This is a genomic window from Acinetobacter sp. S4397-1, assembly GCF_024129285.1.
In the GTDB taxonomy this organism is placed as follows: Bacteria; Pseudomonadota; Gammaproteobacteria; order Pseudomonadales; family Moraxellaceae; genus Acinetobacter; species Acinetobacter lwoffii_C.
This window is the reverse complement of the sequence record NZ_JAMXXZ010000016.1, coordinates 1-54,892: the sequence shown is the minus strand read 5'-3', so window position 1 is coordinate 54,892 and position 54,892 is coordinate 1. Positions and strand designations below refer to the sequence as shown.

Below are 54,892 nucleotides of genomic sequence, written 5' to 3'. Positions count from 1 at the left end.
ATTTCCGTACAACTGACGTAACTGGTGCGATCCAGTTGAAAGAAGGTGTGGAAATGGTTATGCCTGGTGACAACGTTGAGATGTCAGTAGAGCTGATCCACCCAATCGCAATGGACCCAGGTCTGCGTTTTGCGATCCGTGAAGGTGGTCGTACAGTAGGTGCTGGTGTAGTTGCTAAAGTAACTGCATAATCACTGATTGTGTCAAAAAAGCGCTCCTGTGGAGCGCTTTTTTTATATTTGTCTTTATAAAATTCAGCCTTAATCTCCAGCTTAAATTGTCTGACAGTTTATTAAAAAGCTGTCCTTAAGTGATATTTTACTGACCTTAACTGCAATTATGAGAAAAATTCCACGCAGTAAGATAAATCTAAGAATTCCAAGATTATATTTTCAGGTCTAAAAGCACTTGAATGGAGAAGGGCATGAACGCTAAAGTAAAAATTACCAATCGGGCTGGTGCAAGCTTTCCAGTACGCCGGATGAATTTCGAGTTTGAACAGGTCCCAGAATATTGGATGAGTGGTTCGGCAGGTCTGACCCACTTTATGACAGCACTCTCGGCATTATTTCCAGCAGGTGAAAAATTTTTTATTGATTCGGTTCGTGCTGTACGCCAGCATCCCGCCATCAAAGACAATGAAGCCCTCCAAAAAGAAATTTCTGCTTTTATTGGTCAAGAAGCCATGCATACTCAAGAGCATGTCGGTTTTAATGCGTCGGCCCAGCGTTATGGTCATGATGTCGATGCGCTTGACCGTCAGACAGACCGAGTGATTCAAACGGTACGTAAGTTTTTTGCTGTACTTGGTAAGCCATTTGGGATTAGTCAGGAGATGGTTGATCTGACCGCAACTACGGCTCTTGAGCATTTTACTGCAACCATTGCCTCCCAGTTGCTGAGTAATGAGCATATTCAGGAGCTGATGAAAGATGAGACCATGAAAACCATGTGGCTGTGGCATGCGATTGAGGAAAATGAGCATAAGGCCGTGGCCTATGATGTATTCGAGGGTGTTTTTGGTAAAGGTTCTAAATCCTATCTATTGCGTACCAGTTCTTTAGTGGCTGCGATGGTGACTTTATTCTTTGTACATAGCTATTTTATCCTGCGCTTATTAAAAGAAGATCAGCATCTGAATATATCGGCATTGAAAGATATTTATATTTTTGGTTATAGCCCATCCAAAGGAATTATTGCAGGTATGACCAAAGAAATGCTGATGTATTTTAAACCAGGATTTCATCCTAATGACCTGGATAGCCGGAGTTTACTGAGCAGCTGGAAGCAGAAACTCGGTTTATAGAGTGAAAAGCTGAAGAGCGATTGAGATCGCTCTTTTTTTTACTCGATTTTTTAAATAAAGTTTCTATAATGCGGAGGTTGATTTTATATAAGATGAACGAAGATGATTCGTTTAATGCAAGTTGCTGATCTGGAGCGTGTTAGCCAGATCGAAAGTCTGGTTCAGTCGCACCCTTGGACTTTCAATCAATTCAAAGAAGCAGTCAGGGCCTATCAAAGTACTGTGATTGAGCAGGCAGGACAAGTGGTAGGCTTTTGTATTTTGCAGCCGGTTGTGGATGAAGCCAATCTGCTATTGATGGCAATTGATCCTGCACAGCAGGGCAAAGGCCTGGGTTTTGAGTTATTAGACCAGTCGATTGCTTTGCTGAAAAATAATCCGGTACAGATTTTTTTAGAAGTTCGTGAGCGTAATGTCGCTGCCATTAAGCTGTATGAAAAGTCTGGTTTTCATCAGATTGATTTAAGAAAAAATTATTATCCAAATCCAGATGGCACACGTGAGCATGCAATTATCATGGTCAAAGCCTGTACGGATGACTTTGCCAGTCTATTTAAATCATAACAGCAAAAAAGATACTATTTAATGATCTGATGATTCCATCCGCTGGGCAAAGTCGTCATCAAGGAGTTTCCCAAGTGTTCGATTTCTGTAGCACTTAATGGGCGATTCAGGCGACGCCATTGCCCATCAATCAGCAACTCTAAAGGCAGATAACGGGACTTATAATTCATTTTATAAGAATGTGGCACCCAATAGCCCAGATAAATAAATCGCAATCCGATTTTTTTTGCATGTTCAATTTGTTTCAGAATAGCAAATACACCGAGAGAGCGGCGGTTTTCATCGGGATCAAAGAAGGTATATACTGCTGAAATCCCATCATCCAGCAGATCACATGCGGATACCGCAATCAGGTGTTCACCTTGCCATAGTTCCAGAAAGAAGCTCTCTGCGCAGCTTTGCAGCAGAAACTTTTCAAACTGGTCTCGACTTGGTGGATACATGTCGCCATCAGCATGACGCTCATGAATGTAGCGTTCGTATAAAGCATAATGGAGATCGCTGGCCTGATCTGGGCTGGTAATTCGCATGCTCAGATCTTGATTACGTTTCCAGGCCTTTTTTTGAGAACTATTCATCTCGAATTCATGCACAGGAACGCGACAAGACAAACATTGACGGCATAGATGGCATTCGGGCCGATAAACAAAATCACCACTGCGACGGAAGCCGGTACGCGAGAGTTCAGACAAGGTCAGGACGTCAATGCGGTGCGAAGGATCGAGAAAAACCATGCGTGCTGATTTGTTTGGTAAATAGCTGCAATCGTGTGGCGGCGTAATATAGTACTGTAAATCATTCAGTAGGGACTTAGGGTGATAAGAGTTCATGGCAAGTACCCTCTGTTTATTTTCATTCGATTAAGCGCGCGTTCTGCGCTATTGTTTTACTTGAAAATACACCTTCCTGATAGCTTTTCCAATTGACTGCTGGCTGTTTGATTACATCTTGTAACGATTTAAGGTATGTCTGGCGAGAAATCGTACAGGCACCCAAGCTTAGCAGATGATCGTTGACCAGTTGGCAGTCGATCCAGGGCAGCTGGTTTTCCTGTCCGATCAGCATCAGGGTGTAAAAAGCCATTTTCGATACATCGGTTTGGGTACTAAACATAGATTCCCCAAAACAGCCTTGACCGATGGTCACGCCATATAAGCCGCCAACCAACTGTGTCTCATCCCAGACTTCAATACTATAAGCATAGCCGGCGGTAAACATCTGACAATAGCCTTGAATAATGTCTTCACTGATCCAGGTCTCATTGGCATAGCTGCGTGGTAAAGCGCAGGCCCGAATGACTTTTTCAAAGGCCTGATTGATGCTAATCCGATAATCCTTTTTTTTCATACTGCGAATCAGGGATTTACTCGGGTGATAATCCTGCGGACGAATAATGCAGCGCGGTTCCGGGCTCCACCAGCAAATTGGATCGCCTTCAGAAAACCAAGGAAATAAGCCATGACTATAGGCTTCATATAAGGTAGCAGGGGAGAGATCAGCACCAATACAGATCAGGCCTTCGCCTTCAGGATCAACTTCTACCGGATCGGGAAAAACAAACTGTGAAGGTATAAGGTAATGCATGCAAACACCTGATTTTAAAATAGTCTATTTTTATCATACCTAAAAAAGCCGCCCAAGATGGACGGCTTTTGATTTTCTCATGGGTTAGGCTAGTTTGCCCATCGCATCGAGATATTTTTCTGCATCGAGGGCCGCCATACAGCCTGAACCTGCAGATGTGATTGCCTGACGATAAACGCTGTCTGCAATATCACCTGCTGCAAATACACCTGGAACCGAAGTCTGGGTCGCATTTCCAGCAGTACCGCTTTGTACCTGAATATAACCATCACGAAGCTCTAACTGGCCTTCAAACATGGTGCTATTGGGCTTATGACCAATTGCCACAAACATACCCGTCACATCAACGTTTTGAGTAGAGTCATCTTGGGTTGATTTAAGACGAACTGAGGTCACACCAGATTGCGCATCACCTAGAACTTCATCAACCTGATGATTCCAGATAATGCTGATCTTGCCTTCTTTCTCTTTTTCAAAAAGTTGCGATTGGAGGATTTTTTCTGCACGCAGGCTGTCACGGCGGTGTACCAGCGTGACATGGGAAGCAATATTGGAAAGATACAGGGCTTCTTCAACCGCAGTATTTCCTCCACCGACCACCATCACTTTCTGGTTTTTATAGAAGAAACCATCACAGGTCGCGCAGGCGCTTACACCCTGACCCATAAAGGCTGCTTCTGATTCCAGACCTAAATATTGTGCTGTTGCACCTGTACAGATGATCAGTGCATCACAGGTGAACTCTTCCATATCACCTTTGAGAACAAATGGACGCTGACTCAGATCGACTTCATTAATATGATCATAGACAATTTCGGTCCCAAAACGTTCTGCATGGGCTTGCATACGTTCCATTAATGCTGGACCTGTCAGGCCTTCAGGATCCCCAGGCCAGTTATCGACTTCAGTCGTAGTGGTCAGTTGGCCGCCAAGTTGCAGTCCTGCGATTAAGGTCGGCTTTAAATTAGCACGCGCTGCGTAGACAGCTGCGCTATAACCTGCAGGGCCAGAACCTAAAATAATCAGTCGTGAGTGACGTGCGCTCATCAGCCGTATCCTTTTTTTATTTAGAAATTTATTGAATTATACGTGAAACTGTATAAAAGTTGTGTGAGATTAAAGTCGATATTGTTGATCAGTGAAATCGATTGGGGCTATATCGCGCTATAAAGAAGACCTACACAATAATGCATCTTTTTTCACAGAACAGGTGCATAATATACATTTTATTGCGACGCTTTTTTTCAAGCATAGAAGCAAAAGAATATTCATGAAGAATTGGTTACAGGACAGTATATGACAGCGGTGTCGAGTGCCTATGCACAGCGCTTAGTAATGACATTATTTTTAGTCTCATTTGGGATTTATCTGTTTCTTGCAACAGTGACCTATACGCCATTTGATCCGGGATGGATGCATATCTCTAGCGATACGCAGACCGTTTCCAATGCAAGTGGCGTTGCTGGAGCCTGGATTTCAGATCTGTTATTCGGCTTTCTCGGCTGGGCCAGTTTGCTGCTCCCTGTCTATCTGTTTGTGGAGGCAATACAGGTCTGGTGGCCGCACAGCTTCCTGAATCGTCCATTCCGCTATGCTGCCCAGTTCTTCCTGTTATTGACCAGTTCTGCGCTGCTGTTTCTATTCTGGCAAGTTCCTGCGGATACGCTGGATAACTCTTCAGGGGGAATTATCGGCTACGAACTGGGTCAGAGCCTTGAGCAGTTGCTCACTGTTTATGGCGCTACATTCTTCCTGCTGGTGCTTTGGGTGGTGCTATTTACGCTGGCTTTTGGCGTGAAGTGGAACAAGACCTGGAGCAGTCTGAAAGCAACGCCTGCCTATTTGCAGGATCTCTTTTATCGCAATGTGCCAGAAGGCATGTCAGACTTTGACCGTACAGCGCCGGTCATCAAAAAAGAAGCCGCCAAAACTGCTGCCCAGAAAGTCAGCGTGCCTGTGACTGCTGCACCGGAACATAAACTGGTTGACGTTGATCCTGTGGTGCGTGATCAGGTGGCGGAACGTTTATTTGATGATTTTGCACATAAAGAAGCGCAGCAGATACAGATAGAAGAAGTTCAAGCTGAAGCGCCGGTACTGCAGCCGGAACCTGATGTTGCAATACCAGTTCCCCAGCATTCCGACCGTGTGGTCGCAACAGGGGAGGTGTGGCGTGCCTTGAATTCAAATGAAGACCAGCGCCATGCGCAGGATATTGATGCCTTGCTTAAAGCGGCAGAAGAAGAGCAACATCAGCCCGCGTTTGAAGCCCCGCATGCTTCTGCCTCTGGACAGCCAAGCCCGGCGCATCCTCATAAAACAGGGCTGGACTGGGATGATAACGCGATTTTTGATGAATTGCTGGCTGCTGTGCCTCAAGGGAAAACAGCAAGCGATGTACATAGCCCGTTTACGGCAGCAAGTAGCAATAAAACGTTAAGAGTGGTTGAGAATACACCGGCCACTGCTGTACCTGTAGCTGCATCAATCGGCGTTGCCCATCGCGTTGAAAATACTGCGCTGGAAGTGGATTTTGATGATCTGGATGATTTGCTGGTTGCAGAAGATGAACCTAAACCAGTACGTGCATCCAGCTATGCACAATCTTCTGCCTTTGTGCAGGCACCGATTCAGCGTGCAGAGTCCGTAGTCAGCTCTGCGGCAACAAATGCGGCAGTGCATGAGGCATTGTCTAAGGAAGAGTTTATCGACGCTTGGCAGGAAACTGCTGGAAAGCCGCAAGATGAAGACGAATTTGACTTTGATGCACCTCTAACCGATGCTGCCGGCCGTCCGATGTCACGCGCCATGCAGGTGGCTGAACGCCGTAAAGATTTATCACCTTTGCCGGGTCTGGATTTGCTGGATGAGGTCGACCCCAACAAGAAAGTAAATTTTACCGAAGAACAGTTGTCGCGTTTATCCGAGTTACTGGAAATCAAGCTACAGGAATTTAATGTCAAGGCCAAAGTGGTAGAGGCTCAGCCAGGCCCAGTCGTCACCCGTTTTGAGCTGGATCTTGCCCCGGGCGTGAAAGCCTCTAAAGTCACGAATATTTCCCGTGATCTGGCACGTTCGATGTCCATGGCCTCCGTACGTGTAGTTGAGGTAATTCCGGGCAAGCCGTATATCGGCATTGAAGTACCGAACAGTACCCGTGAAATGGTACGTTTGATTGAGCTTTTGACCATTCCTGCCTTTACAGATCCGAACAGCATTCTTTCGATGGCAATGGGCAAGGATATTTCTGGCAATCCGGTGATTGCCGATCTAGGGAAAGCACCGCATATGCTGGTCGCGGGTACGACCGGTTCAGGTAAATCGGTAGCAGTGAACTCGATGATTCTGTCGATGCTGCTCAAATATACGCCTGACCAGTTACGCCTGATTCTGATTGATCCGAAACAGCTGGAACTGGCCAACTATAATGATATTCCTCATCTATTAACGCCAGTGGTGACGGATATGAAAGATGCGGTGAGTGCATTGAACTGGTGTGTTAATGAGATGGAACGCCGTTACAAACTGATGTCTTTCCTGAAAATCCGTAAGCTGAGTGACTATAACCGTAAGGTCGAAGAAGCAATTGCCAATGGTGAAGAGCTATTTGACCCAACCTGGAAAGCCAGTGAATCGGTCGCAGGAGAGCGCGCACCGCGCTTAATGCCATTGCCTTCAATTGTGATTGTCGCGGATGAATTCGCAGATATGATCATGCAAGTCGGTAAAAAAGCCGAAGAAATGATCACACGTCTGGCGCAGAAATCCCGTGCTGCCGGTATTCACCTGTTGTTGGCTACCCAGCGTCCATCGGTGGATGTTATTACTGGTCTGATTAAGGCCAACATTCCAACCCGGGTTGCGTTACGGGTGAACTCCAAGATTGACTCACGTACCATTCTGGATGCAGGTGGTGCAGAAGATTTACTTGGTCATGGTGATATGCTGTTTCTTGGTCCCGGTAAAATCGAGCCGGAGCGTGTGCATGGTGCCTTTATTGCTGATGATGAGGTGAACCGGATCTGTGATGCCTGGCGTGAACGGGGTGCACCGAACTATGTGGATGAAATTCTGACGCCTTATGATGAAGAACCATCCAGCCGTGGCTTTGAAGATGGAGGCGAAGGTGGTTCTGATCGGGATGCCCTATATGACCAGTGTGTAGCCTTTGTACTGGAAACCCGTAAAGCTTCCACCTCTTCCTTGCAGCGCAAGTTTAGTTTGGGTTATAACCGTGCTGCCCGCATCATTGACCAGATGGAGGAAAATGGCATTGTCAGCTCTATGGGTGCCAATGGTAAGCGTGAGATTCTGGTGTAAATCTGAAATGCTCAAGTAAATAAAAAAGCCTGCTTTCAAGCAGGCTTTTTTATTTATTATTCACATCAGGCAAATTTTTCTAAGACTGCCAGAAACTCGGCGCTTTGACGCGGAAAAGTTGCAATCACATCATGAATACGCTGACCTTCAGGATTCGTGGCATTAATATCACGACCATCAGCGACAAACTTGGTCAACAAGCGCTCATAGTCCAAAGGGCGCATATGTTTGAAGGCATGATAAAGCACATGAAAATCTGCATGAACACCCGCAGGAGGAAGCTGATTCAGGTAGGCAAATACACGTTCATCTGACCATTCTTCGTTAAAGGTCGCAGGTTGAGATAATGCCATCGCAATCTCCTCGATTTAATTCTTCGGCATGAAAAAGGCAAAATATTGAAGGCAGGGAAAAGCCATATTTTTCTGCCTGCCACATATTCTGCCTTGAATCAATTTGCTTGACCAATCAAAAATCAGATTATCGCTCTTCAGGTAAATTGATATTCATTTCAAGCATTTCAATATTGGCCTCAGAGCGAACCTGCATTTGAATATGATTCTCATCCACGCCACGGACGTAGCGATTGACTACCTGCATGATTTCCGTTTTCATCTGGTCAATTTTGTCCTGACTTAAACGGCGTCCTAAACCCTGTTCAGATGCCACGATCACCTTTAAACGATCCTTGGCAGTCTGTGCGCTTGGGGCTTTTTCCTCGCTACTAAAAAGTTTACTCCAGAATCCTGCCATGTTTACGCTCCAAATAATCGTGCTAACCAGCCCTTCGGTTTTACCTCAATATGACGGTAAGGACGCTCTTCACCGAGGAAGCGAGCAACCAGATCATCATAAGCCTGACCTGCAGCAGACTCAGTGAAGTGAATCACAGGTTTACCTTCGTTAGACGCTTGTAATACGCTTGGGCACTCAGGAATCACGCCTAAGGTTGGTACACGTAAAATATCTTTTGAGATGTCATCAATCGTCAGCATTTCCTGTTTATCAGCACGTTCCGGGTTGAAACGGGTAATACATAGATGCTTACGGATACGACCTTCGTTTTGTTCTACTTTTTTAGTTTTACTGTCGAGCATGCCAATGATACGGTCAGAGTCACGTACTGATGAAATCTCAGGATTCGTCACAATGATGGCTTCATCTGCATGATACATGGCCAGAATCGCACCACGCTCAATACCCGCCGGGGAGTCACAGATAATATAATCAAATTCCTGTGACAACTCATCCATAACACGCTGAACACCTTCGTCAGTCAGGGCGTCTTTATCACGTGTTTGTGAAGCCGGTAAAATATATAAATTTTCAATATCTTTATCGCGAATCAGTGCTTGTTGTAGTCGTGCTTCGTTATTCAAAACATTTACAAAATCATATACCACACGGCGTTCACAGCCCATAATCAAATCTAGGTTACGCAAGCCTACATCAAAATCGATTACCACAGTTTTGTGGCCACGTAGGGCTAAACCTGTTGCAAAAGATGCACTTGTTGTAGTTTTACCTACACCACCTTTGCCTGATGTTACGACAACAATTTTCGCCACCGAATCCACTCCTGTTATGGTTCAAATCCCCTATAAAAAATGGGGGTTATTTGGTGTTTATTTATACATTAAAATTGTAGAGCCTCAAATACAAGCTCTTGTTGATCATTCAAATAAATATGCACAGATTTTTTCAATACATGTGCTGGAATGTCATCGGCCACACAATAGGTTCCTGCAATCGAAACCAGCTCTGCTTCAAGTGCATGACAGAAAATACGTGCTGCATGATTGCCACCTGCACCTGCAATTACCCGGCCACGCGCACTACCATAGATATGAATATTGCCTGATGCAATCACTTCTGAACCGCTGTTGATTCCGGCAGTGATAATAATGTCACCTTGATGCTGCACAATACATTGGCCGGTGCGCAAGATTTCATCATGATAAGACGTCACATGGGCAATGACGGGTGCTGAATCTGCCTGCTGGTCATCGGCCGCTTCAGGTTTCACCTCAACCACCTGCTCCTTGCTGGCTTTAATCTCTTGCATTTGGCGATCAGGGGGTAGCACCGGGAACTGAATGGCGCGGGCCTGATCACCTAAAATACCTTCAGTCACAGCCATTGGCTGGACTTCCAGATCAATCAGCAATTGGATCAGGGCAATGAGTTCCTGGTCGACTGAACTTTCAATAACTGCCAAAGTACCCGGTGGAAATGCAGCTTGTAATTTGGGTGTAAGTTGCTGGCGGATGGCATGATGATCATTTGTGTCCAGGCTAATGCGCAGCGCATTGACCATTCTGCCTTTTATCCGTATGTCAGCCATAGTTCTTCCTTAATACTTCTGACCTGCTGGTTTATATCGAAGCAATGTTGTAAATAGTACAAATCCTAGAACAAATTTGAGTAATTCTCTAGCGATCCACGTTATTTTTTTAGGCGAACAGTAGACACCAATTTTCATGAATTCTATAAATAAAAATTCATGAACTGATTGACTGCTGATTTTGCTCATATTCTTCCAGGAGCTGTTGCCATTGCTTAATCTTGACCTGTTTGCGGATCGTTTCAATTGTTTCAAAAACAGCCGATTCGACCAATTTATCAATATGAGGACTGTGTTCAATCTGAATCTGGCTGATTTTATCGGAAATCAGGGCAAAAGTCGGATTGTCCTGTGAACCATCACGATATGTAAAGGGATCAATCAGCCCCTGAGTAATATTTTCCCCAAGACGTTGTCCAATGCTTTGAATTTGCTGTTCAATCCGACCGCCAACAATGGGGATCAGCCTAAGGAGCTGGGTGAGTTCAGGCGTATCTTCAATGGCCTGATTCACGATCTGGCCCACATTTTTGGCAATGCCTAAACGTTGGGCCTGTAATTCTCTTCCCAGAGACTCCTGCAAAATATCAGCCAGTGCAACAGCCAGTAATTTACGGTGCTGTTCAATTAGCTCATCGATTAATTGTTTATGCGAGGTACTAGTAGTGACTTCCCGCTGGATACCATCCAGTACGGTTAACACCACCCGGCTGGAAAGCTCTTCCATCAGCAGGCTGTAGTAGAAATGACCACGCTTGTACCAGGAATCAGGAATCACTTTATAGCCATGCTTGTGCAGGTTATAGCCGATGGTCACAGCCCGTAACAGACGCAGGAAGCGTAATTGCGGAATAATTGCCAGAACTTCGTACCAGTGCACAAAAGGGAAAAACCACCAGCGGCGATGATGATTTAATAGGCTTGCAATGAGCCAGCGTACCAGAAGCTCAATGATCAAAAAAGTGGTAAACCAGCCTTCAGTAATAATGACCCAAGGCCGTAATTCACTTTTATAAAACTGTAAGATTTCAGGTACCTGAGCAAAATCAAACAGCCATTGACCAAAATCACTTACTAAAATTGCATTGGCACTGAGGCAGAACAGATTGATGATGATCAGCGCCATCATGAAGATGTCGTAGAGCAGTGCAATTTTCCAGCCCCAAGAGCCCTTGCGGATAAACTTAAATGAGCTGGACACAGTGTCCGCTTTGTCGTTCTTCATAATCTCTCAGGCAGAAACTGCTACAAGTGCTTGCTGCATTTGTTCAATTCGTTGATCCTTTTCGGACCAAATCTGGTCGACCCATTGTTGGAAGCGGGCACGATATTCGGCATCATCCTCATAATTACCGCCCAGCACCCAATCCGGAATGTCAATTTTTCTCAAATCCACGGCAATGCGCGGTACTTCACCCAGCCAGAATTCGCCATAACCCGGCACACCGTCCGGATAGACAATCGTCATATCCACCAGGGCATCAATCTTGTCACCTAAAATATTCAGGGCCAACGCCAGTCCACCGGCCTTGGGTTTGAGCAAATGCCGATAAGGCGATTTTTGCTGCTCATGCTTTTCATGGGTGAAACGCGTGCCTTCCAGATAATTCAGCAACGTAAAGGGCTGACTGACCAATTGCTCGCAGGCCTGACGCGCTTCTTCAATATCGCGATATTTCAGGGCTGGATTTTTGGTAATCTGTTCTTTACTGTGCCTTTTCATCATCGGGAACCCAAGGATTTTAAACGCTTGGCCAACAAATGGGATAAAAATAAGTTCCCATTTTGTAAAGAAACGGGTAAGTGGCATTCGGGTCAGGCCAAAATACTGGTTGACGGTGGTATCGACCCAGCTTTGGTGGTTGCAGGTCATCAGGTAGCGCCCCTGCATATTCAGATCCAGAGCCTCATCAATCGTGATCTGCCAGTCGGTATTTTTCAGGACATGGTCAATCAGCCAGTTATTGACCGCCAGCCAGCTGTTGGTGATCTTGATATTGGTTTCATCCACTTTGGATGATTTTTTGAATAATTTGGTCAGACCTAATGCCAGTACCGGAGGACCATGAAAGAAAGTGCTTCCAGTCATAACTGAAGTGACAGTCAGGCCGCGTGCCAATTTTTTTAAAGTCATTTTTTGCTTGCTATTCGATGACATATACAAACAGTTCCAGAGATGAATCATTTAAATTTCATTATATTTTGAACAATATAGTAGGAGTTGAGGAAATAGAAAAGGCCAGATCTTAAACTATGAAGAAACTGTGGTGAAACTTGTTGTTACAGTTACATATGAACATTACAAAAAGTTGCTAAAAAGTTTATTATTAACAAAAAATAAATGGTTATCCCATTATTTTTAAATCATTATCTGATTTATACGACAAAGACAAACAAGGAGGCATGCGATGCGTGCACTAGTAATTTCAGCAGTTGTGGCAGGGGCGGTAGCGCTGACAGGCTGTCAATCTACAGGTAATAATATTGGTGGCGTTGAGTATGATAAAGCTGCTCTAGGTACGCTTATCGGTGCTGCAGCGGGCTATGGTGTGTCTAAAGGCAACGCAAACACCAGCCGTCAAAACAACCGTGCAGCTGCAATTGGTGCAGTTGTTGGTGGTGCAGCGGGTGTTTATCTTGACAGCAAAGAGAAAAAATTGCGTCAGCAAATGGCTGGAACGGGTGTAGAAGTTGGCCGTAATCCGGATGGTTCTGTTGGCTTGATCATGCCGGGTAATATTACTTTCGATACAAATAAAGCAAATATCAAACCTAACTTCTATGCAACTTTAGACAAAGTTGCCCAGACGCTGGCGGAAGATAACAAAAGCGGTATTCTGGTAACAGGTTATACAGACAGCACGGGTAATGATTCTATCAACATTCCACTGTCTCAAGCGCGTGCTCAATCTGTAGCAAGCTACATGGCTTCACGTGGTATTTCAACTGCACGTATTAATGCGCAAGGTCACGGTTCAGCGAATCCGATCGCATCAAACGCGACTGCAGAAGGTCGTGAACAAAACCGTCGTGTAGAAATCAGCATTTACGCGATTCAATAATTCTTTATCAAACCTTGATGAATTGAAAAACCACCTTCGGGTGGTTTTTTTTATGACAGCGCATTGACTGCTAAAACACAATTTGGATTAGGCAAACGGCTGCGGAGATGACTATAATCGGAGCCGAATTTAGAAGAGGAAGTCCTATGTCACTCGCCAGTCAGTTAAATGACAAGCAACTTGAAGCCATGAAATATACTCAAGGACCCTTGTTAGTACTTGCCGGAGCGGGTTCAGGCAAGACCTCCGTGATTACCCGAAAAATTGCCTATCTGGTTAAGCATTGCGGAATTCCGGCTCACCGGATTACAGCCATGACATTTACCAACAAGGCGGCGCGCGAAATGAAAGAGCGTGTGACCAAGCTGTTAACTCGTGAAGAGGCCAAAGGTCTTTCGGTTTCGACGTTCCATACCTTTGGTCTAAATCTGCTGCGTCTGGAGCTTAAACACACACCGCTCAAGGCCAACTTCTCGATCCTGGATGCTGATGACTGTAAACGGATTCTGATGGATCTGATGCATCGTGACAATTTATCTGGTGCTGAAAGCAAAGAGCTGATCGCCAAAGCTATGAAGATGATTTCGGACTGGAAAAATGATCTGATTCCACCCGAACAGGCGCATACCACCTGTGAAACAGCGGAAGATGTTCAGTTTGCGCATTTGTATCAGCTCTATGAGCGCAATTTGCGTGCCTATAACGCGGTTGATTTTGATGACCTGATCGTGATGCCGACGCGTCTTCTCCAGGAAAATGCAGAAGTCCGTGACAAATGGCAGAACCGGGTGCGCTATTTGCTGGTCGATGAATATCAGGATACCAATACGGCGCAGTATATTCTGGTGAAGCTGCTGGTCGGCGTGATGGGGCAGTTCACTGCTGTAGGCGATGATGACCAGTCGATCTATGCCTGGCGCGGCGCCAAGCCCGAAAATATGGCCTTATTACAACAGGATTTCCCCAACCTGAAAGTGATCAAACTGGAACAGAATTACCGTTCAACCAGCCGTATTTTAAAAGCCGCCAATACGGTGATTGGTAATAACCCGCATATTTTTGATAAAAAGCTCTGGTCAGACAAAGGCCATGGCGAGGTTATTCGAATCATTACTTGCCGTAATGACGATGATGAAGCCGAACGCGTGGTCAAAGACCTGATCACTCATAAGCTGATGAATGGCAAAAACTGGAAAGATTATGCGATTTTGTATCGTGGAAACTTTCAGGCACGTATTCTGGAAACCCAGTTACGCCAGATGCAGATTCCCTACAAGCTGTCTGGTGGCCAGTCTTTCTTCGCACGTGCAGAAATCAAGGACGTCATGAGTTATTTACGCGTGATTATTAACCCGGAAGATGACAGTGCATTTCTGCGTATTATTAATACGCCAAAGCGGGCAATTGGTCCGGTGACGCTGGAAAAGCTGGGCCTGTTTGCACAGGAAAATAACCTGTCCTTGTTGGCAGCAGCCGGTGATCAGCGCCTGACGATGGCCATCCCTAAAAAAGCCACCACACAGCTGGCTGAATTTTCTGACTTTATCAGTAATTTCACGCGTGAGTTGCTAGACGATGATGAGCCTGTACCGATTATCCGTCAGATGATGGTCGAAGCGGGGTATATCGACTATGTCAAAGAGTCGGCCGCGACACCGGCCCAGGAAAAAACCAAGCTGGATAATATTGAAGTGCTGTATAGCAGTATTCAAAGCCTGATTAACCGTGCTGAAGATGTCGATGAAAAGAATATCGAAAGCGTCATCCGCAAAATGGTATTGCTGGATATGCTTGAGCAGCAGCAGGAAGAAGAAGACACCGACAAGGTGAACTTGTTGACCCTGCACGCCTCCAAAGGTCTGGAATTCCCCTATGTTTATCTGATCGGACTGGAAGAAGAAATTCTGCCGCATAAAAACTCGATTGCTGCAGAAACGGTCGAGGAAGAGCGTCGTCTGATGTATGTGGGGATCACCCGGGCACGTCAGGGTCTGACTATTACATTGGCCGAGCAGCGTAAAGCGGGCGGGCAAATGAAACAGATGACGCCAAGCCGCTTTTTAGATGAGCTGCCAGAAGATGAGCTGGAATGGCTGGGCCGCAAGAAAAAACTGGCCGGTAATATCGATCCAAAATTGCAGGCGCAGCAATATCTGGAAAATTTACGTGCCTTAATCAAGCGCTAATTTTTTAATACTTAGTTTTTAATAGATCGTCACAGGAAAAGTAATTCATGAAAGTTCAGGTAAAAGTCCTTGATTCACGTCTGGGGCAAGAATGGCCAATGCCGACCTATGCAACAACTGGTTCGGCTGGATTGGACTTGCGTGCTTGTGTGGAAGAAACCACTCGTATTGAGCCGGGACAAACGGTTCTGGTAAAAACCGGCCTGTCCATTTATATTGAAGATCCGGCTTTTGCGGGTCTAATTCTGCCACGTTCAGGTCTAGGCCATAAGCACGGGATTGTACTAGGCAATCTTGTGGGGCTGATTGACTCAGATTATCAAGGCGAATTGATGGTATCGGTATGGAATCGTAGTCAAACTGCCTTTAGTCTGGAGCCAGGTGAGCGTCTGGCCCAGTATGTATTGGTGCCGGTGGTTCAAGCGCAGTTTGAGCTGGTCAATGAATTTGAAGCCACTGAACGTGGTGCCGGTGGCTTTGGTCACACCGGTCAGGCTTAAATGACCTAAATAAAATGATCTGGTGAATTGTTTTAACCAGATCATTTTATGGTCAAAAAAATCAATAAACATATATCTGAATATATTGCTGATCAAAATCTTTTAACTAAGCCTTAAAATATAAAAAACAATAAAAATTATTTTCTTCTCATTTAATGAATATGATTTGTATAAAGAGAAATCTTATGACAGGAGAAAATATTTATTTAAATACATTTAATGTTTACTAAAAATATTTTTTCTAGACTTTTTTGTATATAAATCCCTCTATAAAAGCTGAATAACTATATTTGTATAATTGATTGTTACATTAAAATGAGCTAAAAGTATGCAGTCTTAAAACAACAATACTGTTTAAAGTCATAATGATTAAATCATTATTTTATCCTGCCAGCATTAAATTGATAGTAAAAAGAAGATTATATGGGATCTATGAATCATCCATTTCCTCTGCATATTTTTCGTGCCTATGACATCCGGGGAAAAGTGAGTTTACTTAGTACGGGTGTAATTGACGCGATTGCCCATGGCCTTGCCCAGCAATATCGTGCTGCTGCACAGACTCGGGTTGCAATTGGATATGATGCCCGGATCAGCAGCCCCGCCTTTGCCGAAATTCTTCAAGGTATTTTTGGTCAGTATTCGATAAAAGCCACCATTATCGGTTGCTGCTCCAGCCCGATGCTGTATTTTACGGCGCGTCAGTTCGACGGTAATGGCGTGATGGTAACGGCCAGCCATAATCCCAAAGAGGATAATGGAATTAAATGGATTATTTCCGGTGAACCGCCTTGCCCGCAGATGATTCAAAATGTGGCGCAACTGGCTAAACAGCATTGCCACAGCGAACTTGCCAACATCCCTCAACGTCCCCATTTGATTGCGCCAGAATTCTGCCTGCCTTATCAGTATGCAATCTTGCAAGATATTCAGCTAAAGAAAAATTTTAAAGTCGTACTGGATGGCCTGCATGGTTCGGCCGGCCGCTGTGCCAAGCTGGTACTGGAAAAGTTGGGTTGTGAGGTGACGGCTTTGCGTTGTGTGGCCAATGGTGAGTTTCCGGATCATGCGCCGGACCCTTCTCAGGAAGCACATCTGAAAACATTGTATCAGACGGTTATTCAGCAACAAGCCGATATAGGAATTGCCCTGGATGGTGATGGGGATCGTGTGGTTCTGGTGGATGAGCTGGGAAATATCATTAGTGCTGATCAGTTGCTGTGCTTATTTGCCAAAATCTGTTTGACCGGTTCAGAAGCAAAACAGTTTGTTTATGACGTGAAATGTTCGACCCTGGTTCGTAATACTGTGCAGGAGCTAGGCGGTGAAGCAGTGATGATCCGTACGGGAAGTTCCTTTTTACGTAAATATTTGGCTCATTCCCAGAATCAGGCTGTTTTTGGGGGAGAATATGCCGGTCATTATGTATTTAATGACGGACGGGGCTGCGGCTATGATGATGGGCTATATGCTGCGTTACGCGTCATAGAATATCTTGACCAGACGGGACAAAGTTTAGCTCAGGTATTACAGGCCTATCCCAAACGCTATGGTACAGAAGACCTTTATATTGCGACCCGTGATATTCAGGCCAATGAGCTTTTAGAGCTTGTCGAGCAGCAATCTCAACAATTCAATGCACAAATGAGTACAATTGATGGGATACGTCTTGATTTTGAGGACGGTTTTGGCATCATTCGGGCATCCAATACAGGTGAATATTTTACAGTACGCTTTGACGCCAGCAGTGCTCAGCGTCTGAATGAAATCCGTCATCTGTTTGTAAGCATGTTGCGGGATCGTTATCCAGAAATCGCGCAAGACATTTTAGATGCTCAATAAGGAGAGGCGAATGCCAAATCAGCAGACCGGCATCGACAAAGCACAAATTCTGACAGAAGCTTTGCCGTATATCCAACGCTTTACAGGAAAGACTCTAGTCGTCAAGTATGGCGGTAACGCAATGACGGATCCTGAGCTGGAAAGTTCGTTTGCCCGTGATATCGTCTTGTTGAAAACTGTCGGCCTGAATCCGGTGGTGGTGCATGGGGGCGGTCCACAAGTGGATTCCATGTTAAAACAGCTTGGGCGTGAATCTGACCGTATTGATGGGATGCGTGTGACAGACCCGGCCACCATGGAAGTGGTTGAAATGGTGCTGGGCGGTAGTGTCAATAAATCTATCGTGAATTTAATTAACCAGCACGGTGGCCGGGCAATTGGCCTGACTGGTAAAGATGGGAATCTGCTGCGCGCTAAAAAGCTGCTCATGAAAAAAACGGCAGATGATGGTTCGGTTGAGGAAATTGATCTCGGACTGGTCGGCGAAGTCGTTGGGGTAAAAACCGATGTCCTAGAAATGTTTACCAACAGCGACTTTATTCCAGTGATTGCTCCACTTGGCGTAGATGAAGAAGGCAATACTTACAATATTAATGCCGATCTGGTGGCAGGCAAAGTCGCAGAAGCCTTGGGGGCGGAAAAACTGATCCTGCTGACCAATATCACCGGTGTACTGGATGAAAATAAAAAACTGCTGACTGGTCTGAGCACACAGGAAGTAGATCGCCTGATCGAAACCGGGGTGATTTATGGTGGTATGATTCCTAAAGTTGGATGCGCTCTAGATGCAGTCAAAGGTGGAGTGGTCAGTGCGCATATCGTCGACGGCCGTGTTCCACATGCCAGCTTGCTGGAAATTTTTACCGATCACGGGGTGGGAACCTTGATTACCAACCGTTCCAAGCCACATTGTGCTTAAGACATTATTTTAAAATTTTAAAGAGCCTCCCTTGAGGCTCTTTTTGATCCTATGTTTTAGTCAAACTGGGCAAATTCTCCAACCTTCAGGTTTTGAATGCTCAGAGATCGAAAGTGCATGGCTCAATAAAACAGTAATATATCCCGCTTTCTGTCAATGCAGTGCTGAAGAGCATTACAGCGCTGATCTAAAAGAGATATTTGAAATGCGCTGAGGAGTCATGCACAATAACTTTTCTGAATTAACCAACAGCTGAACCAAGACTATGTGCCAATTGCTTGGAATGAACTGTGCGACTCCCACAGATATTACCTTCTCATTTCGTGGATTCTCCCAGCGTGCAGGTATTACTTCCGATCATTCGGATGGTTTTGGAATCGCTTTTTTTGAAGATAAAGCCTGTCGTCTGTTTGTCGATAACCAGTCTGCTGTCGAGTCACCGATTGCTGAGCTGATTCGTAATTATCCGATTAAATCCCGTAATGTGATTGCGCATATCCGTAAAGCGACCCAAGGTAAAATCAGCCTGGAAAATTCTCATCCTTTTAGCCGTGAGCTGTGGGGGCGGCAATGGATTTTTGCCCATAATGGTGATTTACATCATTTTTCTCCCGAGCTGAGTGGCCGCTTTACACCCGTGGGCAATACCGACAGTGAGTATGCTTTTTGCTATCTGCTGGATCAGCTGGTCAAACGTTTTGGCTACCATGAACCAAAGCTGGATCAGATCTTTGATTTGTTAATTGAAATCTCACCGACCATTGCCGAGCATGGAACCTTTAACTTCTGCCTGTCAAATGGGCAAGCCCTGTTTAGCTATGCGGTAACCAAATTACACTGGCTGGTGCGGGAATATCCTTTTAAACCTGCCCAATTGATTGATATTGATGTCGAAGTGGACTTTAGTCAGGTGACTACTCCTGAAGACCGGGTCGCTGTGATTACCACGGAACCTTTGACCCAAAATGAGCAGTGGACAGCATTTCAGCCGGGGGAAATGATCCTGTTCCGGAATGGCGCCAGAGTTCGGTCTGAAGTAACCCATATTGCGCGTTTAGTACGTGAAAGACTGGATCCTTCTTTAAAGCGAATGACTAAAGCTGATTTATATTAGGGATGTGTAGATAATTCGTTTATACGGATAAATATAGATATTTAAAAGCATCTTCAAAAATAAATTTTAAAAAACAGGAGTTACTCCTGTTTTTTTATCAATAAAATGAAAAATATAATATTAAAAACCAATGGATTGATTAAAAAATACTTTATGATTCTGGTCGGGTTTAAAATGTATTAGTTATAAGAAACAAGGATTTATGTTAATAGTTCGCGATAATACCGAAAGCCGACTAATTTACTTGATTTTTATTTATAGGTATTCCCTATATGATTGTATTCATGTGATAAATCCTTAATATGAATAGGTGGTCGTAATGAAAATGAAATGGATTCCAGATTATAATACTGGTATCGATGTGATTGACGATCAGCATAGACGCATTCTTGATTATATCAATGAGATTGATGACCTAGATGCCGATAGTGATCGTGATCGGATTAAACAGGTTCTGGAAAATATTATTGATTATACCCAATCACATTTTACTTTCGAAGAATCTCTGCAAGAAGAAGCAGGTTATAAATATCGTGTACCACATAAACGTGTACATGACCTGTTTATTAAAAAAATCGAATCTTATCGTGACCGTTTTGAAATGGGGCATTCGATTGAAGCGGAATTGCATGAAGTATTATCTAAATGGCTGATTAACCATATTCAGCATGATGATGCCGATTATGTGGGGGCAGTCAAAGAAAATATGATCGGAATTCTGAAAGAGAAAGAAAAGAAAAAAGGTAAAAACTGGTTTGCCCGTTTCTTCTCATAATCTGGAAGAACTCCGCACAGATTGAGATAAAAAAAATTAAAATTCTAATAATAAGTTCGCGCAGCAAATCACTGTCTTGGTGATTTGCTTTTTTGTTTTTGATTTTCATGGCCTCACAAGGCAAAATAGCGCTAGGTTTTTATAGGAATGCATCATGCAGGACAAAGCTATGTCAAAATGGTTATCACCGCTGATGGCTTTCTGTTTATCGTTTATTATCATCGCGACGCTCGCACCGATAACAGGTATACAGACTGATCGTCAGCTGGATTTCTGGATGCTCTGGTTAGGCACCATGCTGATTCTGGCGCTTCCCGTTTGCTATTTGGAAATTGCCTTAGCCAAACGCTCTAAAACCACCGCCGTGCAAGCGCTGTCAAGTTTGACCCGGGAAGCGGATGCATCACAAAAATGGCGTATTGTTGGCTGGCTTGGCGTGATTTTTATTCCATTTTTAGCCGGTGCCATGCTCAACAACGCCAGTGGTTTACTCAGCATTGCGGCGATTGACGTTGCGCCGCAAATACTGTTTGCAGGCCTTGCCGTATTCGCGTTGGCGCTCTCTTTGCTTCCCCGTCAAATTTTACTGTTGCTGAGTACCGTCGGGGTATTGGCTTCGCTGGCCTTTGCCCATATACAGGGAACGGCACTACCTGCCTGGCAAATCACCCCAATTGAATTTTCAGAGTGGGGCAATGCAACGGTACTGGCTTTGGTGGCCAGTGGTCTGGGAATGGGACTGTACTGGCAGTCCAGCCTTGCAAGTGTAAAAGAGCAATCTGTTGCAACTAAAACTGTACTGCCAATCTGGATCGCGCAATTGCTGGCCGTGGTGGCCTTTGCTTTCTTTGCTGTTAAGGCACAAATTTCAGCTTTGACATTGTGCGCAGCAATTGTGGCTGCTGCCGCATTTATACTGCAAATGGCACGTGAGCAGTTGCAACAACGTCAGCTAAATATCGCCATGCAATGGCTGATTCTAAGTGTAGCGACTCTGATCTGGCTTATTCCAAATACAGCTCCGGTGTTTAATGGCTTGTTAATCATCTGGGGGCTGCTCATTTGCCTGGTCTATGCCATTTTTGCGGGCTGGATCATGAAGATTAGTCATTTACGTAAGTCTATGAATTTCAGCAATGAAGCTTTTTATAATATCTGGCGTATTGCGGTGCGTGTCGTCCTGCCGCTTTCTATCATCATTGCATTGCTGGCTGTGATCGGGCAGTGGGTGTGATGAGTAAGGCCATGGTCTGGGTGGCCTATGCCACCCCGGAACAGCAGTTTCATATTGCATTGCCTTTTCAGGCTGGAATGACTGCGCTGGATGCTGTTCAGCAAAGTGGAATTGCACAGCAGGTCACTTTGCCTGAGCCGCTGGTATTAGGAATTTTTGGAATGCGCTTGCAGAATCAGCAGCAGCCATTGGCTGCTGGGGATCGTGTAGAAATTTATCGTGTATTGACCATTAATCCCCAAGATATACGCCGTAAACGTGCAGAAAAAAATCCGGTGGGCCGTTATGCCAAGGGAAACCGTTTTAAGCAACTCAAGACATCTTCCTAGGAACTGACGACTGATTCGGTGTATTTGCTGGTAATTTGATAGATCAATTGAGTTAATCGGAAAACCCCTGAAAATTCAGGGGCTTTTTTATGAAAAACCGACTATAGTGGAGGTGCGTTTAAAATTGCTTCTTTAGAACCTGGTAAACCGGGTTGAGATGCTGGAATTGTTTCCAGACCTTCAATCCGCTGCACCACGCCAGATTCATTAAAGTAGATTTTTAAATGCTGGCCTTGGGCGGCTGGGATCTTGGCCTTTTTGGCATATGTTCCCGGGGTATAGTTGTAGATGTAGTCCCAGCGTAAAGGATTCATTGGATCTGTCACCGTTGGGCTGCCGAGTAAGAAACGTACCTGTTGGTGATTCATTCCCACCTGGATTTTGGAAGCCTGCGCTTGAGTGAGAGGAGTACCCTGCGGTATATCTACTTTGTAGACACCTAATGCCGAACAGCCGACCAGCAGTGAGGTGACGAATAACGTCAACATGAGTTTTTGCATTTTGCTACACTATCCCAATTAATTATGATGCATTTGATCCAAGGATAGATCATACTGCATCTAAACTTTGTTGCCTATATTCCAACTTTGATTTTGTTGAGAGACCTTTTTACATGCCTATTTCAAACCAAGATTTACGAAAAGCTGGACTGAAAGTCACCCTTCCACGAATTAAAATATTAGAATTATTAGAAAACTCTAAACAGCATCATCTTAGTGCGGAAGATATTTACAAGACTTTACTCGAACAGGGAGAAGATGTCGGTCTTGCAACTGTGTATCGTGTGTTAACGCAATTTGAAGCCGCGGGAATTATTGAACGTCATAATTTTGAAAACAATCATTCCGTTTTTGAAATTATGCAGGAAGATCATCACGACCATCTGGTCTGTGTGAATTGTAGCAAAGTTGTTGAATTTATTAATGATACCATTGAAAAAGAGCAGCATGACGTGGCTCGGGAGTTCGGCTTCGAGCTAACCGGTCACTCGCTTAATTTATACGGTTACTGTGATGCCTATGAATGTCAGGAAGCTTACCGTAAAAAATAATCCCGGCTCAGCTTAAAATAAGAAAAACAGGCTTCATAAGAAGCCTGTTTTTCTTATGGCTCTTAAATGATCAGCTTTGACCATCAAAGGTGATATTGGAATTGGCACGCAATAAATGCTCGCCGCCTTCTTCAGACAGCTTAATTTGCAGACGCAGGTCGTTTGGTGAATCCGCATGTTTTAGGGCATCTTTATAGCTGATCTGTTTGGCTTTATATAAATCATAAAGTGCCTGGTCAAAGGTTTGCATGCCCAGCTCGCGCGAGCGTTTCATCAGGTCCTTGATCTCATGCACATCACCTTTACGGATTAGGTCTGCCACCAGAGGCGAGTTAATCAGAAGTTCGATGGCTGCCCGACGACCATTTCCATCCACTGTTGGAATCAGCTGCTGCGCCACGATGGCCTTCATGTTTAAGGATAGATCCATAAACAGCTGGCTATGACGGTCTGCTTCAAAGAAGTGGATAATCCGGTCAATGGCCTGGTTGGCATTGTTGGCGTGCAGGGTCGCAAAGACCAGATGGCCGGTTTCGGCAAAGGCAATTGCATAGTCCATGGTTTCACGGGAACGAATCTCACCAATCAGGATCACATCTGGTGCCTGACGCAGGGTGTTTTTCAGGGCGATTTCAAAGGAGTCTGTATCAATCCCGACTTCGCGCTGGGTGATGATACACCCCTTATGCTGATGGACGAATTCGATCGGATCTTCAATGGTAATGATATGGCCCTTGGAATTTTCATTGCGGTAGCCAATTAGCGAGGCCAGTGAGGTCGATTTACCTGTACCAGTGGCCCCTACAAAAATGATGATGCCACGTTTGGTCATTGCCAGTTCTTTAAGAATCGGTGGCAACTTCAGTTGGTCCATGGTGGGAATTACGGTTTCAATCCGGCGCAGGACCATGCCCGGCTGATCGCGTTGCTGAAAAGCGCTGACACGAAAGCGCGCAGTCTTGTCCGGATTGCTGATCGCAAAGTTACATTCACGGGTTTCTGCAAACTCTTTACGCTGTTTTTCAGTCATGATGGAGTTTAAAAGTTGCCCCACCGCAGCCCCTGGTAATTTTACCGAACCAATCGGCACAATCTGGCCATTAATTTTGATAGAAGGTTCGACATCGGCTGTAATAAACAGATCCGAGGCCTTTTTCTCTACCATATAATTCAGTAAGCCATTAAAGTCCATGCTCAAGCCCCCAATATAATGAACTGTTTTTTATAAGAATGATTCAGGCTGTTTGGCTGCTGTACGCGCTACTTGCGGGCTGATGATTCCTTTGGAAACCAGGGTTTTTAGGCTTTGATCCAGTGTGGTCATTCCATAGTTGGCACCTGTTTGAATCGCAGAGTACATTTGCGCGATCTTATTTTCACGGATCAGGTTACGGATCGCTGGAATACCGATCATGATTTCATGTGCTGCCACACGACCACCACCATTTTTTTTGAGCAGGGTTTGTGAAACAACGGCCTGTAAAGACTCTGATAGCATGGCACGTACCATGTCTTTTTCCTCGGCCGGGAAGACGTCAATCACACGGTCAATCGTTTTGGCTGCGGAGGTGGTGTGCAGGGTACCAAAGACCAGGTGACCGGTTTCTGCCGCGGTTAAGGCCAGGCGGATGGTTTCAAGGTCACGCATCTCACCGACCAGAATAATATCCGGGTCTTCACGTAGTGCTGAACGCAGTGCTTCATTAAAGCCGTGCGTATCACGGTGGACTTCACGCTGGTTGACCAGACATTTTTTCGACTGGTGTACAAATTCAATGGGGTCTTCAACCGTCAGAATATGGTCATAACGGTTATCATTGATATAATCGAGCATGGCGGCAAGGGTGGTTGATTTACCCGAGCCGGTGGGTCCGGTGACCAGTACCAGGCCACGTGGATATTCACTGATATCTTTAAAAATCTGGCCCATGCCTAAATCTTCAAGGGTCAGGACTTTTGAAGGAATGGTACGAAATACCGCACCAGCGCCACGGTTCTGGTTAAAGGCGTTGACACGGAAACGGGCCACACCTGGAACTTCAAAAGAAAAGTCAGTTTCCAGGTTTTCTTCATAATCACGGCGCTGCTTATCGTTCATGATGTCATAAACCAGCTTGTGTACTTCCTTATGTTCCAGTGCAGGCAGGTTAATACGACGTACTTCACCATCTACACGGATCATCGGCGGTAAGCCGGCAGATAAGTGTAAATCTGACGCACCATTTTTAGCAGAAAAGGCTAACAGTTCTGTGATATCCATCAGGTCCCCAATTTCATTAAAATATTATTTATTTTGCTAGAATAATAAGGCTTTCCGTCAGCTTAACCAACCCTTAGTTGGCGAGCAAGGGAAAAAAATCAGGACAAAATGAGAACCTCATCAATGAATATGCTGCAACAGTCACGAAATCAGGTTTTAGCTCAGATTCAGAGCGCATGTACCCAGGCCGGACGTGAACCGGATTCGGTACAACTTTTGGCGGTCTCCAAAACTCAGCCAAGCGCTATCCTGGCGCAGATGTATGAGGCCGGACAGCAGGCCTTTGGTGAAAACTATCTGCAAGAAGCACTGGAAAAAATCACGGCTCTAAAAGCGCTGGACATTGAGTGGCATTTTATTGGACATGTACAGCGTAATAAAACCCGGCCTCTGGCAGAACATTTTGCCTGGGTGCATGGGGTGGATCGTCTGATTATTGCCGAACGTTTATCCAATCAGCGTCGCGATTCTCAAGCGGCACTGAATATTTGTCTACAAGTAAATATTGACGGACAGGACAGTAAGGATGGTTGTCAGCCTGAAGAACTTAGCGAACTGGTGAAGCAGATCAGCCCATTACCGAATATACGCTTACGCGGCCTGATGGTGATTCCTGCTCCTGAAAATACCCGGGCCTTTGCAGATGCCAAAGCCTTATTTGATGCGGTAAAGACTCAGCATGCCCATCCTGAGGACTGGGATACTTTGAGTATGGGCATGTCTGCCGATATGACCGAAGCGATTGCAGCTGGCTCTACCATGGTTCGTGTCGGAACAGCGCTGTTTGGTGCGCGTCCTAAAAAGGCTGAATAAAGCCGGTCAGATTCTTTGGGCAAAAAAGCGTTATTGCAGGGTATTGGATAACGCTTGGTTTCTTTGTGGTTCAAGCCATTTGGCCATGAGCCAGGCAAAGAGGATTAAGCCACACATGCTGCCGAGTAGCGCTAATACAGCACCACCGAGACCATAAGCCAGCGTTGCAGGCACAGTCCCTAAAATAAATAACAGTAATGGAAAATGGGTGGCATAGAGCGTATAAGAAAAATTTGCAGACTGCACCCAGACCGGATGATAGCAGCTCTGCTGCTGTTGTAGCTGCACCAGCCAGCAGACAAAGGCCAGTCCGATGCAAATATTAAAAGGCACAAAATAATGCGTGGTGTAAAATTTTGTTTGTTCAATCACCTGAAATTGATAGGCATCCAGACAGGCAATGATCAAGGCTACAGCTAACAGGGCGGATTTAATGGCTTGTAAGCGGTCTAAAAAATGGAGCTGGAGATGACGGTGTGCACTGGCGAACGCTGTCAGCCAGAGCAGAAAATAAAACAGAAACTGGATATTCAACACCGACAGCGTAGTGAACAGAAGTAGAAAGACGATTTTGGCGAGTTCAGAGGTTTTCAGAAAAGGCAGAAATCCGGCCAGCACATAGAACCAGACTTCAAAACTCAGACTCCAAAGGGGTGCGTTGGCAGATACGGTGGGGCCAATAAAGCCATTCAGAAACAGCAGCGAAGCGATAAAATCTGGAGCTGTAATGTCATAGTCAGTCCGGATCATCATGCCAAAACTGTTCTGAAAATGATGGCTTTGTGAAGCAAAAAACCAAGGCGCCAGCATATATAAAACCAAGCTTAAAGCAGAAGCAAACAGAAAAGGTGGTAAAATCCGGCGACAACGCTGCCGCGCATAATGCCGTACATTAAACTGACCATAGCGTCGGGAATGGTTCTGGATGGAAGTTCCGATCAAATAGCCACTCAGTACAAAAAAGATCATGACTGCGGCCTGACCCAGCAGACGCACCCATGAATACAGGCTGAGATCAAAAGGGGCAATAAAGGCCTGAAAGCAGTGACTAAATAGTACTATTATCGCACTGATGCCTCGCAAGCTCTCTAGCTGTAAGCTGAAATAGGGCGAGAGCTGGTTCGGCGGATGGGTCATCTTTAACCTATAATCTCGATTGTACTGGCACCGGCACCGACCGGTTTGACCTGAATTTGTACCGGAATGCGTTCATGCATTTCCTGAACATGCGAAATCAGTACCACTTTACGGCCCTGACTCTGCAAATGATCCAGAGCATTCATTACCATGTGCAAGGAGGCCGGATCCAGCGTACCAAAGCCTTCATCAATAAACAGGGATTCCAGTTTCATCGAGCCGGAGGCCATATTGGCAATCGCCAAAGCCAGCGCCAGCGAAACCAGGAAAGTTTCCCCCCCGGATAAAGAGAGCACCGGACGCACTTCGCTGTTCATGTCCAGATCAATAATGGCCAGACTTAAACTGTCCGGAATCCGGTACAGCTGATAACGCGGTGCCAGCGGCTGTAACTGCTGGTTAGCGTATTCCACCAATATATCCAGATGATGCTCTTGGGCAATTTTCTGGAATTTGCTGCCTTCCTTGTGTCCGATCAGGTCATAGATCCGACCCCAGCGGTATTCTTCAGCTTTGACCTGTTCAATCTGATGCTGGTGTCTTTGCAAGGTCACCTGATTATTGGCATGAATCCTTAGCTTGGTATCGACTTCATTAAAGGCATTTTGTTGTTCAGCCTTTTCCTGAGCCAGTTTATTTAAGTGTAGTTCAACTTCTTCAAAGCTCAGTTCGGGCTTGGATTTCAGATGATGCTGATATTGTTCTTCCAGAATCTGCCAGGCCGTTTTGGCATTTCCTACAGTCTGATGCTGTAGCTGTAATTGCTGGCGGATTTGCTGGTGCTGTTGCAGATCAATATTTAGGCACTGCTGGATATGCTCATGATTAAAATCAGGATGCCGACTTTGCCAGTGTTGAATCGCCTGCTGACATTGTTCAATCTGCTGCTGCAGTTGCTGAATCTGGGTGCTGATACTTTGCTTTTTCAATTCAGCCTGTTGCAAGCGCTGTTCATGTTGCTGGGCAATAAGCTGTTGTGCCCGTAGCTGCTCATCCAGTATGTGTTGCTGCTGTTCCAGATGGTCACGCCATTCCTGTGCCGTGCGATAGCTTTGTCCGGCATGACTGAGAGTCAGGCTATTCAGCTGTTCACGTAATGCTTTACCCTGGTGAAGCGCCGTCTCCAGCTTTTGTTGTAACCGCCCATCATGATGCTGATGCAGAATCAACTGATCACGTGCTTTTTCAAGTTGCTGATTGAGGTTTTGAATGTGGGTTTCTAGGGTTTTAAACTCTTGGCATTGCTGCTGGCGCTGTTGCAGTTGCTGAGACAGCTGCTGACAGCTCGAGCCAGTATCCTTGACCCAGACATTTTGCAGGGACTCGGGCAAATGTGCCAGAACGGGCTGAATCATCTGTTCTAGCTGGAGATACTGCTGCATGCTCAAATGCAGCTGATCCAGTTGTTGTTGTTGCTGACGCCAGCGTTTCCAGTCACCTTGCTGAGTCTGGAGCTGTTGTGCAAGCTGCTGTTGTTCTCGCTGCAGATGAATCGCATGTTGGCCAAGCTGCTGTTGTAGCTGCTCGGTATTCTGGTTTGCATTCACTTGCCAGCCAAAGTGTTGCATCTCCTGATGAAGCTGGGCTTTTTGCTGTGCCTGTGTGGTGGTGAGCTGTTGATTGCGCTGCTGTTGTTGCTCAATCAAGGTATGTAATTGAGATTGCTGGATCTGTGCCTGCTGCCATGCATGAGTCTGTTGCTGCAACTTTTCTTGGGCTTCCTGAAGCTGTTGATCATGCAGCTGCTGCAAGGCATTTTCCAGTAACTCCTGATGCTGCACAAAAGGGTGTTCATGACTGCCACAAACCATACAGGCTTCATCAGGTTTTAGCTGGGCGCGCAATTCCTGCACACTCTGCGCCTGTAACAGGCGTTGCTGTGCGAGCATCTGTTGCAGTTGTTCAAAGGACTGTTCGGCTTCTTGGCGCTGTTGTTGTAATTGAAGCAGTTCCGTGGTGAGTTGCTTTAAGGTATTTTGATGCTGCTGTAATTGGCTATTCAGTTGCTGGCTTTCAGCCTCAAGTCCAGCCATTTTCTGGGCAGCCTGGATCAGGCTTTCCAGTTTTAACTGTTGGATACCGGCTTGCTGTTGCTGGCTTTGCAGTTGCTGTAATTGCTGTTCGAGCTGCTCCAGATCGGTATAGCGCTGCGTGAATTCTTGCAAATTTTCAGCTAAGCGCTGTTGCTGCTGTTGCAGTTCAGCGGGGCCCGCTTGAAAAACTGCCGGAGACTGCTGCATAAATTTTTCACGCAGTGCCTGATATTCCTGCAAACGTTGCAGGGTGGCCTGCGGCTCATGATCAAAAGCCGCTAAAAATTCCTGTTGTTCGAGTTGTGCCTGAATCTGCTGAGATTGCAGCTGAAGCTGTTGTAACTGTTGTTCGGTCTGGCAGATCTGCTCCTGTACAGGCTGAATCTGCCGGGCTTTATAAGTCTGTTGCTCTGCTGCAAGCTGTTTATACTGCTCACCCACTGACTGTAGCTCATGATCCAGTTTTAATCCCTGATCGAGATAGGGTTTGATCTTTTGAAATTCTTGCTGCTGCTGTTGTTGCTGTTGCTGCAATTGAAGCAGCTTCTGCTGCTGAGTGTCACGTTGCTGCTGAATCGCTGAAAACTCGGCAACGACACTGTGCTGCTCGGCCAGAAAGTGGCTACGCTGATTTTGGAGCTGTTGTTGCTGGACAAATTGTTCCCGGATCTGCTGAAACTGGTCCAGCTGTTCCAGCAGCTGTTGTTGGGGTGCCATCTTCTGCTCGGCATCCAGCTGAACCATATAAATTTCTTTTTTGGCCTGAATTTCAGTATATAAATAATGCTGCTGACGATGCCATTTTAGATCATTGTCCAGCACTTTTTCACTCTGGTTAAAATGCTCAATCACCTGTTTTAAGGCAGTATGTTGCTGCTCTAAGGTGGCAATATCTGTTTCGGATAATAGCTCCAGATAGCCAATCTGTTTTTCTAGATCAGCCCGTTTCTGTTTAACTTCACTATGTTTTTCAAATGCTTTTTGGCTGACCAGACTGAAAATCTGTGAGTTGGTCAGATATTCCAGTAAATCGGCACGCTCATTATCCTTGGCTTTTAAAAAGGCACCGACTTCAGACTGAGCCAGCAGAACCGCACGGGTAAACTGCTCAAAACTCAAGCCCACCAGTTTTTCAATCAGTGGGGTACATTCAGAAATTTTCTGGTTTAACACCCGCTGATCATCCAGACAGGTAATGGCCCGTTCTACTTTTAAATTACCATCGACTTTTTGCCGGGCACGACGGATTTCCCAGCGTGCCGTATAGCGTTTCTGATCCAAAGCGATAAATTCAAGCTCGGCAAAACCCTGTACGCAGCCACGGCGCAGAATATTCTTGGTGTCCTTGATGGAGACATCCTGGCCGCCCGCATCTTTCAGGCTACCGGTTGCACCTTTCAGACGCGGAATTTCGTTATATAGCGCCAGACACATGGCATCGAGCAAGGTGGACTTGCCGGAGCCGGTTTTTCCGGTAATGGCAATCAGGCCAGCATAAGCCAGCGGGCTGGATTCAAAATCAATATGATGCGTACCAGCGAGAGAAGCGAGGTTATTTAGGCTCAGACGGATAATTTTCATGGCTGATCCTAAGCTTGTTGTTTTTGTGCAAGTTCATGTTGGGCTTCGACCAGCAGCTGCTGAAAATCCTGCTGTACCGAAGGGTCCTGACGATAGCCCATTTTTTCCCAGATATTAAAAAATAGTGATTCCGGCGTTGGAGGCGCCAGATCAATTTTGGAACTATCCGCCGGATCGTCTGCCTGACGCTGATAAACTCGGCTGATCCTGAGCAGACGATAACGATTGACTGGCAGCGCCTGTTCAATCTGCTGACGTAAATCGACTGGCGGCGGGGCATCGGTTGTGTATTCAATTTCCAGAAAATGCCGGGCAGCGAGATGTTCAATTTCACCCGCAGGTAGCGCCTGGATTTTATTCATCAGATTGTCCAGATTTTCCCGGATTCTAAACAGTTCTACCGTACGCGGTACTTGCAGGGCTGCAAACTGAAAGCGCTGTTCAGCCTTTTGCTCGGGATCAATTTTGACCTCAACCACCTGATGCGAATAGTGAATTTCACTAAAAGACAGGGGAATCGGTGAGCCACTATAACGGATATGCGCTTGGCCTACTTTTTGCGGCTTATGCAGATGGCCAAGTGCTACATAGTCGATGACTTCATCAAACAGCGCCGTTGAAAGCGCTTCTTCATTGCCCACTATAATCGGGCGTTCAGAATCTGAGGTTTCACCACCTTGCATATGCGCATGTGACATTAAAATCAGAGCCTGATGGCGCGCCTTACGTGCTTTGGCTTCTGCGATCAGCTGTTGATGCAGATAACTGATGGCATTCTGACTGTTATGAGTGTGTTCGTTAATTCCGGTAATTTCAGCGCTGCGTAAATAGGGCAAGGTCAGACACCAGGCCACAATCGTTCGGTTCTGGTCATAAATTGGCACCAGCAGACGGTCCAGATCAAGCTGATTGGTCGAGGTTCGGCCGACAATCCCCACCGCTTTGGCATTAAATTTGGTCAGTAAAGGCTGTACCTGTTCAATCCGGTAACCTGAATCATGGTTACCGGCAATCATCAGGGTTTGCATATGGGGTGCCAGCTCATGCGCATCAGCAAGAAACTGATACAGCTGTCGTTGTGCACTTGAAGCCGGATTGATGACATCAAAAATATCCCCGGCAATCAGCAGGGCATGCGGCTGTTTGATCTTGATTTGTTCAAGTAGCCAGGTCAGAAATTGCGTATGTTCAAATTCACGGTCATGGTTATGGAAGAATTGCCCCAAATGCCAATCAGAAGTATGAAGAAAATGAACTGCCATGTATACCAACCTTTATTTTTGCCTTCCTACTATAGAAAAAAGCGCCAGTAAAAGTCTACTTGAAAAATACTTTCTTATTTGCTTGTAAGCCATTGAACTTGGTCGTAGAGCCTACTGAGTTTGCCTGCCATTGTTGAGACAGCTTTTAAGTATAGGCCGGGTCTCATCTTTATTCAGCTTCAGGTTGTTTTTATTTTCATTCGCTGATGCAGGCCGGTTTGAAAAAATTTACCCTTTTAAACCAGTTTTTATGCAAACCAGGCAAAGCAGACTTGAAAAATAAGGACTGATCCTTATGTTAGCTCCTATAAAACAGTCTCTGATTCATCTGGTCAGAGTGACAAAATGCAGCGCCCAAACAATAAAAACCGACGATTCGAGTGATAGTGAAATCGTCGGTCAAAAATTGTGCAGATGAAAATTTTGGCTGCTGTTCAAAATTTCCACCTGCACTGAACTTATTGCTTTAGCGAAGTGAACGAAAACTTGTGGATGCCAGTCCAAATTTTCGAACCTTGTACCCTATATAACGTCATGATCTTGGCTGAGGTTGACAATAAAATGAAAAAAAACTTAATTTTTTTTATACTAGCTTGTTAATCGTCTTTGGGTTCTTCTAATGGTGCCGCTAACTCGCTATTTTCTCTGGTTTTTCTTCCTGTGCTTTGTCTTTACCTGTATTTGCGGTGTGCTGGCAGCCTTGATGCCAACCGGCATGGGCGCCATCTTGACCATTGTGCCTTATCTGGTGGCGATGATTTGGGTTCTGTTTAAATTTTTAAAACAGCAGCGCCGTGCACCCTCTGCAACCGAACGTAAAAAATTTAGCTTGGGCTTCAGTCTGATTTACTGGGGCTATAATCTGGCATTTTTAATTTTGGGGATTGTGATTGCAACCCGTTCCAATCCAAATGCCTGGCAGGATTTTTTGCTGTATTTGCAACAGCCGCAATTTGTCAGCATTGTCGTGATTATGTTCCTTCTGATCGCCATTCCACTTTATTTGCTGACCTACTGGTTTTATGGCAAACAGGCACAGCGTATGGCAGCTAAAACTTCTGGTCTATAGTTGCCATTCAACCGTTTTATGCAAGAAAACCTTAAATATGTGAGTGGACACGGAGGTTAAAGATTACTCATCCTGACAGGACGTCGTGTATAGATAAAAGACTTTGGCTCTCTCAAAATTTGGATCTTGGCTATACACAGCCATTTGCAGGATTTTATGAATAATGAGGTTATCCAAGGTAAATATAAGCTTCTGCAACTCCTATCTTGCTAAACCAGGATGTTTAAAGGGTTAGTAAAATTAAATCTATAAACTAACGCAACTATCAACCAGACCGCAGGCTATTTTAAATATTCAGATGGTTTGAGCGCAAATCTTTATTTAATAAATAAAATGAGCCAAAGAGCAATAGCCGAAATATTCTGGATGGCCTGATTTTTCATTTACTGATCAATATTTTTATACTCGACATTTTGATAGGTGAGCGGCGTATACTCTGAATCATGACAAGAAGAATAGTGCAGGATCGGTATGTATAAACCAGTCGTATTGATGACAGGTGCCAGCGGTTTTATTGGCAGCCATCTGGTAAGGTTCTTACTGGCACGGGATTATGCGGTGATCGGTCTGACCCGACAGAAAAACTTGCGAGAAGAGCATCCTGATTTTCACTGGGTTCATGATCTGGATGAATTAAAAAACCAGCAGATTGACTATGTGATTAATCTGGCAGGTGAAAGTATTGGTCAGGGTCGCTGGACCACCGCCCGTAAAAAGAAACTGAAGAATAGTCGTCTAAAGACCACCCGGCAACTTTTTGAGCATCTGGAAAGATATCAGATCAAGCCCAAACGGATTATTTCAACCTCTGCTGTGGGCTACTATGGCATTGATCCTGAAGAGCAGTGGGATACGGTGTGTACAGAACAGAGCCCGGCACAAGACATTTTTATGTCCGAGCTATGTGCCGAATGGGAGCGTTTGGCCTTATCTTATCCTGAGCAGAACACCAAGATTATTCGTCTAGGTGTGGTATTTGCTAAGGGTGGAGGAATTCTTCCGCAGATGTTATTACCCATCAAATTTAATCTGTTTGGCCAGATTGGTCATGGCCGCCAGCCGGTAACTTGGGTACATCTTCAGGATGTCATGCGGGCCATCGAATTTTTGATGCAGGAATCGACTCAGCCCCAGATTTTTAACCTGGTGGCTCCAGAAAAAGTCAGTCAGGCTCAATTTGCTCGAATAGCTGCGCAGGTGCTGAAGCATAAACCTTTATTGCCGTTACCAGCTTGCAGCATGAAAATGCTGCTGGGCGAACAATCCCAACTGATTTTAAATGGACAGTATGTTCAGCCTAAAGCTTTACAGGAGGCTGGTTTTACTTTTAGTTATCCGACTCTGAAAGAGGCGCTACTGGAAGTGTTAAACCGCTAAAGCCTGAGTTTCTAAACGCTGTGCCGGATTATAAGGCTCTGGATCAACAAAAGTCGGCTGTTCCAGCATGAGCTGGGCCAGAAGTTTCCCCGACGCAGCGCCCATACATAGGCCATTACGGAACTGACCGAAATTGATCCAGAGATTGTCCAGATGCGGCATTTTGCCAATATAGGGAATGCCATCGGGTGAGCTGGGCCTTAAACCAGCCCATTGTTTCACCATCGGAAAATCAGCCAGCTCTGGCACCATCTCCAGACAGGCAGTAAAAATATCCTGACGGATTTCGGTTGAAGGGGAGGTATCAAAGCCGACCTGACGCATACTCGAGCCGCACAGCACATGACCATCACGGCGTGGGATCAGGTACATGACCTTGTGCATGCACATGCTGGGCAGCCAGTGCTCTGGTGTTTTAAATAGCAACATCTGGCCCTGTACCGGCTGTACCGGAATGTTAAAGCCGAGCTGTTCCGACCAGTAAGCTGACCATGCGCCGGTTGCAATCACAAACTGATCTGCCTGAAAACTCAGTCCATTCTCGCTTGATATCTGTTGAACATGACCTTGCTGTATATCGAGTTGGCTGATTTTACAATGTTCCTGCCAGATCACACGGGGATGCTGCCTCAAATAGCTGATGATCGACTTTAGCAGTCGGGGATTGCGGATATTGGCCAGTTCAGGAAAATAGAGAGCCTGTTTGAACTTCGTCTGATCTACTCTAGGATTGATCTGTCCGAGCTGCCTTTGATCGAGAAGTTGCGCCTGCTGCTGCGGATCCTGATATTGCTCGGCATAACGCAAGCCGATTTCAAAATCGGACTCATCAAAAATCAGCATGCCCGTGTTATGAATCTGAAAATCAATTCCGCTTGTCGGTTGCAGTTTTTGATTCCAGGTCTGATACAGCGGTTTGGCATGGCGAGCCAGAGTATTGACGGCATTCGGGTAACGCCAGGGATACATGGGGGAGAGAATGCCGCCTCCGGCCCAGGACGCTGCCTGTCCCGCGGCCTGCTGATCCAAAATCGTGATCGAACATCCCTGTTCCAGCAGTTCCAGAGCGGACATTAATCCGGTAATACCCGCACCGATAATGGCGATATGCATTGCGCCAGGGTCCTTCTGTTTATTTCATCTCTTTCAGTTTAACAGCTGCTTCTTCAGCAAAATAAGTCCAGATACCATCTGCACCGGCACGACGACAGCACATCAAAGATTCCAGAATCACGCTGTCAGATAACCAGCCATTCTGGATTGCAGCGGCCAGCATGGCATATTCGCCACTGACCTGATAGATAAAGGTCGGCAGACCAAAGGTGTCTTTGACTTCACGAACGATATCCAGATACGGCATGCCAGGTTTGACAATCACCATGTCGGCACCTTCCTGAATATCCAGAGCAATTTCATGCAGGGCTTCGGCGCGGTTGCCAACATCCATCTGGTAATTGTATTTATTGCCGCCTTTCAGGTTGCTGGCAGAACCGACTGCATCACGGAACGGGCCATAGAAGCTCGACGCATATTTGGCTGAATAGGCCATAATAGCAGTATAAATATGACCTTGTTGTTCGAGAGCCTGACGGATCGCGCCAATACGACCATCCATCATGTCGCTCGGAGCTACGATGTCGGCGCCTGCTTCTGCATGACTCAGAGCCTGTTTAATCAGGGCCTCGACTGTTTCATCATTTAATACATAGCCAGTTTCATCAATGATGCCATCTTGACCATGGGTAGTATAAGGGTCCAGCGCGCCGTCGGTAATCAATACCAGTTCCGGCAATTCTTTTTTTAACAGACGTACGGTGGTTTGTACCAGCCCATCTTCACGCCAGGCTGCTTCTGCAAGCAGGCTTTTATCTTCTTGCGGCGTTACCGGGAACAGCGCCAGTTTATTCACACCCAGTTCCAGCAAGCGTTCCGCTTTTTTTAGCAACAAGTCAGCAGACAGGCGCTGCACATTGGGCATACTTGGAATGTCTTGCGTCTGGTCTTGCCCTGGCAGTACAAAAACTGGATAAATCAGGTGGTCAGCACTGAGATGCGTTTCACGTACCATAGAACGTAAATGCTCATTTTTACGAATACGACGCATGCGAGTTGCAGGAAATGCGGGACGATTGAACGTATAGGTCATAAAAATCTCAGCAATCAGTATTAAACTAGGCTGCTATTGTAGCCCTATCTGAAATTTTTGGGCATAAATTAGCGGTTTTATTGTGGTGGCTTCGGACAGACTTATGACTAAAACAGAGAAAAACTGGACAGGTAGTATACATTTAGGAGCAAAGGTGGATATTGATGTGGTTTTAAATCAGTTGGTACATGCTTTTAATGCCTCTCCTTTTTTTAAGCATAATGGTATGACCATGCGGATCGTCGATGGTCAGATTGAAGCTTATATTGAGATGCAGGACTTTATGATTGGTAATGTGGCCTTCCAGATTCTGCATGGTGGTCTGGCAGCCACGGTACTCGATAGTATTGGCGGGATTGTGGCCATGGGAGAGCTATATAAAAAGGCAGGACCAGAAACCATTGCCGAGACCATTAAAAAAGTATCACGACTGGCAACAGTGGATATGCGGGTAGACTATCTGGCACCCGGACGCGGGAAATATTTTATTGCCCGTGCAGAAACCTTAAGATTGGGGCGTAAGGGTTGTACCATGCGTATGACTATGGTCAATAACGAAGACAAGCCGATTGCTACAGCTATTGCCTCTTATGCATATTAATCCATCTGGCAGCTCAAGATTGGCTATGAGCTGAGTATATAAGCACCTTTCTAAGCAGAGGTGCTTATAGATTTAAATTTTCAGGTTATATTGTTCTATCGGGGATTGTTATCAAGATGTACAGTCATTCATGGTCGCAAAAAATAGCAAGCCAGTAAAACTCATTTTTGGACTCTCCCTGGGTGTTGATCTCAGCGCAATATAAAGTAGTAAGTAAAAAAATATTCAATAGAAAACCGGTAGTAGACAGCGGTTTTTATCAGGCTTATAAATCTGACTTTGCCCGCTTTAAGGCATTTTGCCATTTGGCTAAATGTGCTGCACGTTTGTCATCCTGCATTTTGGGTTCAAAGGCCCGGTCGAGTTGCCATGACTGTGCAATTTCATCAAAGCTTGCAAATACGCCAGATTTTAAGCCCGCCATTGCTGCGGCACCCCAAGCGGTAGACTCCAGCATTTTCGGACGTAATACCGGTACATTTAGCAGGTCTGCCTGAAACTGCATCAGCATGTCATTACCACTGGCACCGCCATCAACGCGTAACTCTTTTAAGGGATGGCTAATATCCGATTGCATTGCGGTCAATACATCTGAAACTTGAAAGGCAATTGACTCTAAAGCGGCACGGGCAATATGGGCTTTATGGGTGCCACGTGACATGCCACAGAGCAGGGCGCGGGCTTCGCTATCCCAGTGCGGTGCACCGAGTCCGGTAAAGGCAGGCACTAGAACTACTCCATCTGTATCATCGACTGTACTGGCGAGCTTTTCGACATCACTGCTTTTTTGGATAATACCAAGACCATCACGCAGCCACTGTACTACTGCGCCAGCCATAAATACACTGCCTTCTAGTGCATAGGTCGTTTTGTCCTGTGCCTGCCAGGCGAGGGTAGAAAGGAGCTTATTTTGACTGAACTGAATATCATGGCCGGTATTGAAGAGCATAAAACAGCCAGTACCGTAGGTGTTTTTGGCAGTACCAGGCTCAAAACATGAATGTCCAAACAGGGCTGATTGCTGGTCACCTAAAATTCCGGTGATGGGGATAGTCGCACCGAGTAAACCGGGTGCAGTATCTGCAATATAGCAATCGGAACTCACAATTCTTGGCAGGATAGAGGCCGGAATATTAAATTGTTCTAATAACTCTTCGTCCCAGCTCTGATTGCGCAAGTTCATCAGCATGGTACGGGATGCATTACTGGCTTCAATAATATGCTCGGCACCTTGGGTCAGGTTCCAGATTAACCAGCTATCAATGGTGCCAAAAGCCACATGCCCCTGCTCAGCTAAGGCATGTAATCCATCAATATTTGCCAGTAGCCAAACCAGTTTGCCAGCACTAAAATAAGGATCTATACGTAATCCGGTTTTTTGTTGTACCTGATCCATAAGGCCTTGCTGGATCAGCTGATTACACCAATCGGTTGCCCGGCGATCCTGCCAGATAATGGCGGGTGCCAAGGGTTTACCATTACGGCGGTCCCATACCACTGTGGTTTCACGCTGATTGGTCAGTCCAATGGCTTTAATATCTTTGGCCAGAATGCGCGCTGTAGCCAGTGCCTGCTGGACGACTGCAATTTGGGAGCTCCAGATTTCCTGTGCATCCTGTTCGACCCAGCCTGAATATGGCGTCTGGATATGGGTCTCGCGTTGAGCCGTTGCCTGAACCTGTCCATGTTCATTAAAAATGATCGCACGACTTGAAGTCGTTCCCTGATCAAGGGCCAATAAATAGCTCATGAATGTTTCTTTTATAGGACTTGAAAAACAAAATATTAGCGCAATTATTAAATTAAGGCACATCAATGTGTAATTGTTTGAAAAATGGCATCGCAATTCTTCACAGTTATGCTATGATGAAGCCTACTTTGGGGGTGTTTCTGGCTTCGACGCTGGTGATGAAACTCATAGATGCATGTCGAGAGCGCATTTTCTCTCGTAAATCAAATTTGCATTTTAATAGTCGCAAACGACGAATCATACGCTCTAGCTGCCTAAGGGCAGCTTGTCCGCATCTCTGAATACTTGTGGTTAGAGATCCCGACTGAAGCGCAAGCACACAAGTCCGTATAAAACCAAGCCTCGGGGTTTTGTACTAAATTAAGAGGATCGCGATTTGTACCCTGTTCGTCGGGTCACAAAGAGTTAAAACAATAGACGATATCTAAGCATGTAGTATTCTCGAGCGTAGTGCTGGCGGACGCGGGTTCAACTCCCGCCACCTCCACCAAAATTCTTGTTATAAATCAGCCACTTATATTAAGTGGCTTTTTTATTGCCACACATTTGCCACATTTTTCATTGCAAGAGCTTTTGATTTCGACGTATTTAGGCTGTACGAGTTACGCTAAGTTTCGCAATTTCTTGCTTATTTTTATCCCCATGCAACCATTTTGTATAGCGTTTGATCAGCATTTGTAGACTATGTCCAAGTTGATCGGCTACAAACATTGGATTGACGCCATCCATCAGCAACATCGTCGCATAAGTATGCCTTGCATTGTATGCAGGGCGGTGACGTATAGAACACGCTTTCATCGCTTCTACAAGACGCTCTCTAGGTGGTTTTTCATTAAAGAAGGGTTCCTTAGTCTTAGGACATAGCATCACATAGTCTGTTTGGTAGCCTTGATCCTTTTTAAATTGAAGCAAAGCTTTCAAAGCCAGAGTTGATCGTTCATTCAGATATACTTCTCGAGACGTATGTGTTTTTGTCACCTTTTTTTCTAAACCACGTACACGGCTTTTGTTAACTTTGAATGTGCCATTGAACCAATCGATATCACTTTCTCTAAGAGCAATCATTTCGGAAGGTCTACAGCCTGTCCAGAAGGCAAACTCAAAATACCACCGATAAAATTTGTCCTCATCATGTAAGCTTTTGTCGAGCCAAGCTAGTAAGGCTTCCATCTCCTTACGTGTGAAGGGGTCAGGTGTTTCCACCTGAACCTTACGATTCTTAATTTTATTCATAGGGTTTACAGAAATCTGATTATGCTTAACAGCCAACTCGAAAACTCCACGTAAAGGCGTGGCGCAATTATTAAATGTTTTCGCTGTTTGAAAATTACGATCGATAATGACTTCCTCAATATCTTCAGTCGTGATATTGGCTATTGGTGTTAATGCAAAATAAGGCATCCAATGACATTCTAAAATTTTGCGATAGCCATTTTTTGAATCTTTATTGGCAATCGAAAACTTTAAAAATTTTTGTGCAACATCTTGAAATAAGACTTGCTGACCATCCATTGATTCAGTTTCTGTAACATCAAGGCCTTTTGCTTGTGCTATATCATTCTCAGTTAAAATCCCCCATTTGGCTTTATTTATGAGGTCACTTCTAATTTTAGCGGCTGTACGGATACCTTCCGCAGTCGGCGGGTGTGGGAGTGTAATGTAGTAGCGCTGCTTTTTAGAGGTGAAGTTGATTTCGAGTGCATTCTCCCTAATTCTAACGCCGGTTGGTAACGTTTTTGAGTTTGTTCTGTCAACCATTGGTTATAACCTCTAAGTGAGTAGTAAATATTTCCATCTTGTTTTGTCCAAACTAAATCTTGTGGCCAATTTTTTCGCCGATGTGTAAGTTTTTGTTCTTCAATGCCTGTAAGCTTTGAGAACACTGAAGCATCTACCCAATCGATAGCTGTAAGCCCTAGTTCTAAAAGAACATCTAAAATTTCGTTTTGCATAAAATTACTTAGCCAATTGAGCTGATCTAAAAATTATTCACGGCTAGGCATAAATTTCCCTAGTCATAAATCGTCATGTGGAAAACTTAGCACATGACATTTTTTAAAAACTCGTTTCGTTTAAAACTTCAAAAAAATGGTTATTCAAAAAAATTATGAAATAAAAAAATCATATTTATGCTTACTGAATTAATGATTTAATCCCATTTGTTAGGTACAAAATTTGGTACTTAAATCCTCAATATCATGAGTTAAGTACCAGATTTGGTATCTTAAAAATCAGCTCGAAAAAAGATTTATAATTTATTTTTTTAACAAGGGTTGGAGCACATCTAAAAGACTCTCACCATTTTTACGATCAATTATTTTTGCAGACATGCCTAATTTTTGCGGCCCATCTACATCAGCAATTTGAGTATCACCAATGAAAAAAACTTCATTTGGTTGACAGTTCATTTGAGTTAAAAAATGTTGGTAGATTAAAGGATCTGGCTTATTTGCACCGACCTGAAAGCTCCATGCATAAGTATCTAAAGGTGGAAGTAGGTGCTGTGCTCGTTCACCATAAGGCGTTGCTGCATTGGAGCAGACTGCCAATTTGTAGCCTAGCTTTTTAAGCTCAAGCAGCATTGGTATAGAATCATCAAAAGCACGCATATACTTTAAATCATGTTGAAGAGCGTTATTCATTTCCTCCAATAAAGTAGAAGGAAACTGATAACCGAAATAAGAAGCTAATGTTGCAAAGTTGCCATCTAGTGACATGATCATTGCAGCATCATTTGGTTGTGGTTTGCGCCCTTGTTGTTTAAGCCACTTCATCATTTTTTTGTAAGGAGATTGGCTGTTTTTAATTTCTATTAGTGTGCCAAAAACATCAAAAACGACTGCTTTATAAGGTTGGTTATTCATCATCATTATTATCTCATTAGAAATACAAACACATACCTTCAAACTTTTATAATCACTGAGTCAGCATGATTTGAATAGGTAAAAAATATTGCGTTAATTTAACTCTAAACCTAATTGCTCAGGGCTATACCAGCGCATTTTTAGATGTCCTAGTTGGTCTCTGAGATGAGCGGCTTTACGGATGATGTATTTTTTTTGTTTCAGCCATTCATCTAGGCGAGCATCATCATAGTGGATGTCTATCTTCAGTTGTAAAAGCTGGTTATATAAGCCTCGCTTTTCAGGTGACATGGCTTCTAGAACTGATGTTGAAGCCATGGGTTCTAATGGATGTAGTAAGCCTTCAACCTGAGAAGGCTTGGTTTTTGCTTGTTGAGAAGAAGCAGACAATCCACTAACAGCTAGCCCTTTTTTCATTATCTTAGATAATGTTGAAGCTGTTGATTCACCCTGATTTTGATCTTCAGCTTCAGGTTCAACATTTTCAGATACGGTTGAGCTTTTAAGTAGCTTGCTGAGTTTTCGATAATTGATGCTATAAAAGTTGGTTTGAATCCATTTATTTTGAGATAGCTTTTTCACTACCAAAATGCCTACTTTTTTTAGCTTGGAGACTATGCGTTTGATGGTAGATGGACTGTATGTACCTAAGGTTACAGCCCATTGCTCATAGCTGTGATAAAAGTATTTATGTTGTTCTATTACTTGAGATTCATTACTTTGCAAACAGTAATGCAGCTTTTGTAAGAAGATTGCGGATGCTATTCCATACATTTGGGCAAGCGTAGGAGATGCAATAAGAGGGTAGTCGCCTTGGACTAACAGCTTTGTTTTTTTAGTCATGAGAATACTCACTTAAGGCTAGTAAGTGGTATTAGGGGATTTTGGGCGTGGACGTTGCTGAGTTCGGCGTAGCCAATCTTCAGGATACTGCTGACTATAAGCATCGCAATGCTGACCAGACCAATACTCCTGGTTGTATTCATCTTGGAATTCATAGCTGGGAGTAGCAGTTTGAAACGGTTGCTCAGTTTCAACATGGAGTGAAATGTCTTTAGAAGTGTTTATTTCTAATTGGTCTAAAGTCTGGACAATATCCAACAAAGCTTGACGCTGTTTGTGAGATAGAAGTTTTGCGCTTTCAATAAGAAGTTGCTTAGCAAGTTTTTTTGGCGTGCAAGGGGTTGCACCATTGAATTTGTGATTCATAGCAGTAATCCTAGATAGGTTTTGATGACCTACCACCTTCTCACTTTCCACTTGAGATGGTGGCGGTATAACAGGGGTGGAAATACTGAATCTAGGATCAGCCAGCCGAAGCTGCCCTGTCAAACCGCCATAACGACTGCTTAACAGTAGACAAAAAAATAGCCGCAGGCGCGACAATTTATTGTCCCTAGATAGTAACAACAGGTTTTCCACTCCTGAACACAGATTTTGCCGTGTTGAGATAAGATTATCCCGCAATGCCAAGTTGGTCAAGGCCTTGAAATAAAATTTTTTAAAAAAGATGGAAAGTAGAGTGATAGCTAACATGTGCTAAATATATTCAATTATTTTTATTGTTTATTTTATTTATAAAGAAGAACAGACCACTTTGACCCAATGGATCAGACCTGTTTGAGATGATCGTAAGTATCAGTATGGTCTTAACTGAAAATCAGGCACTTTATGAGCCATTCAGGTATGGATATATTTTTATAAGAAGCAGATGTACTTAGTCCTATTCTTGATTTTTGAACAATCCAATATTTGAGTGTGAGTGAAAAGAAAGGATATCCGGCTCATTTGATGAGCCGAATAAGATTAAATTGAAGTGTGTTATCAGAAGGTAATGCCAAAATGTTGAGAGCTATTAATTGGTTTAACTCTGATCACGATCTTTTTTAAGTGATGGATTTCTAGGATCTGATGAAATCGCTTTCAGTGTTTCATCAAGTTTTGAAAAGTTAGGAAGATGCTTGTTTTTTTCAGAATCAAAGATGTCGCGTAGAGTTGGATGGTGCTCAATCTTAGATTTATATATGAAATAAATGTACATCATATCTATTAGGGTATCTATTACGGGACGACCATAGACAGCAAAAAATGCTTCATATATCTTATTGAAAGATGCACCTAAGAAAAATATTACACTATTTCTCTTTTTCCTTTGTTTTAATTTTTCAGCTAGAAGATGTTTTTCATATTCAGAAAGAGTATTTTCAGAAACACATTTTTTTATTTTTCCATTATTATGACTACGATAATTACTCAGTAGTTCTTGCAGGTTAAAGTATTCATTAGGGTTATAATCTAAATACTCTTTTTCTTTTTTCAGAATGTTTTTTTCAATGTCTGTTAAATTATCAAATGGGATGGTTTTTATATATTTTAATGTTTGATGGTTTTTGATTCTTTGATTTTCCTTATATTGGCATGCATTGATTAGATTTTTATGGGTTTCTGTAAATTTTTTAAAATCTATTTTTGTTAAATCTGTATTCTCGAGAATATTAATTAAATTTATTTCACATGGATATTTAGGCGTGATAAATAATTCTTCTTTTTGTGTATAAAGAAAATTATATAAATCACTTTTTTTGATAATTTTTTTGGGTCTACCGGCTGTCATTTGAAGGCTCCTTGCGTTACGTTAGAGGAAAGCTCTATCTTTAACAGGAACCCAAAATGCATGATGAGTTTCATGCAAAATCTCAAAAAAATAGCTATCCTGCTCTCCACTTAGTTACCCGATTAATAAAGCTGGCGCTTTTAAGAATTTTTTGGGCTGCGCACAAAAAATTCTTATCTCGTCTCCGTGTCTTTTTATTCCATCATTTGCGTTGCAAATGTTGTACTAAAAAGACACTACTACTCGCCCTGTGGGACCAAAAGCCCAATTAATATAATTTTTAAGTTATTGATATATATACAAAATATTTTATTCAGAGTCTTTTTTATGTGCGTTACACTATTAAGGATAAATCGTTACACTATAATTTATGGTGCGTTACACGATAAAAAATGTGCGTTACACGATAGAAATAGGCGTTACACCATAAAAATCATCTAGAGGCTTGACTTCTGATTATTGGGGGCACTTTTTGTTCTTTAAGTCCTGCTCAAGATCATGTCGCTACCGTATAAATCTTGAAAAACCTATTTAGAAATATAACCACTTTTCTGAACTTTTCTTCTTAAATAGATTTATTTTAATTATTTAAAAATATATTAACTCTTTTGTCAGGGAGTTATTGAAAATGTTTTATTTTGATTTAAGACATAATCGTAAACAGAGTTCTAAAAGTTCATTTAATGGCTATTGTTATATTACTCGAATTAAGCATTTTAAGTTAAACAAGATTGATTTAAATGAAGAAGTTGAATTTGTTTGCTCAGGTAATATGCCTGGGTGGGCAGAATATAAGCCGGATAAATTTTGGATTGCTGCTGATAAATATGAAAAAAAGAATAGTCGTACATCCAGTCATATTACTATTGCTTTACCTAAGGAATTAAACTCAGAACAACGAATAGAATTATCAAAGAATTTAATAAATGCTTTTTGTGATGAATTTAAATTTCCATATAGCTGTGCCATTCACAATCATAAAGGCATTTTAGATGGTGAAAGTGATCAACCACATTTGCATTTACAATATTCTGAGCGTACAACCCTTGATGACTTTGAGCGACCACCAGAATTGTTTTTTAGACAATATAGACCTAAAAATCCTGAACGTGGAGGAGCGCAAAAGATTACTGCGGATGTTTTAGGCTTAGGGCGTCATCAGATCAGGCACATGAGGCAGCTCACTGAAAAACTGATCAATGAATCATTAGAAATATATGCACCGATAAAGACAGTTCGTATATACGACATTGAAGTTCAAGTGCCTAGTCAAGTTTCATGCCTATCTAATGCTAATTACAATCAGAAGTTCGGAACAAAACTCAAAGATGTGCCTCAGATTGAACGTTGGAAACTTTATAGTGCTGATCCTATTATTCAAATGGATGTAAAGCCATTAATCGAAAAAGTGAAGAAAATCAGAGAAGAAAATTTATATGAGCTTTATAAAAATGAATACGAATTGGAGTTGAAACGTATTCATAACATGAAAGCTGAAATCAACAAAGCAAAAGTAAAAAATCATGATGCAGATTGTGGTATGTCTATGTGACTTTACACTTAATTATTTGGGCTAACTGTCAAATACGATCATGTTGTAAGACTAGAGCCTTGAGCGTATTTAATTAAACTGTTTGTCTTTTGTCCTAAAATACAAATGATAGGTTAAGAAAATTATCCTTGATATTGCTTTTCCCAACCATCCATTCTTTACATGCCATAGCAAATAATCTAATTTGTGTCAGCGTATACAAATGAATTGTTGAGAATTGAGAGTTATGGCAAAAGCACCTGAAAAAAAGAATGATAAATCATTTGAAGAGGCACTTTGGGATGCTGCGAATAAATTGCGTGGTAGTGTTGAATCATCTGAATATAAACATATTGTTCTAAGCCTAATTTTCTTAAAATTCATCAGCGATACTTTTGAAAAGCAAAAACAGAAACTCATTGATAAGGGTTATGAAAAGCATATTGATGTAGTTCAAGCCTATACAAAAGATAATGTGTTCTACTTGCCAGTTGAAAGTCGTTGGAGCTTCATTAAACAAAATGCAAAGCAAGAGGATATTGCGCTCAAAATTGACACGGCTTTAAGCACTATTGAAAAGACAAACCAATCTCTGAAGGGTGCATTACCTGATAACTACTTTTCTCGTCTTGGTTTAACCACAAGTAAACTTTCGGCATTGATTGATGTCATCAATAACATTGACACACTAGAAAACCCAGAAGAAGACACAGTAGGTCGTGTGTATGAATATTTCTTGGGTAAATTTGCTGCTACAGAAGGTAAAGGTGGTGGTGAATTCTATACGCCTAAATCAGTGGTTAATCTTATTGCGGAAATGCTTGAGCCATATCAAGGTAAAATCTATGACCCATGTTGCGGTTCGGGTGGTATGTTTGTGCAATCCGTTAAGTTCATTGAAAGTCATCATGGCAATACCAAAGATGTATCTATTTATGGGCAGGAATATACAAGTACAACCTATAAACTAGCGAAAATGAACCTTGCTATTCGTGGTATTTCTAGCAATTTAGGTGAAGTTGCAGCAGATACCTTCTTTAAAGATCAGCATGAAACATTAAAAGCTGATTTTATTATGGCAAACCCACCTTTCAACCAAAAAGACTGGCGTGCATCTGATGAATTAGTGGATGACCCACGTTGGGCAGGTTATCCGACACCGCCTACAGGCAATGCTAACTATGCTTGGATATTACATATGATATCTAAGCTTTCTGAGCACGGTACAGCAGGTTTTGTATTAGCTAATGGCTCGATGTCCACAACTACCAGTGGCGAGGGTGAAATACGTCAGCAAATTATCGAAAATGATTTGGTTGATTGCATGATTGCATTACCTGGTCAGTTGTTTTATACCACCCAAATTCCTGTCTGTTTATGGTTCATTAGTAAAGATAAACAAGCCAAATCAGCAAATAGCCAAGCACGTGGGCTTCGAAATCGTCAAGGTGAAACGTTATTTATTGATGCTCGAAATATGGGCAGCATGATTAGTCGTACTACCAAAGAACTTTCTAAAGATGATATTGATGTAATATCGAACACTTATCATGCATGGCGTGGTGAGCAAGATGCTGGTGGCTACGAAGCTTATGCCGACAAGGCAGGTTATTGCAAATCTGCAACTTTTGATGAAATTAAAGCCAATGACTATGTACTCACACCAGGGCGTTATGTTGGTGCGGTTGAAATAGAAGATGATGGCATACTGTTTGAGACAAAAATGTTAGAACTCAGCCGAACTCTATATATGCAAATGCAAGAATCTCAAAAACTAGATGAGACTATTCGTAACAGCCTAGAGAAATTAGGTTATGGACTTTCTAATATGGACGGTATGCCGAAATGATGTATAAGACCGTAAAGTTAGGAGAGCTATTAGAGTTACTGACGGATTATCATGCAAATGGCGCATACGAAAAACTTAAAGAAAATGTTGAACTTTTAGATGAACCTGATTATGCGGTTATGATTAGGACAACTAATTTTGAACAGAACAACTTTAGTTCTTCTTTAAAATATATAAATGAGCATGCATATAATTTTTTAGCTAAGTCAAAGGTTTATCCTAATGACATTATCATGAATAAAATAGCTAACGCAGGTTCTTCTTATCTTATGCCTGATTTAAAAAGACCTGTATCACTGGCAATGAACTTATTTTTGTTGAGAGTGAAAGAAGATGTTGTAAATCCAATATATTTATATATGTACCTGAAATTAAATGAAACTTATGTTAAAAGTTTTGCTAACGGGTCTGTAACGAAAACTATTACTAAAGATGCGGTAAGAAATCTTGAAATAAAATTACCTACAAGAGAAGTACAAGATAAAATTGCAAGTATTTACTTAACTATTTCTAGAAAAATAGAAATAAATCAAAATATTAATGAAACATTGGAAAAACTCTCATACACTTTATTTAAAAGTTGGTTTGTTGATTTTGATCCTGTTATTGATAATGCTTTAGAGGTAGGCAATTCAATTCCTGATGAGTTTTTGGAACGGGCAAAACAACGTAAGGCTGTTAAGAAAAAAGAAAAAGGAGTTATTAGAACCCTATTTCCTAATGATTTTGAGTTCACCGAAAAAATGGGATGGATTCCAAAGGGGTGGAGAATTAAAAGTTTTTCTGAGCTTGCGACATTAGATACTAGCTCTATAAAACCTAATCTTAACCCAGAAAAGATATGGGAGCATTTTAGTATTCCTGCTTTTGATAGTAATAAGTCGCCAATATTTGAGCTTGGGGAAAGTATCAAAAGTAATAAATATAAAGTAGACGCTAATTCAATTTTAGTCTCAAAGCTAAACCCTGAGAATGAACGTGTTTGGTGGGTAGATATTAAAGATAAGAATTCAGCTATTTGTTCGACTGAGTTTATGCAGTTTATTCCTATAAAACCAAAGCACAGAGCATTTATTTATAGTTTGCTTCGTTCAGACTATGTTCAAACAGAAATTCTGAGTTATGTGACAGGTTCTACAGGTAGTCATCAACGTACTCAACCTAAATCAGTCGCAGTAGTAGATGTCTTAATACCTGATGAGAAGTTGGTGGTTGAGTTTTCAGAGTTAGCATATAAATGGAAATCAAAAGTATCAGACAATATTAAGCTAGATTTTACTTTAGCTAGGCTTCGAGAGGTACTCCTTCCTAAATTGATGTCAGGTGAAATAGGAATCTCAGAGGCAACTGCATTGGTGGAGAACGCATAGATGAAATTTACAGAAGATCGACTTGAACAGGCCATCATTGAGTTATTAGGTTCTGAGGGATACACACATAGTTGTGGTGAGAATATTGATCGCCAACCTGAAGATGTATTGATTAAGTCTGATCTTCGTGAGTTTCTAGCGACCCGTTATCAAGCCGAATCAATCACGAATTATGAGATTGATTCGATTATTCATAAGCTCGAATACCTTTCAGCATCTGATCTTTACGACACTAACAAAGCCATCATGAAATTTATTTCTGATGGTTTTTTATTAAAGCGTGAAGATCACACACAGAAAGATTTATACATTCAGTTGATTGACTATGATGTGATTGGTGATGAGTCTAGAGACAGCAACCATTATCGCATCGTCAGTCAAATGGAGATACAAGGCTATGAGCTACGTATTCCTGATAGCATTCTCTATATCAATGGGCTGCCATTGATAGTGTTTGAGTTTAAGAGCACTATTCGAGAAGATGCCACCTTATTTGATGCCTATAAACAACTAACAACCCGCTATAAGCGTGATATTCCAGAGCTATTTAAATATAATGCCTTATGCGTTATTAGTGACGGGGTTAACTCCAAGATGGGGTCTTTCTTCGCACCGTATGAGTTCTACTATTCTTGGCGCAAAGTCACAGGTGAAGAGAAGCTTGAAAAAGATGGTATCAATTCACTATTAACTATGATCAGTGGCTTATTCAATAAAGCACGCTTGGTCGATGTTATTCGTAATTTTATCTATATCCCTGATACATCAAGTAAAGAAGAGAAGGTCGTTTGTCGTTACCCGCAGTATTATGCTGCAACCAAGCTATATGCCAATATCAAGCAGCATATGAAATTGATTGATGATCAGGGAAGATTGGTTGATGTAGATAAATTGCGAGATGGTAAGGGTGGTACATACTTTGGTGCTACAGGCTGTGGTAAGAGCTTTACCATGCTTTTTCTTGCACGCTTATTGATGAAGGATGTCGAATTAGGTAGTCCAACAATTGTTTTAATAACTGACCGAACAGACCTAGATGATCAGCTTGCGGGCATTTTTACAAATGCTAAAACTTATGTGGGTGATGAAAACATTATTAGCGTAGAAAGTCGTGCAGATTTACGTGAACAGCTCAAAGGTCGTAAAAGTGGTGGTGTATTCCTGACAACCATTCACAAGTTTACTGAAGATTTGGAATTGTTGACTGAGCGTGCGAATATTATTTGTATCTCAGATGAAGCACATCGTAGTCAAGTGAATCTAGAGCAAAAGATTACTGTCACAGAGGATGGTGTTAAAAAGACCTATGGTTTTGCCAAATATTTGCATGACTCTTTACCTAATGCGACCTATGTTGGCTTCACAGGTACACCTATTGATGCCACCCTGGAAGTATTTGGTGCTGTAGTCGATAGCTACACCATGGTGGAATCGGTGTTTGATGAAATCACTGTGCGGATTGTTTATGAAGGTCGAGCAGCCAAAGTTTTATTGGATGGTCGCCAATTACAAGAGGTAGAAAAATACTACAAAGAAAGTGCAGAAGCTGGTGCTAATGAATACCAGATTGAAAAAAGCAAAAAGACCATGGCGAGTATGTCTACCATATTAGGTGATCCAGACCGTATAAGAGCCATAGCGGAAGACTTTGTTGAGCATTATGAAGAACGTGTTAATGAGGGCACGACTCAAAAAGCGAAGGCAATGTTTGTGTGTAGCAGTCGTGAAGCGGCTTATCAGCTATACAAAGATATCATTGAACTACGTCCCGAATGGAATGAAGTTAGAGCCTGTGAAGAAGGCTCAACCTTATCTGACAGCGAACAGAAAAAAATCTTGCCAATAGAACGGGTCAAAATGGTTATGACTCGAAATAAAGATGATGAAAAAGACCTGTGGGATAAACTTGGTACTAAGGAATACCGTAAAGAATTAGATCGTCAGTTTAAAAATGAAAAATCAAACTTTAAAATCGCAATCGTGGTAGATATGTGGTTAACAGGTTTTGATGTGCCATTTCTTGATACGATCTATATTGATAAGCCCTTACAAAAGCACAATTTGATTCAAACAATTTCAAGGGTCAACCGAAAATTTGAAGGCAAAGAAAGTGGCTTAGTAGTAGATTATGTTGGTATTAAGAAGCAGATGAATCTTGCGCTTTCGCATTACACTGGCAATCAAAAGCAGGACCTAGATGATATTCAGCAGTCCGTTGTTGTTGTGAAAGACCACTTAGCCTTACTCGATAATTTATATTATCAATTTGATTCTAAGCTTTACTATATTGGTACACCACTAGAACAGCTACAGTGTTTGAATGCCTCTGCTGACTTTGCTTTAAGAACGAAGAAGTTTGAAAAAACTTTTATGGATTTAACCAAACGTCTTAAGTCTGCTTACGATATTTGTGTAGGGAGCGCAGATTTAACAAAAGCTCATAAAGACAAGATCCATTACTACCTAGCTATACGTACCATCATTTTTAAAATCACAACAGGTGGTGCACCTGACGTTGAGCAGATGAATCAGAAAGTACGTGAATTAGTTAAAAATGCTTTGATTAGTGATGGGGTTGAGGAAATCTTTAAGTTAGGTGATAAATCAGATGGTGAGATAGATATCTTCGATGAAGACTATCTTGCTAAGTTAGAAGTCATTAAACAACCTAATACTAAACTACAACTCCTCCAACAGTTGCTCGCTAAAGCGATTGGTCAAATTAAAAAGACCAATAAAATTAAGGGTATTGATTTCACAAAAAAAATGAATGCACTTGTTGAGAAATATAATGAGCGTGATGAGCAAGATATACTTCAGGCAAAGGTAATTGAAGATTTCTCTGATGAGATTATTAAGCTGTATAACGAGCTACGTGAGGAAATGTCTTCATTTGGGAAATTGGGAATAGATTTCGAAGAAAAAGCTTTTTATGACATATTGATATCACTAGCTCATAAATATGATTTCACTTATCCAGAAGATAAATTATTAGAGCTTTCTAAAGAAGTAAAAGCAATTATTGATGATAAGGCAAAATATATTGACTGGAACAAGCGAGAAGATATTAAAGCTGAATTACAGTTTGACCTCATGGTGTTACTAGATGAGTGGGGCTATCCACCGATTGATCGACGTGAAGTTTATAAAGAGATATTTGAGCAAGCTGAAAACTTTAAGAAAAATAGGAATGTAGCACTATTTTAATCATTGATATTGAGTAAGTATTTGACTTTAATTGGTTTATTTAACTATCAGCCCAAGGTTGATTGATTGAAATAATTATTTGTTGTTTATGCAACAGAGCTGACCTAAGTGCGGTTAGTAAAATATTTGAGAGGTGATTTATGGGGTATAGCACGTTATCAATTCGAGAAGTGACTCGACAAATAGAGCAAAACAAAGTTTTTTTACCAGCCTTACAACGTAAGTTTGTATGGAAAAAAGAACAAATTGAACGCCTATTTGACTCCATTATGCGTGGTTATCCTATCGGAGCTTTTCTATTTTGGGAACTTGATGCCAAAGTTGCAAAAGACTATGTGTTCTATGAGTTTTTAAAAGACTATGATGAACGAACTCCCTACAACCGTCGTAAAGAAGGAGCTTTTAGCCATGAACAAATCATTGGCGTGTTGGATGGACAACAGCGACTAAGCTCAATGTATATTGGTTTTAATGGATTTCATAAAACTAAAAACAGTTATGCTTGGAAGTCCAACCCAAATGCTTACCCTGAAAAACGTCTATACCTTGATTTACTGAATTTACCTTATGTCATTGACTCAGGTGAAATAAAACTCAATGAAGCGGAAAACTATCCATTCAGCTTTTTGACAGAGAAAGAAAGTCAAAAGTTAGAACGTAAAATTGAGGATCAAATTAAGCCATGTTACTGGTTTAAGGTTGGAGAGTCCTTGTATTGGGATAACGATGAGGATATTGAAGCGTACTATCAGACATTAGCAGCTCAAATACAAAGCGCACACCAAGGCCAAAAAATGTTTTTGGCAGCATTTGAACAACATCAGACACAAGTTTTATTGGGTTTAAAAACATTACATGCACGACTTCATGATGCAAATCTGATTAGCTACTTTCAGGTACGTGAAAATGATTTAGAAAATATTCTCAAAATTTTTGTGCGTGTGAATAGTGGTGGAACGATACTGAGTAAAACCGATTTATTGTTTTCAACTGTAGTGGCAACTTGGTCAGACGGTCGAGATAAAATTGAAAAGCTCAATAAAGATATTAATGCAATTGGTCAACGTTTCAAATTTGGTAATGAATTCATTATGCGAGCGTGCTTGTATCTCACAGATTTAGATGTGAAATATAAAGTAAATTCCTTCAAAGCTGAAAATGTAGAAAAAATTAAAAATAGCTGGGAAAACATTCAAAAAGCAATTGATCGAGCTGTGCGTATTTTGGATGAGTTTGGATATTCAGGCGAACATTTACCTTCTCAAAATGCACTATTGCCAATCGTGTACCATTTATATAAAGGTGGTCAGGTAGATGACATCAGTAAAAAACAAATGATTAAATACTTGGTTCACGCCAATGTGAAGCAAATATTTGGTAGCTCTCAGGAGTCTGTTTTACAAGAATTGAGAAGAGCACTACGAGATAAAAATGAGCATGGTATTTATGTTTTAAAACAATCTAAATTTGATTTTGAAGTTTTAAAATCAACAAAACTGTCGGGTGGTAAATCTTTACTCGTTACTGATGACAATATTGACGATGTTTTATCAAGAGAATATGGTGCAATTACGTTCAATATCTTGGTATTACTGAATCCAGATTTTAGATTGCGTGATGTCAATTTTGCACAAGATCATATTCATCCAAAATCTAAGTTCAATAAAACTGAAATGTCTAAAGCAGGAATACCAGTAGAACTACATCAAAAAATGATTGATCTCAAGGATAGTCTGCCAAATTTACAGTTACTGAATGGTCGCTGGAACTCAGGTAAAAATGATAAGCCTTTAGAAGATTGGTTTGCAGAGCAATCTAAAGCTGACCAAGAGGCAATTCGATCAACAGGCTTATACCCAAATGATGTTTCCCTAGAATTTACAGAATTTTTAAAATTCCATGAAAAGAGAAAAGCCTTACTGAAAGAGCAACTTTATAACGTTCTTGATATTAAACCTATTATGCAAAATATAGTACCAAATGTAGAAGTTGGAGAAGCGGTATGAACAGTGATGTTGGATAATTAGAAAGAATGAGCCATAGCATGTTTGAGCTAATATAGATGAATCTGGGCGTAGTTTGGAAGAACAGATCAATAATATATTAAATTAAATTGCGATATTGTGAGTTACAAAAAGCCTGTATAGCTTGGTTATACAGGCTTTTTTAATGTGAAAAGAATCTAAGTAATCTTTTTATTAATATGCGTAAGCGTCCGCTGAACCCCACTTTTTCTAACTCATTAATACCGCGATAGTGTCCACTTAAATTTAAGTGGACACCTATTTATGGATTTAA

45 protein-coding genes, 1 other RNA gene and 1 pseudogene are annotated in these 54,892 nt (G+C 42.7%); 24 read left to right on the top strand and 23 right to left on the bottom strand.

Annotated elements, in window-relative coordinates; genetic code table 11:
- The 3 genes and pseudogenes from NI467_RS09485 to rimI all read left to right on the top strand — a co-directional run.
- A pseudogene (locus NI467_RS09485) lies at positions 1-191 on the top strand (elongation factor Tu); the annotation flags it as partial.
- A 233-nt stretch (positions 192-424) separates the two neighbouring features.
- Positions 425-1,306 (top strand): metal-dependent hydrolase, encoded by an 882-nt coding sequence (locus tag NI467_RS09480; RefSeq protein WP_151206598.1) that lies wholly within the window; start codon positions 425-427, stop codon positions 1,304-1,306.
- A gap of 102 nt (positions 1,307-1,408) precedes the next feature.
- Positions 1,409-1,870, top strand: a complete 462-nt coding sequence (gene rimI, locus NI467_RS09475) for a ribosomal protein S18-alanine N-acetyltransferase (RefSeq protein WP_151203698.1) — start codon at positions 1,409-1,411, stop codon at positions 1,868-1,870.
- Positions 1,871-1,884: 14 nt separating this feature from the next.
- Here rimI and NI467_RS09470 read toward each other — a convergent pair whose 3' ends face one another.
- The 3 genes from NI467_RS09470 to trxB form a co-directional block, all read right to left on the bottom strand.
- On the bottom strand, positions 1,885-2,700 hold the full coding sequence (locus NI467_RS09470; RefSeq protein ID WP_151203700.1) for an arginyltransferase: 816 nt from the start codon (positions 2,698-2,700) through the stop codon (positions 1,885-1,887).
- A 22-nt stretch (positions 2,701-2,722) separates the two neighbouring features.
- The gene (gene aat, locus NI467_RS09465; protein WP_151203702.1) at positions 2,723-3,454 is read right to left on the bottom strand and encodes a leucyl/phenylalanyl-tRNA--protein transferase; all 732 of its coding nucleotides are present in this window, start codon (positions 3,452-3,454) and stop codon (positions 2,723-2,725) included.
- Positions 3,455-3,538: 84 nt separating this feature from the next.
- On the bottom strand, positions 3,539-4,501 hold the full coding sequence (gene trxB, locus NI467_RS09460) for a thioredoxin-disulfide reductase (protein ID WP_151203704.1): 963 nt from the start codon (positions 4,499-4,501) through the stop codon (positions 3,539-3,541).
- A 249-nt stretch (positions 4,502-4,750) separates the two neighbouring features.
- Here trxB and NI467_RS09455 point away from each other — a divergent pair, with 249 nt between their 5' ends.
- On the top strand, positions 4,751-7,774 hold the full coding sequence (locus NI467_RS09455; protein ID WP_253152611.1) for a DNA translocase FtsK: 3,024 nt from the start codon (positions 4,751-4,753) through the stop codon (positions 7,772-7,774).
- A 65-nt stretch (positions 7,775-7,839) separates the two neighbouring features.
- Here the strand turns inward: NI467_RS09455 and NI467_RS09450 are convergent, their stop codons facing one another.
- The 6 genes from NI467_RS09450 to NI467_RS09425 form a co-directional block, all read right to left on the bottom strand.
- Positions 7,840-8,127 (bottom strand): PA4642 family protein, encoded by a 288-nt coding sequence (locus NI467_RS09450; protein WP_151203708.1) that lies wholly within the window; start codon positions 8,125-8,127, stop codon positions 7,840-7,842.
- 127 nt (positions 8,128-8,254) lie between these two features.
- Positions 8,255-8,527: a cell division topological specificity factor MinE gene (minE, locus tag NI467_RS09445; protein ID WP_151203710.1), complete on the bottom strand. Its 273-nt coding sequence runs from the start codon at positions 8,525-8,527 to the stop codon at positions 8,255-8,257.
- A gap of 2 nt (positions 8,528-8,529) precedes the next feature.
- The gene (minD, locus tag NI467_RS09440; RefSeq protein ID WP_151203712.1) at positions 8,530-9,342 is read right to left on the bottom strand and encodes a septum site-determining protein MinD; all 813 of its coding nucleotides are present in this window, start codon (positions 9,340-9,342) and stop codon (positions 8,530-8,532) included.
- A 68-nt stretch (positions 9,343-9,410) separates the two neighbouring features.
- Positions 9,411-10,118, bottom strand: a complete 708-nt coding sequence (gene minC / locus NI467_RS09435) for a septum site-determining protein MinC (RefSeq protein WP_253152601.1) — start codon at positions 10,116-10,118, stop codon at positions 9,411-9,413.
- A 157-nt stretch (positions 10,119-10,275) separates the two neighbouring features.
- On the bottom strand, positions 10,276-11,343 hold the full coding sequence (locus NI467_RS09430; RefSeq protein WP_253152599.1) for a preprotein translocase subunit SecA: 1,068 nt from the start codon (positions 11,341-11,343) through the stop codon (positions 10,276-10,278).
- 6 nt (positions 11,344-11,349) lie between these two features.
- Complete coding sequence (locus NI467_RS09425; RefSeq protein ID WP_253152613.1) at positions 11,350-12,276, bottom strand: acyltransferase; 927 nt, start codon at positions 12,274-12,276, stop codon at positions 11,350-11,352.
- Positions 12,277-12,526: 250 nt separating this feature from the next.
- Between NI467_RS09425 and NI467_RS09420 the strand changes: the two genes are divergently transcribed.
- From NI467_RS09420 to NI467_RS09380, 9 genes are all read left to right on the top strand, one after another.
- Entirely contained in the window at positions 12,527-13,180 is a 654-nt protein-coding gene (locus tag NI467_RS09420) for an OmpA family protein (protein WP_151203720.1), read from the top strand.
- A 146-nt stretch (positions 13,181-13,326) separates the two neighbouring features.
- On the top strand, positions 13,327-15,366 hold the full coding sequence (locus NI467_RS09415; protein WP_151203722.1) for a UvrD-helicase domain-containing protein: 2,040 nt from the start codon (positions 13,327-13,329) through the stop codon (positions 15,364-15,366).
- A 47-nt stretch (positions 15,367-15,413) separates the two neighbouring features.
- Positions 15,414-15,866: a dUTP diphosphatase gene (gene dut / locus NI467_RS09410; protein WP_253152597.1), complete on the top strand. Its 453-nt coding sequence runs from the start codon at positions 15,414-15,416 to the stop codon at positions 15,864-15,866.
- A 423-nt stretch (positions 15,867-16,289) separates the two neighbouring features.
- Positions 16,290-17,708: a phosphomannomutase/phosphoglucomutase gene (locus NI467_RS09405; RefSeq protein WP_253152588.1), complete on the top strand. Its 1,419-nt coding sequence runs from the start codon at positions 16,290-16,292 to the stop codon at positions 17,706-17,708.
- 10 nt (positions 17,709-17,718) lie between these two features.
- Positions 17,719-18,627: an acetylglutamate kinase gene (gene argB, locus NI467_RS09400; RefSeq protein ID WP_151203728.1), complete on the top strand. Its 909-nt coding sequence runs from the start codon at positions 17,719-17,721 to the stop codon at positions 18,625-18,627.
- 265 nt (positions 18,628-18,892) lie between these two features.
- A complete protein-coding gene (locus NI467_RS09395) occupies positions 18,893-19,741 on the top strand; it encodes a class II glutamine amidotransferase (protein ID WP_151206578.1) in 849 nt (282 codons plus the stop codon).
- Between the two features lie 319 nt (positions 19,742-20,060).
- A complete protein-coding gene (locus NI467_RS09390) occupies positions 20,061-20,516 on the top strand; it encodes a bacteriohemerythrin (RefSeq protein ID WP_151203732.1) in 456 nt (151 codons plus the stop codon).
- Positions 20,517-20,670: 154 nt separating this feature from the next.
- Positions 20,671-21,750 (top strand): hypothetical protein, encoded by a 1,080-nt coding sequence (locus NI467_RS09385; protein ID WP_253152586.1) that lies wholly within the window; start codon positions 20,671-20,673, stop codon positions 21,748-21,750.
- Positions 21,750-22,079, top strand: a complete 330-nt coding sequence (locus tag NI467_RS09380; protein WP_253152584.1) for an RnfH family protein — start codon at positions 21,750-21,752, stop codon at positions 22,077-22,079. The genes NI467_RS09385 and NI467_RS09380 overlap by 1 nt, the downstream gene beginning before the upstream one ends.
- Positions 22,080-22,180: 101 nt before the next feature.
- On the opposite strand, the gene NI467_RS09375 is transcribed toward NI467_RS09380, so the two are convergent.
- Positions 22,181-22,579, bottom strand: coding sequence for an outer membrane protein assembly factor BamE (locus NI467_RS09375; protein WP_151203738.1), 399 nt, complete (start codon positions 22,577-22,579; stop codon positions 22,181-22,183).
- Between the two features lie 113 nt (positions 22,580-22,692).
- Here NI467_RS09375 and fur point away from each other — a divergent pair, with 113 nt between their 5' ends.
- Entirely contained in the window at positions 22,693-23,130 is a 438-nt protein-coding gene (fur, locus tag NI467_RS09370) for a ferric iron uptake transcriptional regulator (protein WP_253152582.1), read from the top strand.
- Positions 23,131-23,200: 70 nt separating this feature from the next.
- Here the strand turns inward: fur and NI467_RS09365 are convergent, their stop codons facing one another.
- Complete coding sequence (locus NI467_RS09365; RefSeq protein ID WP_151203742.1) at positions 23,201-24,322, bottom strand: PilT/PilU family type 4a pilus ATPase; 1,122 nt, start codon at positions 24,320-24,322, stop codon at positions 23,201-23,203.
- 30 nt (positions 24,323-24,352) lie between these two features.
- Positions 24,353-25,390: a type IV pilus twitching motility protein PilT gene (locus NI467_RS09360; RefSeq protein ID WP_151203744.1), complete on the bottom strand. Its 1,038-nt coding sequence runs from the start codon at positions 25,388-25,390 to the stop codon at positions 24,353-24,355.
- A gap of 123 nt (positions 25,391-25,513) precedes the next feature.
- On the opposite strand from NI467_RS09360, the gene NI467_RS09355 reads away from it, so the two are divergent.
- Positions 25,514-26,203, top strand: a complete 690-nt coding sequence (locus tag NI467_RS09355; RefSeq protein WP_253152569.1) for a YggS family pyridoxal phosphate-dependent enzyme — start codon at positions 25,514-25,516, stop codon at positions 26,201-26,203.
- Positions 26,204-26,233: 30 nt separating this feature from the next.
- Here the strand turns inward: NI467_RS09355 and NI467_RS09350 are convergent, their stop codons facing one another.
- The 3 genes from NI467_RS09350 to NI467_RS09340 are packed head-to-tail and all read right to left on the bottom strand — an operon-like array spanning position 26,234 to position 32,216.
- Positions 26,234-27,340 carry an acyltransferase gene (locus NI467_RS09350; protein WP_151203747.1) on the bottom strand — a complete coding sequence of 369 codons (1,107 nt, stop codon included), beginning with the start codon at positions 27,338-27,340 and terminating at the stop codon, positions 26,234-26,236.
- A 2-nt stretch (positions 27,341-27,342) separates the two neighbouring features.
- A complete protein-coding gene (locus tag NI467_RS09345; protein WP_253152541.1) occupies positions 27,343-30,954 on the bottom strand; it encodes an AAA family ATPase in 3,612 nt (1,203 codons plus the stop codon).
- Between the two features lie 8 nt (positions 30,955-30,962).
- The gene (locus NI467_RS09340; RefSeq protein ID WP_253152540.1) at positions 30,963-32,216 is read right to left on the bottom strand and encodes an exonuclease SbcCD subunit D C-terminal domain-containing protein; all 1,254 of its coding nucleotides are present in this window, start codon (positions 32,214-32,216) and stop codon (positions 30,963-30,965) included.
- A gap of 619 nt (positions 32,217-32,835) precedes the next feature.
- On the opposite strand from NI467_RS09340, the gene NI467_RS09335 reads away from it, so the two are divergent.
- Entirely contained in the window at positions 32,836-33,285 is a 450-nt protein-coding gene (locus NI467_RS09335; RefSeq protein WP_253152538.1) for an ABZJ_00895 family protein, read from the top strand.
- A 471-nt stretch (positions 33,286-33,756) separates the two neighbouring features.
- Positions 33,757-34,662: a TIGR01777 family oxidoreductase gene (locus tag NI467_RS09330; RefSeq protein ID WP_253152536.1), complete on the top strand. Its 906-nt coding sequence runs from the start codon at positions 33,757-33,759 to the stop codon at positions 34,660-34,662.
- Here the strand turns inward: NI467_RS09330 and NI467_RS09325 are convergent.
- Both NI467_RS09325 and hemB read right to left on the bottom strand, forming a co-directional pair.
- Positions 34,651-35,775 (bottom strand): FAD-binding oxidoreductase, encoded by a 1,125-nt coding sequence (locus tag NI467_RS09325; protein ID WP_253152534.1) that lies wholly within the window; start codon positions 35,773-35,775, stop codon positions 34,651-34,653. The genes NI467_RS09330 and NI467_RS09325 overlap by 12 nt on opposite strands.
- A gap of 19 nt (positions 35,776-35,794) precedes the next feature.
- Positions 35,795-36,808, bottom strand: a complete 1,014-nt coding sequence (gene hemB, locus NI467_RS09320; protein ID WP_174659431.1) for a porphobilinogen synthase — start codon at positions 36,806-36,808, stop codon at positions 35,795-35,797.
- Between the two features lie 103 nt (positions 36,809-36,911).
- On the opposite strand from hemB, the gene NI467_RS09315 reads away from it, so the two are divergent.
- Positions 36,912-37,409 carry a thioesterase family protein gene (locus NI467_RS09315; RefSeq protein ID WP_151204233.1) on the top strand — a complete coding sequence of 166 codons (498 nt, stop codon included), beginning with the start codon at positions 36,912-36,914 and terminating at the stop codon, positions 37,407-37,409.
- Positions 37,410-37,674: 265 nt separating this feature from the next.
- Here NI467_RS09315 and glpK read toward each other — a convergent pair whose 3' ends face one another.
- Complete coding sequence (gene glpK / locus NI467_RS09310; RefSeq protein WP_253152533.1) at positions 37,675-39,159, bottom strand: glycerol kinase GlpK; 1,485 nt, start codon at positions 39,157-39,159, stop codon at positions 37,675-37,677.
- 130 nt (positions 39,160-39,289) lie between these two features.
- Between glpK and ssrA the strand changes: the two genes are divergently transcribed.
- Positions 39,290-39,649: a transfer-messenger RNA gene (gene ssrA, locus NI467_RS09305) on the top strand.
- A 98-nt stretch (positions 39,650-39,747) separates the two neighbouring features.
- Here the strand turns inward: ssrA and NI467_RS09300 are convergent.
- From NI467_RS09300 to NI467_RS09280, 5 genes are all read right to left on the bottom strand, one after another.
- Positions 39,748-40,917: a site-specific integrase gene (locus tag NI467_RS09300; RefSeq protein ID WP_005104739.1), complete on the bottom strand. Its 1,170-nt coding sequence runs from the start codon at positions 40,915-40,917 to the stop codon at positions 39,748-39,750.
- A 497-nt stretch (positions 40,918-41,414) separates the two neighbouring features.
- A complete protein-coding gene (locus NI467_RS09295) occupies positions 41,415-42,029 on the bottom strand; it encodes an HAD family hydrolase (protein WP_017395692.1) in 615 nt (204 codons plus the stop codon).
- A gap of 87 nt (positions 42,030-42,116) precedes the next feature.
- Entirely contained in the window at positions 42,117-42,866 is a 750-nt protein-coding gene (locus NI467_RS09290; protein WP_253152520.1) for a hypothetical protein, read from the bottom strand.
- A gap of 18 nt (positions 42,867-42,884) precedes the next feature.
- On the bottom strand, positions 42,885-43,232 hold the full coding sequence (locus tag NI467_RS14925) for a hypothetical protein (RefSeq protein WP_374982206.1): 348 nt from the start codon (positions 43,230-43,232) through the stop codon (positions 42,885-42,887).
- A 655-nt stretch (positions 43,233-43,887) separates the two neighbouring features.
- On the bottom strand, positions 43,888-44,637 hold the full coding sequence (locus NI467_RS09280; protein ID WP_253152508.1) for a hypothetical protein: 750 nt from the start codon (positions 44,635-44,637) through the stop codon (positions 43,888-43,890).
- A 628-nt stretch (positions 44,638-45,265) separates the two neighbouring features.
- Between NI467_RS09280 and NI467_RS09275 the strand changes: the two genes are divergently transcribed.
- The 5 genes from NI467_RS09275 (at position 45,266) to NI467_RS09255 (ending at position 54,600) form a co-directional block, all read left to right on the top strand.
- Positions 45,266-46,189: a MobA/MobL family protein gene (locus tag NI467_RS09275; RefSeq protein WP_253152505.1), complete on the top strand. Its 924-nt coding sequence runs from the start codon at positions 45,266-45,268 to the stop codon at positions 46,187-46,189.
- Positions 46,190-46,415: 226 nt separating this feature from the next.
- Positions 46,416-48,017, top strand: a complete 1,602-nt coding sequence (locus tag NI467_RS09270) for a class I SAM-dependent DNA methyltransferase (RefSeq protein ID WP_253152503.1) — start codon at positions 46,416-46,418, stop codon at positions 48,015-48,017.
- Positions 48,014-49,387, top strand: a complete 1,374-nt coding sequence (locus tag NI467_RS09265; protein ID WP_253152501.1) for a restriction endonuclease subunit S — start codon at positions 48,014-48,016, stop codon at positions 49,385-49,387. Before NI467_RS09270 ends, NI467_RS09265 begins: the two co-directional genes overlap by 4 nt.
- The gene (locus NI467_RS09260; protein WP_253152499.1) at positions 49,388-52,594 is read left to right on the top strand and encodes a type I restriction endonuclease subunit R; all 3,207 of its coding nucleotides are present in this window, start codon (positions 49,388-49,390) and stop codon (positions 52,592-52,594) included.
- A gap of 140 nt (positions 52,595-52,734) precedes the next feature.
- The gene (locus NI467_RS09255; RefSeq protein ID WP_067766287.1) at positions 52,735-54,600 is read left to right on the top strand and encodes a DUF262 domain-containing protein; all 1,866 of its coding nucleotides are present in this window, start codon (positions 52,735-52,737) and stop codon (positions 54,598-54,600) included.
- The last annotated feature ends 292 nt before the right edge of the window (positions 54,601-54,892 follow it).

What these genes read in the sequence shown, in the direction of transcription:
- NI467_RS09290 (WP_253152520.1), bottom strand. Translation starts at nt 42,866, where the DNA reads ATGACTAAAAAAACAAAGCTGTTAGTCCAAGGCGACTACCCTCTTATT.
- NI467_RS09390 (WP_151203732.1), top strand. Translation starts at nt 20,061, where the DNA reads ATGAAAATGAAATGGATTCCAGATTATAATACTGGTATCGATGTGATT.
- hemB (WP_174659431.1), bottom strand. Translation starts at nt 36,808, where the DNA reads ATGACCTATACGTTCAATCGTCCCGCATTTCCTGCAACTCGCATGCGT.
- NI467_RS09360 (WP_151203744.1), bottom strand. Translation starts at nt 25,390, where the DNA reads ATGGATATCACAGAACTGTTAGCCTTTTCTGCTAAAAATGGTGCGTCA.
- NI467_RS09470 (WP_151203700.1), bottom strand. Translation starts at nt 2,700, where the DNA reads ATGAACTCTTATCACCCTAAGTCCCTACTGAATGATTTACAGTACTAT.
- NI467_RS09415 (WP_151203722.1), top strand. Translation starts at nt 13,327, where the DNA reads ATGTCACTCGCCAGTCAGTTAAATGACAAGCAACTTGAAGCCATGAAA.
- NI467_RS09425 (WP_253152613.1), bottom strand. Translation starts at nt 12,276, where the DNA reads ATGTCATCGAATAGCAAGCAAAAAATGACTTTAAAAAAATTGGCACGC.
- NI467_RS09380 (WP_253152584.1), top strand. Translation starts at nt 21,750, where the DNA reads ATGAGTAAGGCCATGGTCTGGGTGGCCTATGCCACCCCGGAACAGCAG.
- NI467_RS09350 (WP_151203747.1), bottom strand. Translation starts at nt 27,340, where the DNA reads ATGACCCATCCGCCGAACCAGCTCTCGCCCTATTTCAGCTTACAGCTA.
- NI467_RS09325 (WP_253152534.1), bottom strand. Translation starts at nt 35,775, where the DNA reads ATGCATATCGCCATTATCGGTGCGGGTATTACCGGATTAATGTCCGCT.
- minC (WP_253152601.1), bottom strand. Translation starts at nt 10,118, where the DNA reads ATGGCTGACATACGGATAAAAGGCAGAATGGTCAATGCGCTGCGCATT.
- NI467_RS09270 (WP_253152503.1), top strand. Translation starts at nt 46,416, where the DNA reads ATGGCAAAAGCACCTGAAAAAAAGAATGATAAATCATTTGAAGAGGCA.
- NI467_RS09395 (WP_151206578.1), top strand. Translation starts at nt 18,893, where the DNA reads ATGTGCCAATTGCTTGGAATGAACTGTGCGACTCCCACAGATATTACC.
- NI467_RS09280 (WP_253152508.1), bottom strand. Translation starts at nt 44,637, where the DNA reads ATGACAGCCGGTAGACCCAAAAAAATTATCAAAAAAAGTGATTTATAT.
- NI467_RS09405 (WP_253152588.1), top strand. Translation starts at nt 16,290, where the DNA reads ATGGGATCTATGAATCATCCATTTCCTCTGCATATTTTTCGTGCCTAT.
- NI467_RS09375 (WP_151203738.1), bottom strand. Translation starts at nt 22,579, where the DNA reads ATGCAAAAACTCATGTTGACGTTATTCGTCACCTCACTGCTGGTCGGC.
- NI467_RS09480 (WP_151206598.1), top strand. Translation starts at nt 425, where the DNA reads ATGAACGCTAAAGTAAAAATTACCAATCGGGCTGGTGCAAGCTTTCCA.
- NI467_RS09340 (WP_253152540.1), bottom strand. Translation starts at nt 32,216, where the DNA reads ATGGCAGTTCATTTTCTTCATACTTCTGATTGGCATTTGGGGCAATTC.
- argB (WP_151203728.1), top strand. Translation starts at nt 17,719, where the DNA reads ATGCCAAATCAGCAGACCGGCATCGACAAAGCACAAATTCTGACAGAA.
- dut (WP_253152597.1), top strand. Translation starts at nt 15,414, where the DNA reads ATGAAAGTTCAGGTAAAAGTCCTTGATTCACGTCTGGGGCAAGAATGG.
- NI467_RS09365 (WP_151203742.1), bottom strand. Translation starts at nt 24,322, where the DNA reads ATGGACTTTAATGGCTTACTGAATTATATGGTAGAGAAAAAGGCCTCG.
- NI467_RS09260 (WP_253152499.1), top strand. Translation starts at nt 49,388, where the DNA reads ATGAAATTTACAGAAGATCGACTTGAACAGGCCATCATTGAGTTATTA.
- minE (WP_151203710.1), bottom strand. Translation starts at nt 8,527, where the DNA reads ATGGCAGGATTCTGGAGTAAACTTTTTAGTAGCGAGGAAAAAGCCCCA.
- NI467_RS09300 (WP_005104739.1), bottom strand. Translation starts at nt 40,917, where the DNA reads ATGGTTGACAGAACAAACTCAAAAACGTTACCAACCGGCGTTAGAATT.
- NI467_RS09420 (WP_151203720.1), top strand. Translation starts at nt 12,527, where the DNA reads ATGCGTGCACTAGTAATTTCAGCAGTTGTGGCAGGGGCGGTAGCGCTG.
- NI467_RS09265 (WP_253152501.1), top strand. Translation starts at nt 48,014, where the DNA reads ATGATGTATAAGACCGTAAAGTTAGGAGAGCTATTAGAGTTACTGACG.
- NI467_RS09385 (WP_253152586.1), top strand. Translation starts at nt 20,671, where the DNA reads ATGCAGGACAAAGCTATGTCAAAATGGTTATCACCGCTGATGGCTTTC.
- NI467_RS09275 (WP_253152505.1), top strand. Translation starts at nt 45,266, where the DNA reads ATGTTTTATTTTGATTTAAGACATAATCGTAAACAGAGTTCTAAAAGT.
- NI467_RS09450 (WP_151203708.1), bottom strand. Translation starts at nt 8,127, where the DNA reads ATGGCATTATCTCAACCTGCGACCTTTAACGAAGAATGGTCAGATGAA.
- NI467_RS09295 (WP_017395692.1), bottom strand. Translation starts at nt 42,029, where the DNA reads ATGATGATGAATAACCAACCTTATAAAGCAGTCGTTTTTGATGTTTTT.
- NI467_RS14925 (WP_374982206.1), bottom strand. Translation starts at nt 43,232, where the DNA reads ATGAATCACAAATTCAATGGTGCAACCCCTTGCACGCCAAAAAAACTT.
- NI467_RS09255 (WP_067766287.1), top strand. Translation starts at nt 52,735, where the DNA reads ATGGGGTATAGCACGTTATCAATTCGAGAAGTGACTCGACAAATAGAG.
- aat (WP_151203702.1), bottom strand. Translation starts at nt 3,454, where the DNA reads ATGCATTACCTTATACCTTCACAGTTTGTTTTTCCCGATCCGGTAGAA.
- NI467_RS09355 (WP_253152569.1), top strand. Translation starts at nt 25,514, where the DNA reads ATGAATATGCTGCAACAGTCACGAAATCAGGTTTTAGCTCAGATTCAG.
- NI467_RS09430 (WP_253152599.1), bottom strand. Translation starts at nt 11,343, where the DNA reads ATGAAGAACGACAAAGCGGACACTGTGTCCAGCTCATTTAAGTTTATC.
- NI467_RS09455 (WP_253152611.1), top strand. Translation starts at nt 4,751, where the DNA reads ATGACAGCGGTGTCGAGTGCCTATGCACAGCGCTTAGTAATGACATTA.
- NI467_RS09330 (WP_253152536.1), top strand. Translation starts at nt 33,757, where the DNA reads ATGTATAAACCAGTCGTATTGATGACAGGTGCCAGCGGTTTTATTGGC.
- rimI (WP_151203698.1), top strand. Translation starts at nt 1,409, where the DNA reads ATGATTCGTTTAATGCAAGTTGCTGATCTGGAGCGTGTTAGCCAGATC.
- trxB (WP_151203704.1), bottom strand. Translation starts at nt 4,501, where the DNA reads ATGAGCGCACGTCACTCACGACTGATTATTTTAGGTTCTGGCCCTGCA.
- NI467_RS09345 (WP_253152541.1), bottom strand. Translation starts at nt 30,954, where the DNA reads ATGAAAATTATCCGTCTGAGCCTAAATAACCTCGCTTCTCTCGCTGGT.
- glpK (WP_253152533.1), bottom strand. Translation starts at nt 39,159, where the DNA reads ATGAGCTATTTATTGGCCCTTGATCAGGGAACGACTTCAAGTCGTGCG.
- NI467_RS09315 (WP_151204233.1), top strand. Translation starts at nt 36,912, where the DNA reads ATGACTAAAACAGAGAAAAACTGGACAGGTAGTATACATTTAGGAGCA.
- NI467_RS09335 (WP_253152538.1), top strand. Translation starts at nt 32,836, where the DNA reads ATGGTGCCGCTAACTCGCTATTTTCTCTGGTTTTTCTTCCTGTGCTTT.
- fur (WP_253152582.1), top strand. Translation starts at nt 22,693, where the DNA reads ATGCCTATTTCAAACCAAGATTTACGAAAAGCTGGACTGAAAGTCACC.